This is a genomic window from Sporosarcina ureae (assembly GCF_029267015.1).
Classification (GTDB): Bacteria; Bacillota; Bacilli; order Bacillales_A; family Planococcaceae; genus Sporosarcina; species Sporosarcina ureae_D.
Genome location: NZ_JARIEA010000003.1, coordinates 1 through 57,671 on the forward strand (window position 1 = coordinate 1; position 57,671 = coordinate 57,671).

The following is a 57,671-nucleotide window of genomic DNA, read 5'->3' on the forward strand; positions in this document are numbered from 1 at the left end:
AGTTGTCATGTAAACTAATGACGACTTGGACAGCTCTTTTTTATATTCTACTTACGTTCCTTTTTTTCGACGAGAAGTTTGAGTGCAGTCCTAGCTTCCCCGTTGATTTCGATATCGGTGAAAGCAGGCGCGCAAATTAGGTCGCCTCCACTTGGTGCTACGAATCCTCTAGCGATTGCAATTGCTTTTACTGCTTGATTTAATGCTCCAGCTCCGACCGCCTGGATCTCGGCAAAGCCCTGTTCACGAATAACCGCAACTAGTGCTCCTGCTACTGAGTTCGGATTTGAGCGAGAAGATACTTTCAAGGGACTCACGATATTTCCTCCTTATTTTGCAATGTCTATGGAACGCGTATATTCCATACAACATCCTATGATAAGTAAGGAGGATTTAGACACTTTTAAAATTAGTTTTTAAACGGATGATCTTCGTTAATTCTAATACGCTCAATTTTGAGAGCTTTACCAGTTTTATCATCCAATTCTACGAACATTCCGTTAAGCTGTGGTCTTCCACTTTTCGGTACTTCAAATCGAGTGGGCAAGTTAGTATAGAAACGGTACAATACATCTTCTTTTTTCATTCCTAATATTTCATCGTATGGGCCCGTCATGCCTGCATCGGTTAAATAAGCAGTCCCTCCTGGAAGGATTCGATCATCGGCTGTTTGCACATGTGTATGTGTTCCGACAACGACAGATGCTTTGCCATCCAGATGCCAGCCCATCGCAATCTTCTCACTTGTTGCTTCTGCGTGAAAATCGACAAAAACGAGTGGTGATGTTTTCAAAGCTTCTTCTAGTAGTTCATCCGCTTTGGCGAATGGATCATCATGTGGCGGTAAGAATGTTCGACCATGTAAGTTGATAACTGATAGAGTAACACCATTCTTTGTAATAGACGTCATGCCTTTACCAGGAGCTTGATCAGAAAAATTCGCAGGACGAATCAAGTAATCCACTTCATCTATAAAATCGTAAATTTCACGTTGATCCCATGTATGGTTACCCATTGTGATGACATCTACTCCAGCATGCAATAAATCATGATAAATTGATTTTGTAATCCCTCTGCCTGAAGCCGCATTTTCTCCATTTGCGATAATGACATCGGCTTGATATTTGCGTTTCAAACGTGATAAGTAATCAATTACCATTTCTCTTCCCATAGATCCAACGATATCTCCAATAAAAATTACTTTCATCTGTAACAACCTCTTTCCAAAATGAAAACAGCTTCCAAACGAACCGGAAGCTGTTTTGTGTTAGGTATTATTTTGCATATTCTACTGCGCGGGTCTCCCGTATGACCGTCACTTTAATATGCCCTGGATAGTTTAATTCTTCTTCGATTTGTTTTCGTATATCACGTGCTAAGCGATGTGCGGTAATATCATCGATCTGTTCGGGGCGGACAATGATACGCACTTCCCGTCCTGCCTGAATGGCAAATGACTTCTCTACACCTTCGTATGATTCCGAAATTTCTTCGAGTTTTTGTAGACGTTTTATATAGTTTTCTAATGTTTCACTTCGTGCACCTGGTCTTGCTGCAGATAATGCATCCGCTGCTGCGACTAGCACTGCGATAACAGATGTTGCTTCTTCGTCACCGTGGTGAGAAGCAATACTATTGATGACAACCGGATGTTCTTTATACTTCACTGCAAGCTCTTTACCGATCTGCACGTGACTTCCTTCTACTTCATGATCGATAGCTTTACCGATATCGTGAAGTAAACCAGCCCGTCTAGCAAGCGTAACATCTTCACCCAACTCTGCTGCAAGCAAGCCTGTTAAGTATGCTACTTCAATAGAGTGCTTCAAAACATTTTGTCCGTAACTTGTACGGAAGTGTAGACGACCCAAAATTTTGATCATATCCGGATGTAAATTATGAACACCTACATCGAATGTAGTTTGTTCTCCTTTTTCGCGAATCAGCTCGTCCACTTCTCTTCTGGACTTGTCGACCATCTCTTCGATACGCGCAGGGTGGATACGACCATCCTGAACTAATTTCTCAAGAGCCAATCTTGCTGTTTCTCTACGAACTGGATCAAAACCAGATAGGATAACAGCTTCTGGCGTATCGTCAATAATCAAATCAATACCCGTAAGTGTTTCGAGTGTACGAATATTTCGCCCTTCACGACCAATGATGCGACCTTTCATTTCATCATTTGGTAAATTAACGACGGAGACTGTTGTTTCTGCCACATGATCTGCTGCAAATCGTTGCAGTGCCAATGAAAGGATTTCACGTGCTTTACGCTCGGATTCCTCTTTAGCCCGTTGCTCGGATTCTTTCGTCATGACTGCAATATCCGTAGAAAGCTCTTCTTCTACATCTTCCAAGATGACGCGTTTCGCTTCATCTCTTGTTAAGGAAGAGATTCTTTCCAGTTCGGTCTTCTGTGTAGTAACAAGTTCTTCCGCTTTGCGTTCCATCTCTTCAATATGCTGTTGTCTTTCTAATAGCGCATCTTCTTTGCGCTCTAGACCTGCTTCTCTTTTATTGAGCGCATCATCCTTGCGATCAAGGTTTTCTTCACGCTGTAAGAGACGGTTTTCTTGTTTCTGTAATTCCGTCCTTCTCTCACGGACTTCTGTTTCTGCTTCAATCCGCAGTTCGTGAGTTTCATCTTTCGCTTCTAACAGTGCCTCTTTCTTCACTGACTCCGCTTCACGCTTCGCCTCTTCGACGAGTTGGTTGGCAGTATGCTTGGCACCAGTCACTTTTGAATCATTCACATTCTTCAATATAAAAAAGCTAACAACTGCACCGACGATGAGACTTAGCAAAACGGAGATGAGTATTTCAATACCCATTGAGGTCACCTCCTCCTGCTTATTCTTTTCTTTTCAGTCGGCTCGTATAATCAATTTTGCCATGGCGGTTATATTCACGTTACTTGTTACCAGGGGTTCCTGGTAATGTCCCGACGATCTGTGAAAACGCCGAAGGCCTAACTTAATCCAACGGGTAGTAGAAACCCTGCTGTTTCGGGACTAATTTTTATTGATGTCACTACTTTTTACTTATCTTTTTATTTTGCTGAATTAAGTTAAATCAACATACTGCCAAAAACAATTGATTGGTTTGTTAAATATAGGACGTATATAATACGCCACTTTAATTGTATAGTTGTATTTTTATTGTGTCAAGGAATGATGGAGGAAAAATGATCCTACAGTCGCTTTTGTATTGTTTGACTGAGTCTTTCCACTTTCATTTCTCTTGATTCATTTAAATAACCATTAATTTTCCCGAAAAGCAGAAAATACGTTAAACAAGTAGACCGTGATTATATACGTCGAACCTAGAATTTAGTGTACTTTGTAGTGCGTTGGTTTTATAAAACAATTAGTTTACGTTATGTATTTCTATATAAAATTACATAGGTTCAACTTCATAAAAAAACCGCCAATAAAAATTGGCGGTTTACATGCATAGCTTACTTCTCTTCTGGTAGAGATAGTAAGTCATCAAGCTCATCTTCATCATCACCGTGCGCTGCAATCACATAGTTTGTAGCATTTAAACCATATGATTCACGAATCTTTCCTGCAATTTCGTCACGCATTTTCAGATTTTCTTTTAAGAATTGTTTCGCGTTTTCACGACCTTGTCCTAAACGCTCACCTTCATAAGAATACCAAGCACCGCTTTTTAGTACTACTTCCAATTCTGAACCTAGATCTAGAATTTCACCTTCTTTTGAAATTCCTTCACCATACATAATGTCCACTTCTGCCGTACGGAATGGAGGTGCGACTTTGTTTTTCACAACACGGATTCTTGTCTTATTACCCATAATATCATTACCTTGTTTAATTGCTTCACCTCTACGAACTTCAAGACGAACGGAAGCGTAAAACTTCAGAGCACGTCCTCCTGGTGTTACTTCAGGGTTACCGAACATCACGCCTACTTTTTCACGAATCTGGTTGATGAATACTGCAATCGTATTTGATTTATTAATTGCACCAGAAAGTTTGCGCAAGGCTTGTGACATTAAACGAGCTTGCAAACCAACGTGTGCGTCACCCATTTCGCCTTCGATTTCAGCTTTCGGTACAAGAGCAGCTACTGAGTCTACTACGACGATATCTACTGCACCTGAACGTACAAGAGCTTCTGCAATTTCCAAAGCTTGCTCACCTGTGTCGGGTTGAGATAATAATAATTCATCGATGTTAACTCCTAGCTTTTGTGCATAGACAGGGTCTAACGCATGTTCCGCGTCAATAAATGCCGCTGTACCGCCACTTGCTTGTACTTCTGCAATTGCGTGCAAAGACACAGTTGTTTTACCTGAACTCTCTGGTCCATATATCTCAATTACTCGTCCGCGTGGATATCCGCCTATTCCCAAGGCCGCATCCAGTGCTAATGAACCTGATGATGATGTATCGATTTGAAGATCTGTCTTTTCACCCATTTTCATGACAGACCCTTTACCAAATTGTTTCTCTATTTGTTTTAACGCCATATCTAAAGCCGCTTTACGATTGCTCAATTACAATTCCTCCTCAAACTCTTTTTCTACTCTTATTATACCTTTTTTCAATACAATACACAAGAATTAAACGAACGGGTATTCGATAAATTAATAAAAGGAATTGAAAAAAAGATACAAAATACTAGGATGAATTGAATTTTGGTAGCTAAATCGACTTGGAAATTCAATACTTCAATTCTTTTTTCTCTCTCATCATTTGAATTAAATAATGTAATGCGAACTGTACAGAACGCATACGGTTCGTATTACGTGAACCTGATAATTGAAGTTTATAGGATGCCGTCTTCATTCCTTCTATTGCAATCCCGATCCAAACAGTACCTGGTGGCTGACCATCATGTGGTTCAGGACCAGCTGCACCTGTCAGACTAATTCCAATAGTAGTTGAACATTTCTCCCTAATACTTTCGGCCATCGCTTCAGCACATTCGGAACTGACCACGCCATGAAAATCAAGCAATGAAGATAAGATACCCAATTGCTCGATTTTCATCTCTTTATTGTAAACTACAACGCCGCCTTTTAGCGCATTTCCAATTCCTGGTTGTGAACCAAGCTCCGCCATAAACATTCCTGAAGTCAAACTCTCTGCTACTGAAATTGACCAGTCATTTTGCAGCAATAATTCAGTTGTTTTGGAAGCCAGTGTATCATCATCTACACCATAGATAAACTCTCCTACAATAGCGCGGATTTCTTGCTCTACAGGTGAAATCAATTTTTGAGCTTGTTCCTCCGTTTTAGCTTTTGCAGTAATACGCAACTTAACCATTCCTGGTGAAGCGAGTGGTGCGATGGTAGGGTTTGTCTGTTTTTCTAATAAAGACTGAAGACGCACTTCTAATTCAGACTCGCCAATTCCTTGTAATTTCAATACTTTAGAGGATATTATGTCCTGTTTACCGAACACGCCAAGTAAGTACGGAATCGCTTCATGTTCAAACATAGGTTCCATTTCATGAGGTGGTCCCGGTAATAGAATATACTGTTTATCGGCTTTGCCAATAGCAATACCCGGTGCCATACCATTTCGATTCGGCAATACCGTAGATCCTTTTAAAACGAGAGCCTGCTGCTTATTATTTTCTGTCATTACTTTCCCGACATGATCGAAATATTCTTCAATAGTCTTCATCGCTTCGTCGTTAGATTCAAGCTCACAACCTAATTCACGTGCAATGGTTTGTTTCGTGAGATCGTCTTTTGTCGGACCTAACCCTCCACTAAATATGAGAATATCCGCACGTTGCTGCGCCAGTTTGATCGACTGGGACAAGCGTTCAGGATTATCTCCTACTACGGTGTGATAATATACATCAATTCCAGCCTCAGCCAATCTTCCAGATATGAATCGTGCGTTGGTATTCGTGATTTGCCCCAATAGAATTTCTGTTCCTACTGCAATTATTTCTGCTTTCATGAATACATTACTCTCCTCACATTGACTCGACTAAAATTTTACGATTTTTAACGAAGTAATCTACACCTGACCATACAGTAAATACTAATGCAATATACAACATGATAGTTCCGAATGGAATACCCAGTGCTTCGAAGAAAATGTTATGCAATAAAAGAAAAGAAATTGCCAATAATTGCGCTACTGTTTTAATTTTACCTAACTGGTTAGCAGCTACTACTTCACCGCCACCCGCTAAGATCAAACGTAATCCTGTTACCGCAAATTCCCTACTAATAATAATGATGACAATCCATGCAGGAGCTGTACCCATTTCCACTAATAAAATAAAAGCGGCTGAGACCAGTAATTTATCTGCCAATGGATCCAAAAACTTACCCATATTAGTTACTAAGTTGTTTTTTCTAGCTAAGTATCCATCTAGCCAGTCAGTTGTCGAAGCTACGATGAAGATAATTGCGCCTACCAAATGTTCGACAGGCATTTCTACTCCTCCAAGCCTAATCATTCCCCAGCCAAAATCCACTGCAAGAAACAGGATGAAAATAGGAATCATAAAGACTCTGGAAAGCGTAATTTTATTCGGTAAATTCATTACATGTCCACCTTTCTAACGATTAAGTACACTTACGAACAATAAAATAGTCACCCCTTGAGATGACTATTTTTCTATGGCTTTTTTAATACGATGTTTTGTGGCACAAGATCTGTTGGATAATCTACTCGTTGACCGTTAACTGTCAGTTCTGCGTTCTCATAATTTCCAACACGGATTCTCAAACTCTCTGCATCGTTTGCTTCAATTTCAATTGTTTCGCCTTCCTGTACTACACGAGCACCGGCCGGTTGTGGCATTCTTTCTTCTCCATTTTGATCCGTTATTGAAATCCACGAATCACCTGTAGTCTTAATGACTAATTTGATAGTTTCAGGGTCAGACAATTTGTATATAGACGTTTCACCCGAAGTAGAAGCGTGTTCGAAGGGTTGTTTTGGCTTCTCGATTTCAACAGGATTTGGTTGTGGGTCCGATACTACATTTGAATTCGCTCCCAATGAGTCACCATCCATTGCTGGATCTGCTGCTTTGTCTTTTAACAATGTATAAACAATAACAAAAATCATGAGGATAAATAGTGCAACAATAATTTTCGGCATTGCCTCTTTTAATGTGTTATTCTGTTTCGCACCTGCACTACGTTGCATAGTTGCAGGCACAACTTTCTCCTGCTCTTCTTGTACAGCAGTTTCATACTCGTCTTGATAAAGAGTCAGTATTTCCTCTGCATTCAAGTCCACCGATTCTGCATACTGTTTAATAAAAACACGAACGTAGAAAGCACCTGGAATGACTTGAAACTCTTCATTTTCAATTGCTAACAGATAACGCTGTTGAATTTTCGTACTGTCTTGCAAATCTACCAGCGTCAATCCTTTTGATATTCTCGCTTCTTTCAAACGAGCACCTATTCCGATCAAATTCAACACCTACCTAATTCATCTCAATCAATTAAACATATTAAAGCCGCCCATAGGACTACGGTTAGAAATAGGATCATTCTTTTCCAGAATGTCGTATGTGATTTCCTGATCTACTGTAGTCCGTAACTCTATGATTATATCAAAGTCATCGATTGTATATTCCGATTGCTTCACAAACATATCTGGATGTTCGACAACTTTAATCGTAGGCAAGCCCATAATCTCGCGTACTAATTGCATATGACGTTCATCTGATGTTTTTCGTGTTACGATACCATCTAGTATAAAGATGTTATCATCTGAAAACTCATCCCCCATCATACTCGTTCTAACCGTTTGCTTAATCATTGTGGAGGATAAAAACACCCATTTTTTATTGGCACACACACTTGCCGCTACCACAGATTCTGTTTTACCTACTCTCGGCATTCCCCGAACGCCAATTAGCTTATGACCATCTTGTTTGAAAATTTCTGCCAAGAAGTCCACTAAAATTCCAAGTTCGCTTCTTATAAACTGGTATGTTCTCCGATCTTCCGTACCGCGCTGAATATAATGTCCATGACGAACAGCCAATACATCACGTAATTTCGGTTCTCTAATCTTATGGATGACAATCGCATCCATAGTAGAAGCAATCAACTCGAAACGTTTAATTTGTTGATCATGATCAGTGTGGACGAGCATACCGCGGTATCTTCCATCCACCCCGTTGATGGTTACAATATCGACTCGCAACATACCGAGTAATGAAGCAATATCCCCTAGTAATCCAGGGCGATTGACTTGCAATTCATATTCGACATACCATTCTCCCATTCAACACACTCCTTCATAAAACTACTTTTTTCCAGAATGCACAAGTCTGCACTTAGTTCTATAATAGCGGATTGCTAGAGTGATGAAAAGAAAAAAAGAAAAGGACATCACGTATCGTCCCTTTCCCAAGGCCTTAGATATACCAGCCACCATTTATTTGAATTATTTCACCTGTCATATAATCTGCTTTACCACTCAGCATAAATTCCACCATATTCGCTATTTCCTGCGGTGTTCCGACTGACAATAGCGGAATCTGATCCAGTACCATCTGCCGCTCTTCCGCAGTAAATTCCTGATTCATACGTGTATCAATCCACCCTGGTGCGATCGCATTCACACGTATACCAGAATAAGCAGCTTCCTTCGCATACGCTTTAACAAAGGCATGCTGTGCACCCTTAACTGCGGAGTACATTACTTCGCCTGCTGCACCCGCACTTCCCCAAATCGAGCCAATGAATGTAATATAGGAAACTTCATGCTTACGCAGTTTTTCGGATAACAGCGCGATTAATCGTGCTGGATTCTGCATATGAACTTGCCATAATTCCAACATATCCATTTCGCTCGTATCTGATAATAATTTTACGACAGCTTGACCATTGGCTACAACGATCGCTTGAATGCTTTGAATGTCCGCTGCCAGTTTTTCAGCGGCTTCAACCACTCTGAAATCAGCTTGCACACTGCGGAATTGCTGATCAGGATATGTCTCTTCCAGCTCTGTTCTCAATAAATCCACCTGATGTTTTCTTGTATTATAATGTAAATACAAAGACCATCCCGTTTCTGCAAGTTGCTTACAAATTATTTCCCCGATACCGCCAGATGCTCCTAAAACGAGTGCAAATCTTGACTGGTTCATTGAGTCTTAGGTGGTAATACTTTGAAAATTGTATAGCTGCTGTCATCAGAGAAAGTGGAAAATGCCTTTTTTAATTTATCCATCGATAGTTTTTCTAAAGTTGGTACCACATCGAATAAGTTCATGTCATTAAATTCATATCGTGTATATTGATTCGCGATGAATTCAATGGAGTTTAAAGAGCGCATAAATTGCCCGATTTTCTTTCTACGCATTCTGTCCAAATCTTCTTCTTTCACCGGCCAATTTGTCTTTGCATCTTTAATGGTATGACGGATTAATTCTTCCAAGCGCTCCGGCTCATCTGTATCGGAACCAACCATTGCAAAACCATATCCTTCTTCCAAAGAGAATTCATATGAAAACGATTCATCCACTAAACCTTCCGCGTTTGCTTTTTCGTAAAACGCAGATGTACGACCGAATAAACTATCTAGTACGAGGTTTGCTGACAATTCCATTTCAAGCATTTCTTGGCCCTGTAGCTCTGTTTCGGTACACTTCATACCGATATTCAACTTAGGTTTTGAAACATCCATTGTCAAAGTACGTTCAGGCACATCCACTTCTTTTGATTCGGACGGGAATTGGCGTTCGATCGCTTCAGGTTGATCGAATGACTTTTGCGCTTGATCTTCTTTAACAAAAGCCATCATTTCCTCAGGTTTTACTGCTCCTACGATAAACAGCAACATATTGGATGGATGATAGAACGTCTCATAGCAAGTATATAAATGTTCAGCTGTAATGTCCTGAATAGACTCAACAGTACCCGCAATGTCGATTTTCACGGGATGGTTTTCATAAAGGTTTTCAATTGTGCCGAAATATAGTCTCCAATCAGGCTGATCGTCGTACATAGTAATTTCCTGGGCAATGATCCCTTTTTCTTTATCGACAGTTTGTTTCGTGAAATATGGTTGTTGAACGAAGTCAAGTAATACTTTTGTATTTTCTTTTAGTTTATTTGTTGCAGAAAAGAGATAAGCAGTTCTACCAAATGTAGTATAAGCATTTGCAGAAGCTCCGTTTAAGCCAAACTTCTGAAATACATCTCCATCTTCCTTTTCAAACATCTTATGCTCAAGGAAATGAGCAATACCATCAGGCACTGTGATAAATTCGTCTTTGCCATGTGGTTTGAACGTACGATCAATAGATCCATACTTTGTTGTAAACGTTACAAATGTTTTAGAAAATCCACGCTTCGGTAGGATAACTACTTTCAAACCATTATCTAATGTTTCAGTGTAGATTTTCTCTTGTAGTTGATCAAAATTTACTTCTTTCATTCGGAAACATCCTCCTTACCTGAAAGCAAATACACAATTTCTAATTGAACTGTATTCGCCATTTCCTTTATATCTTCTAATGTGACGGATTCCCACTTTTCGATAAGTCGATCTGCAGTGAAGTTCTCGTCTAATTCTTTATATTGATCATAAATTTCAATCTGACTACGAGCCGAATCATTTGCGCTCAAAATACTATTTTCAAGAAGAGCGATTGTTTGATTCAATTCCACTTCTGTACTTTCCCCATTTTGCAGTGAGGTCAGTTGCTCAAGAATTAATTTTACAGCTTTCTCTTCTAAGTCTGCATCAATACCTGCTGTGACGTAGACTATACCGTAATGCGAAGCAAAAGCACTATTCGCATAGTAGGCCATGCTTTCTTTTTCCCGCACATTCATGAACAATTTACTATGGGCGAAGCCACCGAAAATACCATTTGTTATTTGCATCTTATGATAGTCAGGATGATGGAAAGAAACCGGCGTATGGAATCCAAGATGAAGCTTACCTTGTTTCATATCCTGCTGCTCTCTAATTGTATTCACTGAATCTGACACTTTTACATCTGGTAAATCCAGTTGCTTTTCTGCATCACGTGCAGCAAATGGTAGGAATTGTTTAATTTGCTCAATAATATACTTTTCATCTACATCTCCTACTACATAAATATCAATCAAATCATTATTGATCATATCTTCGTATGTAGTATAAAGACTTTCCTTTGTAATTTCAGATACAGCTTCCTCTGTGCCGTAAGCAGAAATAGATGCAGGATGATTGGGTCTCATGATTTCAAGCATGCGTTTCTGAGCAAAGCGCGTTTTGTCGTCATAAATAGAACGAATCCGATCGCGGACATTGCGTTTTTCTCTATCCGTGACATCCGAATCAAATGCTTTATTCGTTACGTTAGGATCAAACACTACAGAACGAATTAATTGCCATAATTGCTTAAAGATATCTTCGCCTGCAAAAAATTCATCGTTTACACATTCCGTATAAAGCGAAACTATATGCTGCGAACTTCTTTTCGAAACGTCAGTAAATAATACCGTACCGTACAACTCGTCCAGTGCTTTGCGCATGGAACTCATTGTTGGGTACTGCTTTGTTGAATTTTCCATCACATTCGCTAACACCGTACGTTCAGAAGCTTTCTGCTGATCCAGTGGCGCTTTCCACTTAATTGTCACATTAACTGTTTTGAACTGTTCCGTTTTCCGTATATACAAATGTACGCCATCTTGTAATTTTGTTTTATTGAACATACAAACACCTCGTTTACCTTATTATATGTAATCCTAGTCTCACTATACATTTAAGCCCGCCATTTGGAAAATGATACAACTCTTTCTAGTGCTGAGAGCGCCGTTTAGCCTCGACATGCACTGGAGGACTTAAAAATAAAGGCGTACTTTGCCTTTATCTTTAATCTAACCATGATTTTTCAGCACATTTAACTAAAAACTTTCTAAAACAAACTTAGAAAAGCTATCTGAAGAGTATGCGTCTCCAGATAGCTTTTATAACTTTTATCGATTTCCTTTAACGTAAGGCTTACCAAGTGCTTTCGGTGCTTTTGCTTTTCCAAGGAATCCAGCAAGAGCCAGAATAGTCAAAACGTAAGGGAAGATGTGGAAATAAACTGCTGGAATATCAGCTAGTAACTTAATACTTGATGAACTAATCGCAAGTGCCTGGGCAAATCCGAAGAATAACGCGGCTCCCATTGCACCCAGTGGATGCCACTTTCCAAAAATCATTGCAGCTAAAGCCATGAACCCTTGACCATTGATAGTCGCATGTCCAAAATCATTTGTGATGGTCTGTGAATAAACTGCTCCACCAATTCCTGCCAGTCCACCTGAAATAATAACTGCAATATAGCGTATTTTAGTAACTTTGATTCCCATTGTATCTGCAGCCATAGGATGTTCCCCTACAGAACGCAGACGCAGACCAAACGGTGTTTTGTAAATCACGAACCATGCGATAATTGCAGTAGCAATCGCTATAATGGAAGACCCATATACTAATTTAAAGAACATTGGACCGATGATTGGAATATCTTCCAAGTACGGTACGTTAAATCTAGGAATTTTTTGTTGTATGAAATCTGTTTGTCCTTTACCAAAAATCATTTTCACAGAAAATAATGCAATGGCAAGACCTAACATGTTTATCGCAACACCTGAAACTACCTGATCCGCTCTGAAAGAGATAGAAGCTACTGCATGAAGTGTTGCAAATAGTGCTGAAACGAGCATAGCAACAAGTAATGCGAGCCAAGGTGTCCAAGCGCCAAAGGTATCAGCGAAAAACAGATTGAACAGAATACCGATGAATGCCCCCATGATCATAAGACCTTCCAAACCGATATTGATCACACCGGATCGTTCAGAGAACACACCGCCAATTGCTGTAAAAATAAGAGGGGCTGCAGAAGCAATAGTTATAGGTATGATGAAATATAATACGTCTAACATGTCACTTCGCCTCCTTCTTATTACGTAAACGTATGAGTCCTACACGGATGATGTATCCGCAGGCTACAAAGAAAATAACTAATGCAATAATAATTGAAACAATTTCTACAGGAATTCCTGCTTCGTTCGGCATATTATTCGCTCCGTATTTCAAAGAACCGAATAACGTCGCACCGAAAATGACACCGAGTGGCGTATTCGCGCCAAGCAACGCAACGGCGATTCCATCAAAACCGATCCCTGTAAAGCCGCCCATTGAAGACATGTTACCAAATGTACCAAGTGCCTCCATTGCACCACCAAGCCCAGCGAACGCACCAGAGATGACCATTGCGAGAACAATATTCTTATTAGCGCTCATTCCGGCATATTGTGCTGCGTTTTCATTAAACCCAACAGACTTCAATTCGTATCCAGTCTTCGTTTTCTCTAAAATGAACCACATGACGACAACCATCGCCAACGCTACGAATATTCCGTAATGTAGTGTGGAATAGTCCGTCAGATTAGATAAGAATTCTGATCTTAGAGAAGCTGATTCATGAATACGTTCCAGTTTGAATCCGCCGCCAGAGAGTGTTTTAATTAATGCATTCACTACGTGTAGCGCAATATAGTTCATCATAATGGTGACAATTACTTCGTGTACTTTCAACGTTGCTTTTAAAATACCAGGTACCAATCCCCAAAGCGCCCCTGCTACAGCTGCTGCGATAAGCGCTAAGGGTAGATGAATGATCTTTGGAAGTTCGAACGCCATCCCTACGTACGCTGCGGCAAACCAGCCAACGATTAGTTGTCCTTCTACACCGATATTAAAGAGTCCAGTTCTGAATGCAAATGCTACAGCAAGACCCGCAAGTAGATATGGACTGATTTGACGAATAGTTTCACCAATCGCGTAGGAATCACCAAAGATACCATTCCATAAAGCCGTGTATCCAACGACTGGATTATAACCGCTGATCAGCATTACGACTGCTCCTACTAAGAGCCCTAAAATGATCGAAATTACTGGGACCATTATATTGATCATTTTATTCGACATGATGTTCATCACCATCTTTCTCAGCGGCTAAAGATTTCTTCTCCGCCACGTCTTTTGAATGGCCGGCCATCATTAACCCTAATGCTTGTTCTGTTGTTTCTTGAGGAAGAACAGTACCGACAATCGTTCCATCATAAATGACAGATATCCGGTCAGAGACGTTCATAACTTCATCCAGTTCAAATGTAATAAGCAAAACAGCTTTTCCACTGTCGCGCTGTTCAATCAATCGGCGGTGGATAAACTCAATCGCACCGACATCTAAACCACGTGTAGGCAGTGCCGCTATTAGCAAATCAGGATTTCGCATAACTTCCCGTCCGATGATCAACTTTTGCTGATTCCCTCCGGATAATGCTCTCGCTAATTCATGTGTACCTTGAGTTCTTACGTCAAATTCCTTGATTAATTCTTCCGCTGTTTCATTTACGACTTTATAATTCATAATACCGCCTTTAGATAGCGGTTCATGATAATACGATTGAAGAGCAGCATTATATGCCACTGAAAAGTCTAGAATAAGTCCATGTTTATGACGATCCTGAGGAATATGTCCAATACCAGTCTCTGTAATCTTCCTAGGCTTTTTATTAGTTACATCTTCTTCGTTAATGTAAATATTTCCGCCTTTTACTTTCGTCAATCCAGTGATTGCTTCAATTAATTCGGATTGACCATTACCGTCAATTCCTGCAATCCCTACTATTTCTCCACGACGTACAGAAAGATTAAGTCCTTTTAATTTAGCAACGCCACGGTAATCATTAACTTGTAGATTTTCAATCCTCAAGACTTCTTCTGTCGGATGTGAAGGTCCCTTTTCCGTTTTGAACGTGACTTGACGTCCAACCATCAATGTCGCTAACTCTTCAGGATTCGTTTCTGCTGTAATAACAGTACCAATTCCTTTACCTTTACGAATGACAGTTACTTTGTTCGAAACACTCATAATTTCCGCCAGTTTATGTGTTATCAAAATGATTGATTTGCCTTCTTTAACCAGCTTACGCATGATATTCAATAATTCTTCAATTTCTTGAGGCGTCAATGATGCAGTCGGTTCATCAAATATTAGAATATCTGCTCCGCGATAAAGGGTCTTAAGTATTTCAACACGTTGTTGCATACCAACAGAAATGTCTTCTATTTTGGCATATGGATCAACATCGAGTCCGTACATCTTTGAAATCTCCGCAACTTTTTTGGCTGAGTCCTTAATGTTGATCATTCCAGATTTAGTTGGCTCACTACCCAGAATAATATTTTCAGTTACAGTTAAATTTTCTACGAGCATAAAGTGCTGATGCACCATCCCGATGCCCAAATCATTTGCTACGTTCGGGTCAGTGATTGATACATTTTCACCGCGCACACGAATTTCTCCACCATCCGGTTGGTATAAACCGAATAGTACGTTCATTAAGGTCGATTTACCAGCACCGTTTTCTCCTAGCAATGCATGAATCTCGCCTTTTTCCAGTTGCAATGTAATATGATCATTCGCATAGAAGTTTCCGAATTTTTTTGAAACATCTAGCATCTCAATTACATAATCCATCCCAATCACTTCCTTGCCCATAATAGAATTCAATATTACTATACAGCAAAACACTTAAGTTGAATGATACGTGAAAAAGCTTACAGATGACAAGTTGAAAGCGTTGACACATCCTCCTGATAGCTTGCTGATACTTTTCATTATATTTTATTATTAATCTAAGAAATTAATAAAATAAAAGTTCCAGCACAACCGACGAAGAACTTTTATTTCAATAATTTAATGAAATAAAGGCCGGGTATGAAACCGGCCTTTAGCTATTTAATAAACTTACTTCTTTTTTTCTACAAACTCAGGTACTTCAACTTCACCATTTGCAATTTTTTGAGCGTATTCATCGATTTGATCCTCTACATCTTGTGGAATCGCGCCACGTGAATCAGCAAGACTTACTCCCTCATCTTGTAGGCCGTATACTTTAGTTTCTCCACCAGGGAAGTTTCCAGCCATTGCAAGATCTGCAACGTCTTTAACTGCTACGTCAACACGCTTTAACATAGAAGTAAGTGTAATGTTGTCATCTCCAACTTTACCTTCTTCGTATTGGTCAGAGTCAACACCAATTACCCAAACGTATGCATCTTTGTCAGCTTGCTTACGCTCTTTTGCTTCAGAGAATACTCCGTTACCTGTACCACCAGCAGCGTGGAAAATAATATCTACGCCTGAAGAATACATACGTCCTGCTTCAGCTTTACCAAGTTCCGCTTTATCAAATGCACCTACGTATTTAGTATCCACTTTGATTTCAGGCTTAACCGCTTTAACACCTTCAAGGAATCCAGCTTCGAAACGCTCGATTACCGGAATGTCCATACCACCGATGAAACCAATCTTATCTGATTTTGTCATTAATGCTGCAGCCACTCCAGCTAAGTATCCGCCTTCTTGTTCTTTGAAGAGTATGCTAGTGACGTTTGGAGCATCTACTTCACCATCAATGATTGCGAATTTAGTATCTTTTTGTTGCGCTGCAATATCAGCGATTGCATCTTCCATCAAGTAACCTACTCCGAAAATCAAACCGAAGTCACGACGAGCTAGGTTGTTGAGGTTTGTTGTATAATCTGCAGGGTCAGTTGACTGAAGGTAATCGTACCCACCAGTTGCCTTTTCCCATCCTTGATCTTCACCAAATTCTCTAACACCTTTCCATGCTGATTGGTTGAATGATTTGTCATCAATTCCTCCAACGTCAGTTACCATTGCAATGGAGAATTCGCTTTTCTCTCCGCCATCTCCTGTTGCTGGCTTTTCACCTGCATCATTTTTGTCCTTATCGTCAGAGCCACATCCTGCCAACATTGTACCTGCAGCTAATACTAAAGACATCGCAAGACCGAACTTTCTCTTTTTCATCAATAATGACCTCCCTCTACTGTTTTTTGGTATGAAATCAGGACGCTATACGTCTTATACCCATTTCCGTATTACTTTTCCCCTAATTTTTATAATCCGAATTATATTGCAAAGATATCATTCAATAATTTCATCACTAATTAGTATGACATTAAAGTTTGCACCACCTAAGGCACAATGCATGATAGCGCTTTCCACTCAGACTATAAATAGCTAGGGATTCAAATTAGTGGATTAGAATACTAAATCCCTTCTACCCTTACTATATCATTTTCTTAGGTAGAAGGAAATATCTAGTTAAATGACAAATAACTTTGACTAATCAACTTAATTCATTATGGGTTCTACATTTCAAGCTCTGATTTAGCAAGTAATACTTGTCTCGGTTTACTTCCTTCTGGCGGTCCTACAACACCACGAGCTTCCATTTGATCGACAATCCTAGCAGCTCTGGCATAACCGACTCGGAAACGTCGCTGGATCATGGAGACGGAAGCAGTTTGCATATCGACTACCATTTGTACCGCCTCATCATATAAATCGTCAGTTTCTTCATGCGGTGCCACAACTTCTACTTCAGTTGGAATCATTTCTTCCTGATACTGAGCTTTTTGTTGCTCAATCACGAAATTCACTACCGCTTCTACTTCTTCATCTGATACAAATGCTCCTTGTATTCGTGTCGGTTTTGAAGCCCCAGCAGGAAGGAATAACATATCTCCACGGCCTAATAACTTCTCTGCACCGCCACCGTCTAGAATAGTTCGCGAATCGATAGCAGATGATACAGCAAATGCAATCCGAGAAGGGATATTCGCTTTGATGATACCCGTGATCACATCCACACTTGGACGCTGTGTAGCGATAATTAAATGAATACCCGCGGCTCTTGCCATTTGTGCCAAACGCGTGATGGAATCTTCAACATCACTTGACGCTACCATCATTAAGTCTGCTAGCTCATCGACGATGACGACGATATACGGCATGCGTGGATGTTTCTCGTCATGATCTTCATTCCATTGTTCAATGTGATTGTTATACCCTTCAATATTTCGAGTACCTGTATGGGAGAATAATTCATATCTACGCTCCATCTCAGACACAATACGTTGTAATGCTTGGGCTGCTTTTCGTGGATCTGTGACTACCGGTGCCAATAAATGCGGAATCCCGTTAAAGACATTCAGCTCTACCATCTTGGGATCAATCATCATCATTTTCACTTCATGCGGTTTTGCTCGCATGATGATACTCATAATTATGCCGTTGACACAGACACTCTTACCGCTACCCGTTGCCCCAGCAATTAATACGTGTGGCATCTTATTAAGTTCAGTCATCATCGCTTGTCCGGTCACGTCACGACCTAAACCTACAAGCAACTTGGCACCCGGTGGACTATTCTCTTTTGATTCGAGCACTTCACGTAAACTGACCATTGCTACTGAATTGTTCGGTACTTCAATCCCAACAGCTGATTTACCAGGAATAGGTGCTTCAATACGAATGCCACTAGCCGCTAATGCCAATGCAATGTCATCCGCCAAACTAACGATACGACTTACCTTCACACCTGTATCAGGCAGAATTTCGTATTTGGTGACTGCTGGTCCAAGGTGGACTTGTGTCACGCGTGCTTTGACTCCGAAGCTCAGGAACGTTTTCTCGAGTTTCTTTGCGTTCGCTTGAATCAAATCATATTCACCAGATTGATCGCTTGTTACAGGCGGCTCTAGTAGATTAGTTGAAGGTAAAATATACGCTTCATTTTCTTGCTCTCCACCCATTACTGGGTAATCTGCTGCAGGATCTTTAGGATCTATCGCAGGTGCTTCATTTACTTGGGTGTTTAATTCTTCTGTATGTTGCGGTTCTACGGCTTTTTCTATTTTTGCTGTAAAACTAGAAATAATCGGTTCACTAGCAGGTTCAATATACTCTTGAACCCTTTCTGTTTCAGCAGTCTTTTCAACTTTAGGCTTACTCTTCCTATTGGTCCGAGCACTTTCTTTTCTCTTTTCTTCAGGTGACTTAACAGTTTTCTTTTCTCGAGCTGCCCATTTCTTTTTTACATTGCTGATAAAGATAGGTGTTTGCTCCACCAAAAACGGTATCAACGCTTTTCCTGTCAAAAGGATAATACCAATGAGCAGTAGCAACACACCCGCTACAGTAGCACCCGAGGAATCCACTAATGAATAAAACATCGCGAACAGCACAGCGCCTAGCATGCCGCCACCTAGCGTCCCTGTCTGATCATGGATCCCATCATTGGTAATGAGGACTTTCCATGTTTCCTTAAGTGCAGAATTCGACATCAATACTTTACTTTCATACAATGTTTGAAATAAATGTACATGACTGAATAGCAACATGCTTCCTAATATGAATAAGCAGCCGATAACTATTCGGTGCTTATATCCACCGATCTGTCTCTTAACCATGAAGATTAAGGCTTGCACTATAATCAAAAATGGCAATGCTACATACCAATTGCCTAATAAAAATCGGGAAAATGCCGATAAACCTTGGCCTATGATGCCAAATTCAAAGATCATAATGATCGCAATACCAATCAATACAACACCAAGTATTTCAAACCAGAGCGGTTGCATTTGACTTTGCTGATTTTTCTGTTGTTTTTTCTTAGCGGGCGCTCTCTTTTTAGCTCGTTTTTTTGCCATTTGCCAACCCCCTTTCTGAAAAAAAGATTTCCAGCCAGAAAGGCATGGAAATCCCATTGTTATTTAAATCGTCAACAAACGGTATAGATTAGTATTCCATGATGATTGGAATAATCATCGGACGACGTTTTGTCTGCTGATATAAATACGAACTTAATGTTTCGCGGATCTCTTGTTTAATGTTTGTCCATTCAAACGTTTCTTTATTCACATACTTCTCAACAATCTTCGTAATTAGTTTCGTCGCTTCTTCAAACAACTCTTCCGATTCCCGAACATACACAAAGCCTCTAGATACGACTTCAGGACCTGCTGCAATTCGTTTTTGTTTTCTATTCAAAGTTACAACGACTGTAAAGATTCCATCTTGTGATAAGAGCTTGCGGTCGCGCAATACGATATTTCCTACATCTCCTACACCGATACCATCAATCAAAACATTGCCCGCCTGAACTCTACCTGCCATGCGAAGCTTTTCGTTCTTGAATTCAACGATGTCTCCTTTATCCGCAATGAAGATGCGGTTTTTAGGTAGACCCACTTCTTGAGCGAGTTTGGAGTGCGCAATTAACATACGGTATTCCCCTTGAATTGGAATAAAGTATTTCGGTTGCATCAAGTTGAGCATCATTTTCAAATCTTCAGCTGAACCGTGACCGGATACGTGTACATTGCGTGTGGACGTCAGTACAGTCGCTCCAGCTTTAGCTAGTTCATTCATCATCTTGTACATGGAAGTTTCCATGACAGGAGATGGTGTGAATGTGATCAATACCGTATCTGAACTTTTGATATTGATTTCTCTATGATGTTTACGAACGATTTTCTCCAAAGCATCAAGTGGCTCACCTTGGTTACCCGTTACAATAATAACGATATCTTGATCATCGTATTTTTCCATGTCTTTCACTGGAATGACTACATCTTCTTCTACTTGTAAATAACCTAATTTCAATCCGACTTCAAAGTAACTCTCCAAACTTTTACCAACAACTGCAACTTTCTTTTTCTTAGCTGCCGCCTGGTCTAGTACTTGTTGAATTCGTATAAAGTTAGATGCATACAACGCCACTAAAATTCTACCTTGTGCTTCGTGGAACGTTTTAGAAAGTCGTTTTACAATGACAGATTCAGATGTCGTATAACCTGGACGCTCTGCTTCTGTAGAATCGGACATCAAGATAAAGACGCCTTCTTCACCAAGTGTAGCCATTTTCGCAAAATCAGGGCGATATTTGCCTTTTGCTGCTTGGTCAAATTTAAACTCACCAGTATTAACGATTGCACCTTCACTTGTATGGAATACAATCCCTAAAGAATCAGGGATGCTGTGAGTTGTGTAAAAGAATGTCACATGCGTGCGCTTGAAGTTCATGCGGCTCTTGCTTGTCACTTCAAAGAATCGAACATTAGATGGTGCCGGCATTTTCTTCAAATGTTCTTTCGCTAACGCTAATGTCAACTTTGTACCGTAGACAGGAGCTTGTACTTTTTGTAATAAGTATGCAATTGATCCAATTGCATCTTCATGTCCGTGCGTTAAGAAGATTCCTTTGACCCGATCTTTATTTTCTTCCAGATATGTCATATCAGGTATTACGAAGTCAATACCTAGCATTTCCGTTTCAGGGAACATTAATCCGGAATCCATTATAAATAGTTCATCGTCAATTTCAACGACGTACATGGACTTCCCGACTTCTCCTACTCCACCTAGTGGAATCACTCTAATTAATTCATTTTGTATTTTCGTCACATTGTTTCCTCCTATATTCTATTCCCGCCCACAACGACTAAACCCCATTATACGAGATAGTAGGTGTTCTGTACAAACAAAAAAAGCCGGATTGGTCGTCCGGCTTTTGTTTATTACAGAATCCGTGTTCTTTTTTCAAAATTTTCAAGTGCAACATCAATCATTGCCCCTTCACTTGCGTCCATTTCAACAAGCGGTAAACGTACGCCACCCGTTGCTACGCCTATCTTTTCCAACGCATATTTTACGGGTACTGGATTCGGTGTTGAGAACAATGCCCTAAATACCGGTAATAATGAACGGTGGATGTCAGCAGCTTCTTTTGTGTCACCATTTTGGAAAGCTTGGATCATTTTCTGCATTTCATTGCCTACAACATGTGAAGAAACTGAAATAATCCCTCTACCGCCAATTGAAAGCAAAGGTAATGTTAATCCATCATCACCACTGTATACTTCAAAATCATCAGCGGTTCCTTCAATGATTTCCGCCATTTGCTCTAAGTTTCCACTTGCTTCTTTAATCGCTTTGATATTATCGATTTTTGATAGTGCTATAACAGTTTCAGGAAGCAAATTGACGATGGAGCGACTTGGAATATTATAAAGCAAAATAGGCAATGCCGTAGCGTGCGCAATCGTTGAGAAGTGTGCATACATACCTTTTTGGTCAGGTTTATTATAGTAAGGCGTTACAAGCATGATCCCGTCAGCTCCTGATAGCTCAGCAGCCTTCGTCAGCTCGATTGATTCAGCTGTATTGTTTGACCCTGTACCCGCAATTACAGGTATACGCTTATTCACTACTTTCACTACAAAATCCAGTAATTCCTTCTTCTCAGTAACAGTAAGCGTAGGTGACTCGCCCGTTGTACCACTGACGACGACAGAATCTGTCCCATTCGCAATCAAATGCTCAAGTAGAGTTGCTGTTTGAGCGTAATCAATCATACCGTCAGGAGAAAAAGGGGTGACCATTGCTGTTCCTATGTTTCCAAGTTGCACATAGATCATTCCTTTTCATTAGCATTCTTGATTCTACCTATACGATTTATTTGATAAGTGCCTCAGCGATTTGTACAGAGTTCAGTGCAGCACCTTTTAATAAGTTATCGGACACAATCCATAGATGGAAGCCTTTCGGGTTATCCAGATCTTTACGGATTCTCCCGACAAATACTTCATCCTTATCTTCTGCATAAAGCGGCATCGGATATAGTTGTGAAGATGGATCGTCTTGAAGTACAATGCCCGGCGCATTTTCCATCAATGACTGAATATCTTTAACCGTAACATTCTCTTGATTAATTTCAATATAAACCGATTCTGAATGTCCAGACACAACAGGAAGTCTGACACATGTAGCTGCGACTGCCATATTTTGGTCACCGAAGATTTTCTTTGTTTCATTGATCATTTTCAGTTCTTCCAATGTATAGCCAGACTCGTCAAATGAATCAATTTGTGGAATTGCGTTAAACGCAATAGGATAATGATTCTTTGCTGAAGCCGAAGGTAATACTTCTGCTTGTATCTCACTACGATTCACAAACTGTTTGCTCTGCTCTTCCAATTCTTCTATTGCTTCAACACCAGCGCCTGAAACCGCTTGATAAGTAGAGACGATCAGCTTACTAAGACCATATTGATCTTTAATAGGTTTAAGTGCTGCTACCATTTGAATTGTAGAACAGTTTGGATTCGCTATGATTCCTGAATGATTCTGTAATTCTTGAGGATTCACTTCAGGAACTACGAGCGGTGTGTTAGGGTCCATACGGAATGCACTTGTATTATCAATTACAACTGCTCCACTTTTCACTGCATCTTGTGCAAACTTTTCAGAGATACTCCCACCTGCACTAAAGAATGCAATGTCAATACCTTCAAAAGCATCCGGAGTTGTTTCTTGTACAATGTACGTTTTTCCACCTGCTTTTATTTCATTGCCTGCAGAACGTTTGGATGCAAGTAACTTAATGGAAGTTGCAGGAAAATTACGTTCCACCAATTTCTCAAGTATTTTTGTTCCTACCGCTCCCGTTGCGCCGACAATTGCAACATTAACATTCTTCATCTATATCTTCCTTTCAATGATTAACAAGTATTATTTGGGACAGTTGGTAATGTCCACGTCTCGTTAATTGTTATTGAACGAATTATAACATATTTTGCGGTATTTAAAAATCTATTTTCATGCATTATTATGAATTATTAGTAAGGGTTGCAATTGTTTGCTTTCTATTGCAGAAGCCACAGTAGTAGGTAGTAATGAGAAGTCCGATATTAAAGAGTTCGATTTTTTTATGCAGTCATCTTGACCGAACGGAATAAAAAAGACATGTTTCATATTTAATAACTTCATAAGATTCATGCCATTGAGACCTAGTGCATCATTAGTCGAAATTCCGAGTACTACCGGTTTTCCGTTTCGCAAAGTCGCTTTTGCTGCCATCAATACTGGTGAATCAGTAGCAGCATTGGCGAATCTACTCATTGAGTTACCTGTAAGTGGCGAAATAACCATGCAGTCAAGTGGATTGGACGGACCGAATGGTTCTGCTTCAACGATACTCGTCACTACTTTCTCTCCTGTCGCCTCTTCTATTCGTTTGATCCATTCTTCACCTGTACCAAAACGTGTAGCAGCGTGGAGGACTGAATGTGTAATAATTGGAACAACGATCGCTCCTTCTTTTTGCAAAGAATGAATCATTGGAAGTAATTGGTCATACGTGCAGTGTGAAGCAGTGATTCCTAATCCGATTCGCTTTCCTTTGAGCATTTAGTTCCCCTTTCGTCTATACTCATTCTCAAAACCGCGTCAACCAAGACAGCTGCCGCGTCTCTAGGAAAGTGCTTCCCAGGCAATTTGAGGTGTATTGTATAGTATTCAGAGGAATCCCCTTGCTTTAGGCACCCAGGTGCTGAAGACACATCAAAAACAGGCACAGACCCACTTCGTTTTGTATCTAGCCACTGGGCTGGAACCGTATTCACTAAGTAGCCATTTGTGAACATAGTTGTTTCATTCAGCTGCAGCGTATTATAACCTAGTACTCCTGCTTCTGCTAACTGTTCTTCTGAACGGGCAACTATAGTGACTGTAGCTTGCAATTGGTGCAATGTATGCGCAATGGCTTTGCCAACCCTTCCAAATCCCGCAACATAAAAATGCTTACCTGCAATTTGCCGCTTCGTTTGCTCATAAAAAATATGGACGAAGGCTTCTGCAGTCAATTGAGCATTTCTCCAAATGAACTGTTCTTTTTCCAAATAATTGATATGTCGAATGCTTTTTTCAACCAGCTCTTGTCTCCATTCCGCAGAAGTATTGCCGGAATAAACAGAAGAGCCTTCTTTAAAATATTCTACGGGTATGCTTTGTTTCATCGACAGCAACGGAAGTAGAAGACAATCAGGCTTTGTTTCTAACAGAATCTGCTTCAACTGGTCGTCAAAGGTATCGGTTGAAATATACACACTGTCAATTCCTGATTCCACTAATAGTTCATTCGCTATCCGTAACCGTTGATCTGTGCCTACTACAAGCCATTTAGTCATAGCCTTCTACCTCCTTTTTGTTTAGTTCATGCGTTTTTCCAAATAAAATTCGATCTTCGCCTACCAGCACAATTTCATGCCACGGGATATATTCGATAATATCCTGATCCTTTTGCCGAAAAAGTGTTTTCCCTAACCTTTTGCGGATTTCAAATCCAATAATGGCTCCAGTTTTACGGTCAAAAAGCAAGTCTGTTTCTGCTAGAAAGCCATATCTCATACCTTCTTCTACTTGTATCAGCTCTTTTTGTGCCAGCTCTGATAATCGCATCGAAGTCCTCCTTCATATTAGATCTCTATCATCTTATGTGTAGGAAGTGAGAAGTCGACTAGTTCTGTAGTTTTTTAAATTGCTGAATATTGGTTTTAGGTGCGATAATTGATGTTGCGCGTTTACTCTCTAACATTTGCTGGCCAAGTCGATAGACACTTCGCTTTTCAACATTTTCAATATGATCAACCACTTGTTCAATTGTTTGATGCTTACCAAGCACTAATTCATTGCGACCATTTCTATACATGCGTGATTCAGAACTTTCCAAACCGAGCACAAAGCTACCTTTTAGCTGTTCCTTAGCATTCCTTAACTCTTTATCTGTCAAACCATCATGTAGCACTTCACCTATAACTTGATCGATTGTGCGATAGGTTTCTTCGAAGTTCTCCGGAGAAGTTCCACAATAAATTACAAAGGAACCTGCATTTTCATATGCAGCATAATAGGTGTATACCGAATACGCCAGTCCACGGTTTTCTCGGACTTCCTGAAACAATCTAGAAGACATGGTTCCCCCGAGTATACTATCGAATAAACTTAACTCATAAATTTTATCATGAGTAGAAGGTAAGGACGGATAACCAAAACAGACATGAGCTTGTTCAATATCTTTTGCTTTGATAATTTGTTGAGCAGTGAAATTCGGAACTCTTTCTTCATGCAATAAAACAGGAGCTTGTTCCTTGCTTTGATAGTTTCCAAAGTTCGCTTCAATTAATTTAATTAATCGTTCATCATAATTTCCCGCAATTGAAATGACCAAGTTCTCAGGTCTATAGTGTTTCACCATGAATTGTTCGACCATTTCTTTTGTGAAAGACTTGATTGTTTCGATTCGTCCTCCTACCGGTCTTCCAATCGGATCTTCAGGGAACATTGCTTCCCACAATCTTTCATCTACATCTTCGTCAGGCATATCCTCAACTGAAGAGATTTCATCTAATATGACGGATTTTTCTTTTTCCATCTCTTCTTCTTTAAACTTTGAATGGAAAAACATATCAGCTAGAACAGTCAGTGCATATGAGGCATGATGACTTAAAACTGTAGTGTAATAGCAAGTCATTTCTTTAGAAGTAAACGCGTTAAGATCGCCTCCGATCTGATCGAATTGTTCGGCAATCATTCGTGCGCTTCGTGTATCTGTTCCTTTAAATAGCATATGCTCTATAAAGTGAGCGATTCCCTCTTGCTCTTTTGTTTCATTTGCTGAACCTGCATGTACCCAAATACCGATCGCTACGGACTGTACATGGGGCATCTTTTCATGGATAATACGAACACCATTTGAACAATTATACTTTTGTATCATAGACTTCACTCCTTATGTAAAGTACAAAAAGCCTCCTTCGCCGCAACTTGTGCAGGAAGAGGCTTTTTGAATAATTCATTTGATTACTCTTTGCTAGCTTGTTCTTTTTCTTTTTCTTCTAGAATGACTACTTTACGTGAAAGATTAACTCGACCTTGTCTGTCGATTTCAATTACTTTTACAAATAGCTCATCATCCAATTTAAGTACATCTTCCACTTCTTTCGTGCGTGCTTCTTGTATTTCAGAAATATGAAGCAAACCATCTTTGCCTGGGAAGATTTCTAAGAATGCGCCAAATTTCTCAATACGTTTAACCTTTGCCAAGTAGTACTCGCCTACTTTTGCTTCACGTACGATGTTTTCAATCATTTTCTTAGCTTTCTCATTCATTTCAGAGTTTGGCGACGAGATGTAAACCGTTCCGTCTTGCTCTGTATCGATTTTTACTTGAGTTTCTTCGATAATTTTATTGATTACTTTACCACCAGGCCCGATTACATCACGGATTTTGTCTGGTTTAATATGGATCACTATAATTTTCGGTGCATATTCAGACAGTTCTTCACGTGTTGAAGAAATTGTTGTCAACATATGATCAAGAATTTTAATACGACCGATCTTTGCTTGCGCAAGAGATTCTTCTAAAATCTGACGAGATAATCCGTCGATTTTAATATCCATTTGAAGTGCAGTGATACCTTTACTTGTACCTGCTACTTTAAAGTCCATATCGCCTAAATGATCTTCCATTCCTTGAATATCCGACAGAATAGAATAATCTTCATCCTTTTTGATCAAGCCCATAGCAATTCCTGCTACTGGTGCTTTAAGTGGTACGCCTGCATCCATCATAGCCATTGTAGAGGCACAGATCGATGCTTGTGAAGAGGAACCATTAGACTCCAATACTTCTGCAACGAGACGCATTGTGTAAGGGAATTCCACTTCATCTGGAAGCATAGGCTGCAATGCCCGCTCTCCTAACGCACCGTGACCAATTTCACGACGGCCTGGACCACGAATTGGACCTGTTTCCCCAACACTAAAGTTCGGGAAGTTATAATGGTGCATGAATCGCTTGGACTCATCTGAGCCTATACCATCAATGATTTGGTTTTCACCAAGCGCACCTAATGTACATACACTTAGCACTTGCGTTTGTCCACGTGTGAATAATGCTGAACCGTGGGAGCGAGGTAGAAGACCCGTTTCAGAAGATAATGGACGAATTTCGTCAAGTCCACGGCCATCTGGGCGTACTTTGTCGACTGTAATCAGACGGCGTACTTCATCTTTCACCATTTGCTCTAGAACTGCTTTCACTTGCTTGATTGTAGTTTCATCCGCTTCAATTTCTGTATAGTGCTCAAGAACGGATGCTTTCACTTCATTGATCGCTTCTTCGCGTGCATGCTTCTCTTCAGTTTGTATCGCTGTTATTAGTTCTTTTTCACAACGATCTTTCACTTCTTTACTGATGTCTGTATCCAATTCGAATAACTCAATCTCAAACTTTGGCTTACCGATTTCAGCTACTATCATTTCTTGGAATTCGACCAATTTTTTGATTTGATCATGACCAAACATAATTGCTTCTAGCATGATATCTTCAGTTACTTCTTTAGCTCCTGCTTCTACCATGTTGATAGCATCTTTTGTTCCCGCTACCACCAAATCAATTTCAGATGTTTCAAGTTGGCTAGGTGTAGGGTTAACGATGAATTCTCCATCGATGCGACCTACTTGAACACCTGCGATCGGACCATCAAATGGAATATCCGAAATGGAAAGAGCTAAAGAAGAACCGATCATTGCCGAAATTTCAGATGAACAATCCTGATCGACAGACATAACAAGTGAAATAACTTGAACATCATTACGGAAGCCATCTGGGAATAAAGGTCTAATCGGACGGTCAATTAATCGACTAGTCAATACCGCGTTTTCTGAAGGACGCCCTTCACGCTTAATAAAACCACCCGGAATTTTACCTACTGAGTACATACGTTCCTCATAATTTACTGTTAGTGGGAAGAAATCTAAAGGCTTCGGCTTTTTAGAAGCAGTCACCGTAGAAAGTACTGTTGTTTCGCCATAACGAACGAGCACTGCACCATTAGCTTGCTTTGCAAGTTGGCCGGCTTCGATTGTTAGCGTACGTCCAGCCCAATCGAGTGTATAAACTTTTTTCTGTTCTGACATTGTAGAACTCCTCTCTATTGTAAAACTTTCTACATCTAGTATGTAATTAGTAATAGTGTATCAAAAGTGACACATTTATGCGAAATATATTATCTTTAGTCCATAGAAAAAAGCGGGCAAAGCCCGCTTTTCAGTCTTATTAACGGCGTAAGCCAAGTGATGCAATAAGATCACGGTAACGTTGAACGTTAGTTTCACGTAGATATCTCAATAGACGACGACGTGTACCAACCATTTTGTACAAACCACGACGTGAGTGGTGATCTTTCTTGTGCGTACGTAAGTGGCCGTTCAAGTTGTTGATCTCTTCAGTAAGGATAGCAATCTGAACATCAGCCGATCCAGTATCATTTTCATGAGTCTTGAATTCGTTGATCAATTCAGCTTTGCGCTCTTGTGTAATAGCCATCCTTTTCACCTCCTAAATAAAAGTATCCCCGTCTCCCGAGCAAACGTTGGTGACTCGTGTTGCCAAGAAGAGGTTCGTGTATTGAACACTATTGTATCATATCACGGCATTATGTCAGTTGCAACAACCAACTAGTCGGTTAATAAGTCCTTTGCCGTTTGTTTATCTTTGCCAATTTGTGTTTTCAATGCATCAAGCGAATCGAATTTTTGTTCTGAACGTATGCGGTATAGCCATTCAATCGCTATTTGCTTTCCGTAAAGATCCATGTTCACATCAAGCAAATGTACTTCAGCCGTAGGAATACGATGTTTAGGATCATGAAATGTCGGCTTCACGCCCATATTACAAACTCCGCGATACCAGGTATCTCCGATTAGACAACGCACGGCGTATACCCCATTGGCGGGAACGATATGTTCTTCAACTGTTTGAATATTAGCTGTAGGAAACCCTAATTGACGCCCTCTTTTTTCACCATGTATCACTTCACCGAATGTTCGGAATGGCCGCCCAAGAAGCACTGCTGCGGCCTCTACATCACCATTAGATAACAACTGTCGGATTTCAGTCGATGAGACTTTACATTCCTCATTAAATGTTACTTTGGAAATGACAGTTGTGCCGTATTTCCCTTCTGACAGCTCATGCATATCTTTCATCGTCCCTAAACCTTTCGAACCGAACGTGAAATCAAATCCTGCCGTCACATGCTTAACATTGAGTCCTTTAATAAAGATATCTATAAATTTTTGCGGTGAAAGACTAGCTAGTTCCCAGTCAAAGCTAACGATGAATAACGCATTCACTCCGAGTGACTCGAGTACTCGGATTTTTTCTTCAGCTGGTGTAATATAGCCAATATTTTTACCCGAAAAGAGTTGCGACGGATGAGGATCAAATGTCATGACAGCCGTTTCTATCGCTAATTTATCTGCAACTTTTTTTGCACTACGGATAACTTCCTGATGTCCTTTATGTACACCGTCGAAAAATCCAATAGCTAAAGAATAAGCATGTTGTTGTTCTATGTCTACTTGATCCGGATATCGTAATCTGTAGATTTCCATTTCTATCTCTCCTTACTCACTAGCCAGTAGCATTTTTTCTGGTTTCATTAAACCGGGCTTTGTTGGGTGGTTTTGATAGATCGCCAATACGCGACCCTCGAACATCATCATGATGGAAGGGTGATCGTTGAGCAATGGTACTGTTGGAAGCACTTGACCATTTCGTATGGATTCTACTAAAGATTCTTCCAATTCCAGATGTGGAAATTCAGTCAACACGTCTTCGATAGGACGCAAGATAGTCTGCACTTGTTCTTGATCCATTATCTGCGCTACTTCAGCCAATGTTTTACAATGGGATTCGTTAAAATTACCAGAAACCGTGCGGACTAAAGAATGCATATGTGCTGGATATCCGAGAAGTTCACCAATTTGCACTGCTAGCGTTCGAATATAAGTTCCTTTCCCACATCGTACTCTAATGGAAAATGTCACTTCTTCACCAGCAAACGATTGTTTATCATCTAATAAATCGATTTGATCAATCTGCACTTTACGAATCGGTCTTTCTACTTCGATGCCTTTACGCGCGTATTCATACAGTCGTCTGCCGTTTACTTTTACCGCTGAGTACATAGGAGGAATTTGTGTAATTTCCCCTGTCAATTGCTCTAATGCTTCAATAATTTGCTTTTTCGAGAATTCCTTATGTGTCAAATCACTAGCGATCGTCTCACCTTGCGCATCCTCAGTTTCTGTTGAGCGGCCTATCGACACAGTAGCAATATATTCTTTTCCCGCATCAGTAATATAAGAAGCCACTTTTGTAGCTCTTCCTATGCAGATGGGCAAAACGCCTTCTACTTCAGGATCCAACGTACCAGTATGACCTACTTTTTTCGTCTTAAGTATTTTTCGAAGTTTAAAGACACAGTCATGCGATGTCATGCCCTTCTCTTTCCATAAAGGCAAAATCCCGTTCATCCTATCCCTTCTTCCTAAATTCATTTAGAAATACTTGCTCTATGTAAGAAGAGAGGAAGCCATACCGCGTAAGCGACTATGAACTTCCTCCTCATGTTTATTGTTCGTTTTCATCATTTACTTTGCGGATTAAGCTTTCAATCCGGTTACCGTAAGCAACTGACTCATCGATTTCAAATTCGATTTCAGGTGTTTTACGTAAACGAATTCTCTGACCAATTTCTGATCGTATGAAACCCTTCGCTTTAGACAGCCCAAGTAACGAATCTTCCTTTTCTTTATCTGTCCCTAAAACAGAAATGAAAATCTTCGCTTGTTGTAAGTCTCCAGTAACATCTACACCCGTAACAGTTACAAAACCGATCCGTGGATCTTTAAGTTTTTGGCCGATAATATCGCCCAACTCTTTTTTCATTTGTTCAGCTATACGATTAGCACGCACTGACATGGCAATTCACCTCGTTCTTCGCTCATAAGTAGTCAACTGTACACGCGGTCATTTCCCAATCAGGATTGGATTCAAACAGACGAATCGCACGTCTTACTTCCCGTTCTGCAGCATCTTTCGAAGATGCAACAGCAACTAAAGCAAACGTGGTACGTTGCCATAAATCCTGATGATCAATTTCTGCAACAGATACATTATAGGAATTTTTCACCCGATCTCTCATCCGGTTCAGCACTGATCGTTTATCTTTTAACGAAGCCGCTGACGGGATGTAGAAAGAACATTCCGCGTAAACAATCATACTCGCTTGATTTCTTCCATAATGTACGCTTCGATGATATCTCCTTCTTTGACATCATTGAATTTCTTAATAGTAATTCCGCATTCATAGCCTTTCGCGACTTCTTTTGCATCATCTTTGAAACGCTTCAATGTATCAAGTTCGCCTTCAAAGACTACAATATTATCGCGCAACACACGAACGCCAGCATCACGAGAGATCTTACCATCGATTACATAGCTTCCTGCAATCGTACCGATCTTCGATACTTTAAATGTTTCACGAACTTCCGCCTGACCAATTACCTTTTCTTCATACTCAGGATCAAGTAATCCAGTCATAGCAGATTCAATTTCTTCGATTACTTTATAGATGACACGGTGTAGACGGATGTCTACGCCTTCTGCTTCAGCAGCGCGTTTTGCATTGGTATCAGGTCGGACGTTAAACCCGATAACGATTGCGTTGGACGCAGCAGCCAATGAAATATCGGACTCATTGATAGCACCCGCACCAGTGTGGATGATTTTAACGTTAACGCCTTCTACTTCGATCTTCATTAGAGAAGCCGCCATTGCCTCAACCGCACCTTGTACATCTGCTTTAACAATCAAGTTCAATTCTTTCATTTCACCTTGTTTCATTTGGTCAAATAAATTATCAAGTGTCACACGAGTTTTTTCTACGCGTTGTTCTTGAAGAGCTTCTCCGGCACGTGTTTCCCCGATTTGGCGAGCAGTCTTTTCATCTTTAAATACGACGAAACGATCTCCTGCAAACGGAACATCACTCAATCCAGTAATTTCTACGGGTGTGGACGGACCCGCTTCTTTCACGCGACGTCCAAGGTCACTGACCATTGCACGCACACGACCATACGTATTTCCGACAACGATTGGATCCCCTACATGTAATGTACCATTTTGCACTAGCAATGTAGCCACTGAACCTTTGCCTTTGTCGAGTTGCGCTTCGATTACAGTTCCTCTAGCTCTAATAGATGTATCTGCAGTAAATTCTCCTACTTCTGCAACTAGTAAAACCATTTCAAGTAACTGCTCAATTCCTTCTCCTTTTAGTGCGGAAATCGGAACGAAAATGGTGTCGCCGCCCCAAACTTCCGCGACTAAACCGTGTTCAGTCAATTCTTGCATGACGCGGTCTGGATTTGCTGATGGTTTATCCATTTTATTAACTGCTACAATGATTGGAACTTCAGCAGCTTTCGCGTGATTGATCGCTTCAATCGTTTGCGGCATTACACCGTCATCCGCTGCAACAACTAAGATTGTCAAGTCTGTAACTTTTGCCCCACGTGCTCTCATTGTTGTGAACGCTTCGTGACCTGGCGTATCTAAAAATGTGATTTTCTTGCCATTAGCTGTAATTTGGTACGCACCAATATGCTGCGTAATTCCACCCGCTTCACCTTGAGTTACTTTTGTGTCACGAATCGAGTCAAGCAATGTTGTTTTACCATGGTCTACGTGACCCATGATAGTGACGACTGGTGGTCGCTCTGTCAGCTCGCCTGCTACTTCTTCTTCCTCTTCAGGATCTTCGAAGTAGATCTCCAAGTCTGTTACGTCAATACGGATCTCTTCTTCTACCTCAACCTCGTATTCCGCACAAATCAACTCAATTGCATCTTTATCTAATTCTTGGTTAATGGTAGCCATTACACCAAGCATGAACAACTTTTTAATGATCTCGGAAGGCTCTTTACCTAACTTTTTAGCTAGCTCGCCAACTGACAAAGATTCATAAAATGTGATTTTATCTGGTAAAGGTATTTCAACCTTTTGTGCAGGTACTGCCGGACGATATCTACGGCGTCCTTGGTTGATTCCGCGTGCTGGTGGTCTTCCACCGCGACCGCCGCCTGGACGTCCGCCTCCACCAGCTGGACGTGGTCCGCCGCCTTGTGCTTGACGAGGTGGCGGAGTGTTACCCGTTTTTGGAGCTGATGTAGATTGTCCTTGTGGACGTGTTGAAGATGGTCGGTTCGATCCACCTTGGTTACTAGCCTGACGGTTAGTACCTTGTGTTGAAGCTGGTTTGTTTGTATTGCTTGGACGATCTGTTCTCTGGTTCGCTGGCTTGCTCACCGGCTTAACTGTAGTAGTTTTTACTTCAGGCTTTTTCAAGTCTCCGAACTTTTCGTCTAATTTTGCAATTGAAACTGGATCTAGTTCTTCCATATGGCTCTTAATCACAATATCACTCTTAAGTAATTCTTCAGCAAGATCCCTACTTGTTTTTCCTATTGATCTGGCATATTCATGTACTTTCATTTTCGTCATTAGCCCACCCCCGGTTATAATCGTTGAGTAGCTCGGATAACTTTTTTGCGAATCCTTTATCTGTTAGTGCCAAGACAACTCGGGCTTCTTTTCCAATTGCATGCCCCAGTTCTTCACGACTTCCAAATACATGCTTCTCAACGTTGTACGTATTACATTTATTCGTTAGTTTTTTCATGGTATTCTTTGATGCATCGCCTGATAGGATGACCAGATGTGCTTCACTTGAACGGACCGCCTGTACGACTAAATCTTCACCCGTTGCAATTTTACGTGCGCGGGCAGCCATACCTAGTAGTTGATAAATTTTTGTCGGATCTTTTGTCATTTGATTGCCTCTCGCCGAATTGCATGTAAGAGGTCATCGTAGACTTGTTCCGGTACTTTAACTCCCAATTGATGTTCAAATGAGTGTTGCTTACGTGCTTTCTCCACGGCATCCTCCGTTTTAGAAACATATGTACCGCGGCCTGACTTCTTTCCTGTCAAATCTACGGATACTTCTCCTTCTTTCGTACGGACAATTCGTATCATTTCTTTTTTAGGTAACATGTCACCAGTCGCTGCACATTTACGCAAAGGGATTTTCCGATTGTTCGACATCAGCATGCAATCCTTTCCAAATCAATCTTCTTTGTCTTCATCTGCGTATAAATCGAAGTCTTCAGCTGTTTCAACAGGTGTTTCTTCTTCATACTCGTATGTTTCCAAGAACTCATCTGTTTCGACTTCAGGTTCCTCTACTAGAACCGCAAGAGATTCTTCACGAGGATAGATCCCTAATTCTCTAGCGTCAGTTTCGCTTTTGATGTCGATTTTCCAGCCTGTTAATTTAGCAGCCAACCTAGCATTTTGCCCTCTTTTTCCGATAGCTAATGAAAGTTGGTAATCCGGCACGACTACTGTTGTCGAGCGTTCTTCTTCATTTACTTGTACATCAATTACTTTAGAAGGGCTTAGAGCATTTGCAACGAAGACTACAGGGTCTTCTGACCACTCTACGATGTCCACTTTTTCGCCATTTAATTCATTGGAAATAGATTGTACGCGCGCCCCTCTTGAACCTACACAAGAACCGACTGGATCTACTTCTTCATTCGTTGTGTAAACAGAGATTTTCGAACGATCACCGGCTTCGCGTGCAATCGATTTGATTTCCACTGTTCCATCATAGATTTCAGGTACTTCAAGTTCGAATAAGCGACGTAACAGCCCTGGGTGTGTTCTAGAAACAAACACCTGCGGTCCACGTGCTGTTCTTTCGACTTTTGTAATATACACTTTAATACGATCGTGTGGAGCATAGGTTTCTGTTTGGATTTGTTCGCTTGTTGGCAATACAGCCTCCACTTTTCCTAATCCAACGAATAAGTTTTTCGGATCCATACGCTCTACGATTCCGTTTACGATATCTTCTTCACGATCGATATACTCTTCATAAATCAACCCGCGTTCTGCTTCACGTACACGTTGTGTTACAACTTGTTTAGCGGTTTGCGCAGCAATACGGCCAAAGTCACGTGGTGTAACTTCTTCTTCGACGACATCTGTTAGTTCATAGACTGGATTGATCATTTGTGCATCTTCCAATGAAATTTGCAAACGATCGTCTTCCACTTCTTCTACTACGTCTTTTCTTGAATAAACAGCCATTGTGCCTTTATTTAAGTTCAAATCAACACGGACGTTTTGCGCCTGGTTGAAATTTCGTTTATACGCTGTTACAAGCGCTGCTTCAATCGCATCAACTATTACTTCTCTTGAAATACCTTTTTGCTGTTCAAGAGCTGTCAATGCCTCGAGTAGCTCACTACTCATGTTCATCACTCCTACATTCCGATTGTCGTTACTCATGGTGATTTAGTCGCTAGCACAGGGCTAGACGGTGCTTTGCGCTTTTGTTTACATCTAGCTCCAAGCACCAGCCTCTCGGGTCGTTTCGAAATGCCCAAAAAGGCAAAAAGCGCCTTTGTGGGCATTCCTCCAACGCCTGTCGAGGCTAGACGGTGCTTTGCGCTTTTGTTTTAAAAGTCAATCGCCAGTCGCGCTAAAGCAATTTTTGTTTTATCGATTTCTACTAGTACTTTTCTTGTCTTGATCCGTATTTCCACTTTTGCATGGTCTGGTCCGTATCCGAGTAAGTAGCCCTCGAATTCTTTCATTCCATCAATCGGTTCATAAGTTTTGATGAACACATATTGGCCTACGGCTTTTTCAAAATCTTCATCTTTTTTCAATGGTCTTTCCGCTCCGGGAGAAGACACTTCAAGGAAGTAATTTTGCGTAATCGGGTCCACACGGTCCAGTTCCTCGCTTAGCTTATTACTAACAGCCGCACATTGATCTATGTCAATGTTACCTTCCGGCGTATCGATGTAGACGCGTAGAAACCAATCGCTACCTTCTTTTAAGAACTCAACATCAACCAGCTCAAGACCCAATTCTTGAACGATCGGTCTTGCCAACTGTTCGACTTCTTCTGTAATTTTACTCAAATGGTATCCCTCCCGAAATTCAAAATAACAACAGAAAAGAGCGGGGAGCCCCACTCTTTTCCGCAAGACGTATAGCAAAAGTTGTTTTAATCGTATCACATGGCCTTTTACAATGCAACTGAAGCAACCGCCACGAGCCCATTAGAATAGGGATAATTGGTTCGCTTCTGGCATTCCTTCCATACAGCCGAGATTATCTAGATACTCAACAACCGTTTTAGACACACGGCCTCTCTTCTGAAAATCTTCTTTAGATAAAAACTCGCCATCTTTTCTTGCTTCGACAATCGTCTTCGCAACGTTCGTTCCGAGTGACGGAATCGAGTTAAATGGTGGAATTAATTTATTACCATCAATAATAAACTGCGTTGCATCTGATTTATAGAGGTCGGGTTTAGCAAACGTAAATCCTCGCTCGACCATTTCAAGTGCAACCTCTAAAACAACTACTAAGTTCTTTTCTTTTGGAGGTGCATCCAATCCCTTAGCATTGATCTCTTTAATCATCGCTCGAATACTTGCTGAACCTTTACACATCGTCACTAAATCGAAGTCAGTCGCACGAACGGTAAAGTATGTAGCATAGTACATGATGGGATGATGGACTTTAAACCAAGCGATTCGAAGCGCCATTAAAACATATGCAGCTGCGTGAGCTTTCGGGAACATATACTTGATCTTCTTACATGAGCCGATATACCAAGCAGGCACTTTATTTTCTTTCATCGCTTCTTCGAATTCAGGTGTCAGTCCTTTACCTTTTCGAACTGACTCCATGATTTTAAATGCAAGTGAAGGTTCTAGACCCTGATAAATCAAATACACCATAATATCATCACGACAACCAATTACCTCTGATAGTTGACATGTTTTGTTTTGAATTAATTCCTGAGCGTTACCCAGCCAAACATCGGTGCCGTGTGACAAGCCCGATATCTGGATCAACTCAGAGAACGTAGACGGTTTTGTTTCTTCTAACATTTGACGTACAAACCGAGTACCAAATTCCGGCACACCAAGCGTCCCAGTTTTACAATCAATTTGTTCTTCTGTGACACCAAGTGAAGACGTGCCGCTAAATAATTCCATAACACCTTTATCGTCTGGCGGTATGGTTAACGCATCGATACCAGACAAGTCTTCTAGCATTTTGATCATCGTCGGATCATCATGTCCTAAAATATCTAATTTCAATAAATTATTATCGATAGAGTGGAAATCAAAATGCGTCGTTTTCCAGCTGGATTCAAGATCGTTAGCTGGGAATTGAATGGGTGTAAAATCAAAGATGTCCATTGTATCCGGTACAACAATTATACCACCCGGGTGCTGGCCTGTATTTCGTTTAACACCTGTACAACCTTGCACAAGCCGATCGATTTCAGCGCCGCGCATTTGGATATCATTATCATTCATATACCCTCGAACATATCCATAAGCAGTTTTTTCAGCTACTGTCCCAATTGTCCCTGCACGAAATACATAATCTTCACCGAATAATTCTTTAGTATAGTTATGTGCATGTGATTGATACTCACCACTAAAGTTCAAGTCGATATCTGGAACCTTATCGCCGGCAAAGCCAAGGAATGTTTCGAATGGTATATCTTGACCATCCTTTTTAAACATTGTCTGGCAACTCGGACATTCCTTATCAGGTAAGTCATAACCTGAACTAACTGAACCGTCGTCGAAGAACTCATATGTCTTACACGATGGGCACACATAATGCGGCGGCAAGGGATTTACTTCTGTTATTTCCATCATCGTTGCAACAAATGAAGAACCTACTGACCCACGCGAACCAACTAAGTAGCCGTCATCCAAGGACTTTTTGACAAGCTTATGTGAAATAAGATAAATAACAGAAAAACCATTGTCAATAATAGAAGTCAATTCTTTTATGATACGGGCTTCAACAATTTCAGGTAATGTTTCTCCATATATTTGATGTGCCATAGAGTAAGTTAAATCCCGCACTTCGTCTTCCGCACCATCTATTTTAGGAGTATATAAGTCATCTTTGATTGGTTTGACGTCACCTACACGCTCCATTATTTTCACCGGATTATCAACCACGATTTCTTTCGCTACATCTTCACCTAAAAACTCAAACTCCTTCAACATTTCATCTGTTGTACGGAAATGAACCTCAGGTAAAGAGTGACGATTTAACGGATTCGCCCCACCCTGCGAACGGACAAGTACTTGGCGATAGGTTGCATCAGTTTCATCCAAATAATGAACATTTCCCGTAGCACAAACGGGCAAACCTGTTTTCTTGCCAAGCTTAATCATCTTACGCATGATATCTTCAAGGTTCCACTCATCGCGAATCAAATCGAGTTCAAGTAAATGAGAGTAGACTGGCTTTGGGTGAATTTCTAGGTAATCGTAGAAACTTGCGATTTCCTCTACCTCTTCCATTGGTTTTTGCATTAAACCTTCAAATACTTCACCTTTATCACAGCCCGAACCAACTATTATGCCTTTTCGATACTTTACTAGCAACGAACGAGGTATACGTGGCACCCGATAGAAGAAGTCCATATGCGATATAGATACAAGCTTGAATAGATTTTTTAACCCTTCATTGTCTGTTGCAAGCAACGTGCAGTGTGAAGGTCTTGACCGCTTATAGGCATCACCTTCACCGATATTTTTATTAAGATCATCTAACCACTCGATGCCTTTTTCCTGTGCATCGGACAATAAACGTAAAAATAGGTGTGCTGTAGCTTCTGTATCATATATAGCACGGTGATGTTGTGTGAGTTCGATATCGAATTTTTTAGCTAACGTATTTAGACGATGATTTCGCAGTTCTGGATATAAGAATCGCGACAGCTCCAATGTATCGATAACAGGATAAGCGACAGTTTCAATCTTCGCGCGCTTACATGAAGCATAAAAGAAGCCCATATCGAATGAAGCGTTATGGGCAATCAACACACTATCGCCTATAAAGTCTATAAACTCTGCCATGACATCTTCAACTTCGGGTGCATTTTCAACCATGTCATCTGTAATACCTGTCAAATTGGTAGTGATGGAAGACAGCGGATGATGCGGATTGGCAAAACGTTCAAAACGATCAATGATTTCCCCATCTTTCACTCGTACAGCCGCCAGTTCAATGATTGTGTCGTAGACTGCTGACAAACCTGTAGTCTCAACGTCGAATACGACATACGTATCTGTTTCAAGCAAACGGTGTTGTTCTTCATAAACGATTGGCACACCGTCATCGACCAAGTTGATTTCTAAACCAAACAACACTTTTATACCATGCTTTTTACCTGCATTATACGCGTCAGGATATGATTGTACGTTCGCATGGTCGGTAATGGCAATTGCGGGATGTCCCCACTTGGCTGCTTGAGCAACTAAAGCTGAAGCTGAGACGACTGCATCCATTTGACTCATGGAAGTATGTGCATGTAATTCCACTCGCTTCTGCCCATCAGGCGCCTTATCTTTCCGTTCAATTGTTGGAATAACCGCAATGTCCTGCGCCATCATGATTAAGTCTCTAACGAATGTATCATTCTGTATACCGCCACGCGCACGAACCCACATACCTTTTTTGAAAGACTTCATGATTTCAGCGTCCTCATTATCTCGCGAAAACATTTTAACTAAAATCGAATCGGTGTAATCTGTTACTTTCAGTGTCAATAAAGAACGACCACTTCTTAATTCACGTACTTCTGCATCAAATACAAAGCCTTCTATAATCAAACGTCTTTCTTCATCTTGGATTTCATGGATTGGAACGATTGGCTCGTTAGCTTTGATCGGTGTACCAAGAGCAAGTACTCTATCAGAATCACCCTGTTCACTTTTCATCGATTCACGTTGTTGCAACTGATGATAGGCTTGCTTGGATAATACATCCTCTTCTTGTTTCTTTTGAGTGAGGAATTGCTGGCGTTCTTCTTCTGCATTATGGTTTTCAACTATTGAAACATCGAACATATACTTCGGAAAACCGAATTGTTGATACAGGATTGATATGGTTTCGATATATTTATTTTTTAACGTTTGACACTCCAAGTCACTGGAACAATTAAGCAATAACTTTTCACCATGCATCTTAGGTGTTTGTCCCACTAAACATTGACGCATAGGGGGAGATATATCTGCTAATTCATCAATTATAATTGGCCAATAATCTATAATTAATTGTTCGTTTACTTCGTTGTTTCTTGCTTCCATTTCAAGATGCACATTCGCTATCGCAGCAAACGATTCATGAACACGTTGTTGCATAAACTGAAAAACATCGATCGGCAACACTTTATCCAATGTAATGTTGAATTTCCACACTCTTGATTTCTTCTGTACGGTGACACGATTCAACTCACCATTTTGAAAATAGTTCATTAACTGGTCATCTGTTAGACCTGTCTGTTGGAGCAATGTTAAAAACTTTTGAGCGGCATCCACTATATATTCCTCCGTTCTATCGCGAAAAGAAGGGAAGTTCCGTTAACGGACTCCCCTTCTTGGATTAATCTGCACTAAAGAAGGACTGTAGTTTTTCCAATACTTCTTCTTTTTGCCATTCTATTGACTCTCCACTGTGGCGATACATAACTTCCACAATACCTTCATCTGCTCTTTTACCAATTATAATGCGAACCGGCAAACCAATCAAGTCAGCGTCAGCGAATTTCACACCCGCTCTTTCGGCACGATCGTCATATAATACATCGTATCGATACGACTCTAGCACAGCATATAATTCATCGGCTAGATGTACTTGCACTTCATCTTTAACATTCATAGCAATTAAATGTATATCAAACGGCGCTAAATGTTTTGGCCATTTCAAACCATTTTCATCATTAAACTGCTCAGCAATTGTTGCCAGTAAACGTGAAATCCCCATACTATAACTTCCCATAATGAATGGCTTTGTTCGACCGTGTTCATTAAGGAAAGTTCCTTTCATCTGCTCACTGTAAACAGTACCCAGTTTACGAATGTGCCCGACACCAATACCTTCAGTAAATTTAATAGTACCCATTCCGTCCGGCGATGCATCTCCTTCTTGAATAAAACGAAGATCCACGTAATCGTCTATGGCGAAATCGCGTTCTGGGTTTACGTTCAATAAATGATAGTCGTCAATATTTGCTCCTGCTACTACGTTAACCATTGCATTAACCGCATGATCTGCATATACCCTTACACCAATAGGCAGTTTCACAGGACCAATTGAGCCAATATGACAGCCTAGTAATTCTTCGATCTGTAGTTCAGTTGCCAGTTCTATATGGCTTACATTTAAAAAACGCTTTAATTTATGTTCATTAATGCTATGATCACCACGACATATTACCATAACAAAATCTTCATCTACTTTATACACCAATGACTTGATGATGCGCTCAGGGTCAATCGATAAAAATGAAGCGAGGTCCTCAATTGTTTGTTGGTTTGGCGTGGAGATTTTTGACATTTCCAATTGTTTTTCAGCTGGTGTCTCATACTCCGTATTCACTTCAGCAAACTCCATATTCGCAGCGTAGGAGGAGCTATCACTATACGCAATCCGGTCTTCTCCATTTTCCGCTAACGCTATGAACTCATGAGATCCTGCACCCCCATCCGACATGACCATGCGGAAATGCATGCCAAGACGGGTTAACATATTGGTATAGGCTTGCATGACTTCCAAATACTTTTCATCCAAACTTTCTTGTGTGGCATGAAATGAATAAGCATCTTTCCTTATGAATTCCCTACTATGAAGTAAACCTGCACGAGGTTTTACTTCATCCCGGAATTTCGTTTTGATTTGAAAAATGGTTAGCGGCAACTTCTTATATGATCGAACTTCGTCGCGCAACAAGTCAATGATTGCTTCTTCATCACTTGAGCTCAGCGTTAATTGATTAGTTTGTCTGTCAGCGACATGGAACATTTCCTTACCGTATGAGTCCCAACGCTCGGTTTCTTTTAAGATACTAGAGCTTTGCAATGCAGGCAAAGAGATTTCTATTCCTTCGATAGCTTCCATTTCTTGACGGATAATCGTCGCGATCTTTCTAAACACTTTTTGTGCAAGAGTTAAATACGTGTACACACCATTGGCATTCTGTCGGATATAACCTGCTCGCAACAATAACTGATGCGAACGCATCTCTATATCTGCTGGATTTTCACGCATTGTGGGTATAAACGTTTTCGATTGTTTCATCATATACTCCCACCTTCTTTAGAAGAAAAATCGTTGGATGTCATTCCATGTCACAACAAGCATCAAAACCATTAATAGCATGATCCCTACAAAATGCACCATACCTTCTTTTTGTTTATCAATTGGTTTACCTCGTAAGCCTTCAAACAGGAAGAATAATAATCTACCGCCGTCTAATGCAGGCAATGGCAGTAAATTCATGATTCCTAGATTGATACTCAGCACAGCGCCCCAATTCATCAAGTTGAAAATACCATGTTGGGCCACTTCTTCTGTCGCTTTATAAATCCCGACAGGACCAGATAGCGCGTCTATTGTGAACTGGCCTGTAACGAGCATACCTAATAATTCAAAGATCTTCACAGTCCATGTGTACGTCTGTTCCGCACCGAACACAATGGATTTGATAATTCCTTTTTCCAATGGACTTGAATACATAACGCCAATTTGACCGAATTCCTGTCCTGCATCTTCCACTGTATCAGGTACTACATCTAAAACAATTTGTTTACCCGCACGTTCCACTTCTATAGACATAGGGACTCCGGCACTATTTTGAATTGCTTCAGAAAACTTTGGCCAAGAATCAATTGACTTACCGTCTACTCCAGTGATTAAATCATCTTTTTTCATTCCAGCCATTTCTGCCGGTGTATCCGGCTTCACTTCTGAGATTATGGGTTCATTGGTTGGTACACCGTTCATTAAACCCAGAGCTAAGAATATGAAAAATGCTAGAATAAAGTTGAATAGAGGTCCTGCAAATATTGCCAACGCCCGGCTACCCAATGACTTAGACTCGAATTGACGATCATAAGGAGCAATTAATGTTTCTTGACCCTTTTCGATAATCATTGCCGTTCTGGCAATTTTTAGATGAACCAGTTGGCCATCTTCGTCATATCCTTCAATATATAGTTCTCTATCTAAATCCGACTTTTCTACTTCTACGTTTAAAATATTCGGATTAGAAACATTTCGATTCAAATAAATCTTTTCTATCTCGTCTTGTGCATTCAATAATAGACCTACGCGATAACCTGGCTGCAATTCGACTGTATCGAAATCTTCACCAGCCATGCGTACATATCCACCTAAAGGCAACAAGCGTATCGTATATTGCGTTTCACCTTTGCGGATCGCTAAAATTTTAGGTCCCATTCCGATAGCGAACTCTCGAACCATGATGCCAGCTCTCTTAGCAAACAAGAAATGACCAAACTCATGAAATGCTACAAGTGTCCCGAATATTACTATAAACGCAATAACCGTTTCCATTCAGTAACCACCTTCACCGGCTGTGACAGCCTGAAATTAATCTTGATACTTAACTATACCATAGACTTTTTTTCGCGTATTGCGATCTGTCTCTAAAATCTCTTCCAAATCAGGATTTTGAATAGTTTGGTGCTGATCCATCATTTTTTCAATAATATCTTCAATTTGCATGAACGAAATATGTCCTTCCATAAACAGTTGAACCGCCACTTCATTGGCCGCGTTCATCGCTGTAGGCATAGTGCCTCCTTCTCTACCTGCATCATATGCAAGAGACAAGGCTTTAAATCGTTCATAATCCATTTTTTGAAAGTGTAATTTCCCAATTTCATCAAGACGAAGACGTTTGGCATCAGACATCCGAATACGGTCCGGATATGTAAGTGCATATTGAATTGGAACGCGCATATCAGGAGAACCCAGTTGTGCCATAACGCTTGTATCTTCAAACTCCACCATAGAGTGGATAATACTTTCTTTATGTAGTAAACATTCAATCTGATCATAAGGCATCGCAAATAAATGATGTGCCTCAATCACCTCAAGCCCTTTGTTCATCATGGTTGCCGAATCGATCGTCAACTTATTACCCATTGACCAGTTAGGATGCGCAAGCGCTTGTTCCACTGTGACGTGTTGAAGTTGATCCCGAGTATAATCTCTAAAGCTCCCACCAGAGGCCGTTAAAATCAAATTGGTGATTCGCTTCGGATTTTCTCCATTCAGCGATTGGAATAAAGCAGAGTGTTCACTATCCACCGGGACAAGCGGAACGTTATGGTGCTTGGCTGCTTCTACAACTAAGTCACCCGCCGCCACTAATGTTTCTTTATTAGCGATAGCAATTGTCATACCTGCTTTAATTGCAGCAAGCGTCGGTCTAAGTCCTACACTACCGATAACGGAGTTCAGCAAGACATCGGCTTCCATCCCAACCGCTGCTTCAATAAGTCCTTCATCACCATGAACGAATTGAACTTCAGGAAACTCGTTTTGTAAGCGTACTGCGTCTGCTTCTTCCAATACAGAAACTAATTTGGGATGAAACTGTGCAATGATTTCACTTACCTTTTGAATATTTCTTCCTGCCGACATCGCTGTTAATTCAAAGCGATCAGTATGAGCTGCAATAATGCTTAATGTTTGAGTACCGATAGAACCAGTAGCACCAAGCAAATTGATTTTCTTCATATTATGAACTTCCTTTCCATTATCCTATGAATTGAACAAAATGAAGCAATGGGAGTACAAACAGTAAGCTGTCAAATCTGTCCATAATACCACCATGTCCAGGCAACAACTTTCCTGAATCTTTTACGTTATAGAAACGTTTGAGTGCAGATTCAACTAAGTCTCCCATTTGACCTACAATCGATGCCACTATTGTAATAATAATGAATGATACATACGATGTAGAGATAGGATAGAACATATTATAAATCAAAGTAATTACTACCGCACAAATAATACCTCCAACAAATCCTTCAATGGTTTTGTTAGGTGATATTTCAGGCCAAAGTTTTCGTTTCCCTATTTTCCGACCAACAAAATATGCACCAGAATCTGTTGACCAAATAATAAGTAACGCATAGCCTATGTATTCTAAACCAAATAAACGTGTTTCAATTAAATAGTAAAAACCGATGCCGACGTATAATGCGCCAATCGCACTAAATGCAATGTCCTCAAATGTCCACTTGTTTTTCATGACTACAGTATAGACCAATAATAATAATATCAGTACATAGATCATTTCAAGTTTCCCTAACCGCAGAAAACCTTCTACCTGCTCCGTCCATCTAGAAGGAAGTAAAATGACGAGTAAAAGTAACCAAGAGATAAATCCTCCTATTGAAAAAATGGACATATTCCGCATACGTAGTAGTTCATATAAACCAATCGTAGATATTGCAAAGATCATAATAATAAACGGTAATCCACCAATGATAATCAAAGGTACGAAAAATGCGAGTGCTACAATGGCTGTGATGATTCTTTGCTTCATCTTTTCTGATCTCCTTCCAAGCTTCCAAAGCGCCGATCTCTATTTTGGAAATCTTCTATTGCTTGTAAAAAGCATTCTTCATCGTAATCAGGCCATAGTACATCGGTGAAAATGAATTCTGCATAAGCTAATTGCCACAGCATGAAATTGGATAATCGCACTTCACCGCTTGTGCGAATCAATAGATCTGGTTCGGGTAAGTGTGCAGTCATCAGCTTGGATTCAATTGAATCTTCATTAATTTCATCCACTCTTAATGTCCCAGCAGCCACTTCTTCTGCCAATTCTTTCATAGCATGAACTAGTTCGACTCTGCTTCCATAATTCATCGCAAAGTTCAATACTAAGCCTTTGTTTTCTTTCGTTTGCTCTATTGCTTTCTTAATTGCTTTTTCTGTATGACTTGGAAGTGCATCCATATTACCTATCATTTCCACCTTGATGCCCTTTTCCATTAATTCGGGTAAATACGTATTAAGGAATTCGCCAGGAAGATTCATCAAAAAGTCAATTTCGATTTTCGGTCGTTTCCAATTTTCGGTCGAAAATGCGTAAAGAGTGAGGGCCTTCACACCCATGGCATTTGCGAAATTGGTGATTTGACGAACTGTTTTCATTCCTTCATGGTGGCCGGCAATTCGCGGCATTTTACGTTGCTTCGCCCATCTTCCGTTTCCATCCATGATAATTGCCACATGGTTAGGAATCTGTCTATTTTTAACAGCGTCAATCCGTTCATCCAGCAACTGAATATCTGCCGTTTTTTTTCGCATTAGTTTTCTAAGCATAGCGTTCCCCCACTTGGCTCTATTCGGATACTCCTACTGACTATCCTACCAAATTGCATAGTAAATAGCATGCAAAAGAAAGAAAAGAGCGTCCTAAAAGTAGGACGCTCCTCCTTATAGAAAGTTCTGTACTCAAATTTCCAAGATTTCGTTTTCTTTATCTTTTGCTGTTTGATCAATCTTTTCGATAAATTCATCTGTCATCTTTTGTACTTGTTCAGTAAAACGGCGCAAATCATCTTCAGTGATTTCTGCATCTTTTTCAAGCTTTTTCAAATCTTCATTGCTGTCGCGACGAACATTACGAATCGCTACTTTTGCATCTTCCGCTTCGCGCTTAACATCTTTAACTAAATCTTTACGGCGTTCTTCTGTAAGTGCAGGTACCGCTAGACGAATTACTGAACCATCGTTGGATGGCGTAATACCGATATCCGATTTCATGATCGCTTTTTCGATTTCACCGATTGTTGTTTTATCATACGGTTGAACTACTAGCAATCGTGGCTCAGGAACAGAAATTCCCGCCATTTGATTTAATGGTGTAGGTGCACCATAATAAATCACTGAAATTCTGTCTAACAGGCTCGCGTTAGCTCTTCCAGCACGGATAGATGCCAATTGTCTTGAAAAGGCGCTATGTGCTTTATCCATACGTTCTCTCGTCTGATCCATTATTTCTTTAGTCATTGCTTGTTCCTCCTAACGACTGTCCCGATTTTATCACCGAGTACAGCTTTTTTGATGTTGCCATTTTCCATGATTGAGAATACTACAAGTGGGATATCGTTGTCCATACATAGTGTAGAAGCAGTCGAATCCATGACTTCAAGACCTTGACTAATGACTTCAAGATAAGAAAGTTCCAAGTATTTCGTAGCTGATGAGTCTTTCATTGGATCGGCTGTATACACCCCGTCCACATTGTTCTTCGCCATTAAAATAACATCCGCTTCGATTTCAGCAGCACGTAATGCAGCTGTTGTATCTGTGGAGAAATAAGGGTTACCTGTTCCGGCTGCAAATATTACGACACGTTTTTTCTCTAGATGACGGATTGCTTTTCGGCGTATGTAGGGTTCAGCTACTTGTCTCATGTCAATAGATGACATAACCCGTGTTTCTGGTCCTAACTTTTCAAGAGCGTCTTGAAGTGCAAGAGAGTTCATGACCGTTGCAAGCATTCCCATATAGTCAGCTGTCGTACGGTCCATTCCCATTTCGCTTCCGACTTTCCCGCGCCAAATGTTTCCGCCGCCTACTACTACTGCTACTTCTACACCAAGCTCTACTACTTCTTTAACTTGGTTTGCGACCGATTTCACAACTTCCGGAGATAGTCCGTAACCTTGCTCACCAGCTAATGCTTCACCACTTAATTTTAACACGATACGCTTATATTTTGGAATACTCATGTTGGCCTCCTGCAATTTCTTATTCTCAAAAAAGAGGAACACATAATGGATGTGCCCCTCTGTAAGATTGTATTATACTTAGTTACCTTTAACTTGACTCATTACTTCGTCAGCAAAGTTGTCTTCACGCTTCTCGATGCCTTCGCCTACTTCATAACGAATAAACTCTACTAATGTTCCACCAGTAGTTTTAACGAAATCACGAACTTTTTGGTCAGAGTTTTTAACGAAAGCCTGGTCTAGGACACAGATTTCTTCAAAGTACTTTCCAAGACGTCCTTCTACCATTTTCGCTACGATATTTTCTGGCTTACCTTCGTTTAAAGCTTGCTCAGTCAATACGTTACGCTCTTTTTCTACTTCATCAGCAGATACTTCATCACGTGAGATGTATTTCGGGTTCATTGCTGCAATATGCATTGCTACATCTTTCGCTGCATCTGAATCTGTTGAACCTTCAAGAACAGTCAACACTGCGATACGTCCACCCATGTGTAGGTATGGTCCGAAAGCATCTTGATCTGTTTTCGTACGGATTTCAAAACGACGAAGAGTGATTTTCTCTCCGATTTTAGCTACTGCGTTTGAAATGTGTTCAGATACAGTCAAGCCGCTATCCAATTTCGCTGAGTTTGCTTCTTCAACTGAAGCTGGTTTAGTAGCAATCAAAAACTCAGAAATTTCTTTAACAAGTGTTTGGAAGCCTTCGTTTTTCGCTACGAAGTCTGTCTCCGCATTCACTTCAAGGATTACTGCTTCGTTACCTTGAACCAGAATGTTTGCAACTCCTTCAGCAGCAATGCGATCTGCTTTCTTAGCTGCGCTTGAAAGACCTTTTTCACGCATGAATTCCATTGCCGCTGCCATATCACCGTCTACTTGAGTTAGAGCTTTTTTGCAGTCCATCATACCTGCGCCTGTTTTTTCACGAAGTTCTTTAACCATTTGAGCTGTAATTGTTGCCATTTTGAAAATTCCTCCTATTATATATAATCTGAAGTCGCTTATTACTTTAAAAAGAGACGATAAGGGGTAAGCCACCTATCGTCTCGTCATTTACTAATTTCAGTCTGCAGAAACAGTTGCTGTTTCGTTCGCTGTTTCAGCTACTTCTTCATCTTCACCTTGACGGGATTCAATCAAAGCATCTGCCATTTTGCTTGTTAGTAGACGAACTGCACGGATTGCATCGTCGTTCGCAGGGATGACATAATCGATTTCGTCCGGATCACAGTTAGTATCAACGATTCCAACAAGTGGAATATGCAATTTGATTGCTTCAGCTACCGCAATACGCTCTTTACGTGGATCTACAATAAAGATTACATCTGGTAAGCCTTTCATGTCACGGATACCGCCTAGGAACTTCACAAGACGTTCGTGCTCTTTATTTAATTGAGAAACTTCTTTCTTAGGAAGTACGTCAAACGTGCCATCCTCTTCCATTTTCTCAATAGCTTTCATACGCGCTACACGCTTTTGAATAGTTCCGAAGTTAGTTAATGTTCCACCCAACCAACGTTGGTTGATGTAGTACATTCCAGCACGTTCTGCTTCTTCTTTGATTGCTTCTTGTGCTTGTTTCTTCGTACCTACGAAAAGAACTTTACCACCATCAGCACCGACTTGGCGCATGAAGTTGTAAGCTTCCTCTAATTTTTTGACCGTTTTTTGAAGGTCGATGATGTAAATGCCGTTACGCTCCACGAAGATAAATTTCTTCATTTTTGGGTTCCAACGACGTGTTTGGTGTCCGAAATGTACACCAGCTTCTAGCAATTGTTTCATTGAGATTACTGACATGTTTAATTCCTCCTATTGGTTTTTATCCTCCGCGTACTTCCAGCGAATAAGTGACCACAATGGCACCAACTCATTCATCCGCACGCGTGTGTAGTAATACCATCTACAAAAATAACACAGTTCTACTTTCTTTGCAACCATTGCAATAAACTTTAGCCAAACTTTAATAATAATTCGATTTCAGTCTTCCCTTTTTTTAGCTCTCTTGCAATATCTGAAATAGATTTTCCTTCAGCATATAGTTGTTTTGCTTTCTCCCTGTCATCGAGTGGTCTAGGTTGTGGCTCTTTTTGCGTTTCTTTTTCGTTTCTTTCGTTCTCCACTGTTTTCTGGTAAGATCGTAAAGCGAAATGGACAGGAACCGGATGAGGCTTCGGCTTTGGTATCGACTCGGTCGTTTGAGCATCTTCATCTATTGGATACTCGGCCGCTGCTATATTTGATAAAGGGTTCACTTTGTCTTCCGTCCGTCGATTCAATTGATGAATCAAACGATCATTTTCTTCCTTGATCTCTGATAGATAAGCTAACACCGATTGATCCATTTCTTTCATAAGTTGTTGTTGCTTTTTCTCCAGATCATTGAACTTCGAAATCCTCAAGTACAGCAATGTCATTATCATAAAACCAACGATTTGTAAGATGAATAAAATAGCTAATAAAATCCCCATGCCGATTACCCACTGTAATCAACGAACGAGCCTTTAAACGGGTGCTTGGCTTGTTGTTGTTTTTTCTCTTTTTTTTCTTGTTGTTGAGATCCCTCTTTGGGTTGCTCATCATCTGCATCCAATTTTGCATAAGGATCGGATTCCAAAACGGTTTGCTGATTTTTTAGTGCCTGCTTTTCTGTTTGCATATTCGCACTGTCCTGAGCAAGTTGAGACTGCTGTTGTTTTTGCTCCGCAATCTTTCCCGCTTCAAATGTTTTGGGTATAGCAATTTGAAGTTCAATCGCTTTCAAACTCATAAAATCCCTCCATCTGTAATTTCAGCGGCTAGTAGCGACCGTAATTTAAACAGCGCTTTTGAATGTATTTGCGAGATTCTTGATGTAGATAAGCTTAATATCTCTCCGATTTCCGTCAACGTCATGTCTTCTTGATAAAAAAGACTGAGCACCATTTGTTCATTTTCATTCAGTTCTTTAATCTTCGTAACCAAATCCCCAATCAATTCACTTTTCACAGCTTGTTGTTCAGGCGTTTTCGTTTGTTCATCATGCAACACGAAAGTTTGATCGTGATCATCGTCTTCGTTCATTTTTTCATCGATCGATAATACATTTGCAAAATACTGTTCATGCACAGTTTGATAGACTTGATCGGTTGTCATGCCTAAATGGTCAGCTACTTCCTCGGGTGTTACCGTTCGCAAGTAGGACTGTTCAAGCTTACTGATTTCTTCATCCATCTTTTTAGTTTTTTCTCGTGTAGAGCGTGACAGCCAATCTTCCTTTCGTAGTCCATCTATAATGGTACCTCGAATACGAAAAGATGCATATGTGTCAAATTTCAAATCACGTGAAGGATCAAATTTTGTTAATGCGTCGAAAAGGCCTTGATAACCAAGTGATTTAATTTCATCACGTGATACATTTTTAGGCAACCCAGCACTGATTCGTTGAACATGATAATTCACAAGAGGTGTATACATTCGAACTAGCGTATCACCTGCATCAGGATCACGGTCTTCGATCCATAACTTCCACTGATGTCGTTCAGTTACATCTTGATTTGCCATCGAATTCACGCCTTTCCTGTGAGGTTTCTTCTACCGATCTTATCTCTTATGTATAAGTATAACAAATGCCAATAGATAAAGGCGACTAATGTATTAGCCGCCTTTGCTCTTACTGTTAAATTTCCTGTGTTCCGGCATTGACGGTACGAACATGTAGGATACCTGTATCAGGATCAAATTCAATTGTACGTCCACTCGAGCCACCCGTATCTTCTGCAACAATCGGGATTGAGTATCTCTTCAATTCCTTTTTAACAGCCTCTACATTGCGCGGGCCGATACGAATTGTATCATTCGAACCGAATTGAAACATTTGTGCGCCACCAGCAATTTTCGCCTTAATACTGAAAGGTCTGACCCCTTCTGATTTTAATAATTCCAGCAAAGCATGAATACCCGTGTCTGCGAATTTCGCTACATTTAGTTTTGTCGATTTACCTAACTCACTGTCAGGCAACATAACATGTACCATACCGGCTATTTTCTTTGAAGAATCATACAGTACTACACCTACACATGAACCCAGTCCTGATGTGCGAATCGTGTGAGGGGATTTCACAATATTCATATCTGCAATCCCTACGCGTACTACTGTTTGGATAGCTGCCATCTACAAGACTCCTAGCGAACTGAATATCGTACGGTAAGACGGCGGGTCAGGTAGTAAGAAGAAGTGTCCAGCCAGACTAGACATTCCATGTTCACCTTCTTGCAATATTTCCGTCTCAATGACGATTACTTCATCACTATACTGCGATACTTCGATCAGGCCGAAGCTGACAATGGCACCCACCATGTCAATACTTAATGAGGGTACAGTTGGATAAATATTTAATGATGTAAAATCAGAAAGCGAAGATAGATAGGAACCTGATAAGATATTTCCCAGTTCCTGAAGCGCAGATGCACCCATTCCCAAATCCTCTGCATCAGTAAAAGTAAAGCTCGTATCACCAGTTAGTTTGCGGATAAATTGTGTAGCAGATTCAATAGTCAGCACAAAAAACATTGTCCCTGTCAAATCGCCTTCTATGCGTAAAAAGATGCCCGCAACCACTTTTTCACTGCCGCCTGCCAGATTAAACATTTCATCAAATGTAACTAACTCAACATTAGGTACGCGCATATCAATCTTCTGACCTAACAGCTGAGATAGTGACGTTGCTGCATGCGCTGCTCCAATATTACCAATTTCCTTTAAGACATCCAAATGCATTTCTGTAATTTCATTTTCAGAATTCATCTGCATTCGCCTTCTTAATCGGCTGCAAAACTTTATCTAGATTCAACATGACCAATAATCTCTTATCGACTTTTGCTACTCCTGAAATGAATTCGGACTCCACAGATCCCACTACTTCGGGTTGAGGCCCTATTGCACTTGTCGGCACATCCATCACATCATTGGCATCATCTACGATTAATCCGACCTCAGAATCTGCATGCGACACAATTATAATACAACTTGTCTCGTCAAACTCTTTAGTCTCCATATCAAAACGTTCACGCAAGTCTACTACAGGCGTTACTACACCACGTAAATTTAACACCCCTTTGACATAAGAAGGCATACGGGGGACGCGTGTAATTGATAAAGACTTCTCAATCGATTCCACCACATCAATGCCAATCGCATATTCTTTATTCATCAATTGGAAGACAATTACTTTCATATCACTTACTTCTATTGCATTTGTCATGTCATCACCTCGATTATTTAATCAATGCATTACAGTCAACAATTAATGCGACTTGACCATTTCCTAGAATCGTAGCACCTGAGATCGCAAAGACACTCTGCAAGTATTCCCCGAGTGATTTTAAGACGATTTCTTGTTGACCAATAAATGAATCTACGACTAAACCAGCTAAACTTTCACCTTTACGAACAATTACGATAGACTGGAACTCATCTTCTTCATTACTTCTATTCTTCATTTCAAATATATCTTTCAAGTCTACTAACGGCACAATAGTCCCACGGAAGTCAATGACTGGTTGATTATGCGCATTTAAAATATCAGACTTCTGAATAATGGCAGTCTCAATGATAGAAGACAATGGAATTGCATATATTTCTTGATCCAACTCTACTAACATGACAGAAATAATAGAAAGAGTAAGAGGTAACTGCACCTGGAATAACGAACCTTTTCCTTCTGTCGAATCGATAGATATGTGTCCACCAAGAGATTCAATAGTATTTTTAACTACGTCTAGACCCACACCACGACCTGAGACGTCAGTTATGGAAGCAGCCGTTGAAAACCCTGAAGCTAAAATCAATTCAGCCACTTGCTTATTTGTTAATGAATCTGCCGCTTCGGGACTGATAATTCCTTTTTCAATTGCCTTACCTACGACACGCTCACGGTTTACACCTGCTCCGTCATCTTCAAGCTCAATGAATACATGGTTACCCGAATGGTAGGCACGTAATGTTACAGTTCCTACTTCTGGCTTACCTTTCGCGATACGTTCTTCAGGCATTTCAATTCCATGATCTAAAGCATTTCTAATCAAGTGAACAAGTGGATCTCCTATTTCATCGATTACAGTACGGTCTAGTTCTGTTTCAGCTCCCACAATCTCCAAATCGATTTTCTTATTGAGATCCCGTGCCAATTGACGCACCATTTTAGGGAATCGATTGAAAACAGTTTCCACTGGCACCATTCGCATATTTAGAATAATATTCTGCAAGTCTCCTGATACACGTGTCATTCTCTCAACAGACTCATTCAATTCCGGGTTATGTAATTCACTCGCAATCGATTGAAGACGTCCGCGGTCGATAACCAGCTCTTCAAATAAGTTCATTAAAATATCAAGTCGATCAATATTTACCCGTATAGTTTTATTAGAGTTGGAGGACGCAGACTTTTTAGTTTTAATAGCTTCTTTTGACACTTTTTCTATCGGCGTAACATTAGCAACTGGCACAATGGTTGTTTCAATCACTTCTGGTGGTGCTTCATTTTCATTTATCGCAGCTTGCTTATATTTCTGAACATATTCATCTGTAATATGTGTGATTTTCACGTCTTCTATTTCAGAAACTTTCATTACTTTTGCTTTCAGGTCTTCAGCGTCCTCCTGAGTCAATAACACAATCGTAAATTTCTGATCAAAATCTTCATTTTCCAACTGTTCTACAGTAGGAACAGTTTTTATAACTTCGCCTGACTTTTCTAAAATCTCAAACGTCATGAACACGCGTGCCACTTTTAACAAGCAGTCTTCACGTAACGTTACTGTAATCTCTAATGCATTAAAGCCTTGCTCGGCAGATTGAGAAATAACCGTCAATTCAAATTCATCGTATTGAACCCCTGTAGAAGTGACCACTTCAATTAGTGCTTCCTCAGTAGTCGCTGATACAGAATCCTCGGCCAAATCAAGCGGTTGTCCTGCTTCGATTCGATTTAGCGTATCAACTAATTTGCTGACGTCTTTTTTTCCATCTCCGCCAGATTCAATGTCTTGTACCATTAGTTCGAGATCATCCACCGCTTCAAATACAACGTCTAAAATTTCAGTTGTGACATTGATCTTTGAATTTCGGATTGCATCTAGAACGTTCTCCATCTTGTGCGTTAAATCTGCGATATCTTCATATCCCATTGTCGCTGACATTCCTTTAAGCGTATGTGCCGCTCTAAAGACTTCATTGACAATTGCCAGATCATCCGGATCATTCTCTAACGCGAGTAATTGCTCACTACAAGCTTGTAAGTGTTCTTTACTTTCTTCGATGAACATGTCCAAATACTGACTTACATCCATTGCAAAGCCCCCTAGTTACTTCAAATTTCCCATTATGGCATTGGCGATCTCTTGCACGTCTTTGATTTCATCACTCAGACCTGCATCTATTATGGCTTTGGGCATTCCATACACAACGGAAGTTTTCTGGGATTCCGCTATGGTAATCGTTTTGCATGAAGCGCGTAAAAGTTCCATGCCTTCTTTTCCATCAGACCCCATGCCTGTCATGATAGCTGTTACAAATTTCAATTCTTTATGTGTGGCCGCTGATTCTAATAGCACATTTACTGCTGGGCGGTGTCCAGAACGCGGTGGTTCGTTTCCATCCAATACAATTTGATAACCTGTTCTGGATTTCTCGAACTTCAAATGTAATCCCCCTGGTGCAATATAAGCTGTTCCATTTTCGATTAGCTCTCCATGTTCAGCTTCTTTAACTGCGATTTCACTTAAGCCATTAAGTCGTTCGGCTAATGACTTTGTGAAGCCGGGTGGCATATGCTGAACGATGAGAATTGGATAGGGAAACTCTGCAGGAAACCTAGTTATAACTTCTTGTAAGGCTCTTGGACCCCCAGTCGATGTACCTATTATAACAAACGTTTGGGCAATAAGTGTAATATTTTTAGAAAAACTTACAGTTTGTACCGGTATTGACGGAACGATTCTATTTTCATTCGCTGTATTCATTCTAGTTGTCGGTGTTGCATACTTTTTTTGTGGCGGGGTAATTTTTCTTGTTAACGTCTGAATCCCCACATTTGAGGCGGCAAATACTTTCTCTACGATCTCTTTTTCGATTTCGTGAAGATTTAACGAAATAGCACCACCTGGTTTTGCTATAACATCCACTGCTCCGTATTCTATAGCGAGTACGGCATTTTCTGTATTATGTTTTGTCGTACTCGATAATATCACTACAGGGATCGGCATTTGATCCATAATAAGCTTTAAAGCTTCTAGCCCATTCATCATAGGCATCTCAATATCCATTGTGATGACATCGGGATGAAGATCACGTACCTTTTCTACTGCATCCTTGCCATTTCTAGCAATGCCGATAACTTCCATTAAGGGGTGTTTATTCAACATATCGGAAATTAACTTCCGCATAAAAGCTGAGTCGTCGACAACTAAAATCCGTCTTTTCTTTCCAGTAATCAAATCACACACGCCCCTTCTGAAATATACCTTTGATTTTATCTATGAATCCAGAGGTTTCTATAGAAGTGCTAGGCTTATCGTCGTGCAAGAATGTATCAGTAATGGCCAGCATACGCTTGCTGACTTTTGCATTGGGATATAGCTTAACGAAAGGTGACTGTGCAATCACCGCATTACGTACATGAATATCATCGGGCAAGAATCCTAAAACACTAGTTTCTACAGATAAAAATCTTCGCATAGCTAATTGGAGACGTGCGACGGAATCCCGACCATCTTGCTCCTTCAGTACACGATTACTGACTATGCGGATAGTTTTATTCGCATCTTGTAAACAGATGAATTTTATCATCGAATATGCATCCGTAATCGATGTTGGCTCAGGTGTCGCAATTAAAATTATTTCATCCATCGCCAATATTAAATCAATAGAACTCTTCGTGGCTCCTGCACCCATATCGAATAAAATAACGTCATACTCCATCTGTAAAATAGAGAACGCTTCAATCAATCGATTAAACATCGTATCCGACCATTCAACGACTGTCTCCAGTCCAGAACCTCCTGCAATAAATGCCAAGTTTTCTTCAATCGGTGTCACGACGTCTTCTAATTGTTGGATGTCAGTCAAGTAATCTTTTAAATGATAACTAGGAGTAGCGCCAAATAATATATGAATATTCCCCATTCCAATATCCATATCCACGATTAAAACTTTCTTGCCCTTTGCTACTAATGCGTAAGAAAAATTTGCAGTAAAATTCGACTTACCTACTCCACCTTTACCACTGATAATGGCAATTGAGCGAGCTACAGGTCTTTGATTTCTGATCATTTTTAGTCTAAGGGCTTCTGCCTGATCATGCATGTGATTCACCTTCTAACAGAAGATTTATCACTTTTTCAAA

54 protein-coding genes (1 of these 54 running past the window's edge) are annotated in these 57,671 nt (G+C 40.4%); all 54 read right to left on the bottom strand.

Features of this window, described 5'->3' with window-relative positions; translation table 11 throughout:
* Nucleotides 1-47: 47 nt before the first annotated feature.
* Nucleotides 48-317, bottom strand: coding sequence for a stage V sporulation protein S (locus Q7P97_RS00400; protein WP_085428706.1), 270 nt, complete (start codon nt 315-317; stop codon nt 48-50).
* A gap of 92 nt (nt 318-409) precedes the next feature.
* Nucleotides 410-1,207 carry a TIGR00282 family metallophosphoesterase gene (locus tag Q7P97_RS00405; RefSeq protein WP_303964936.1) on the bottom strand — a complete coding sequence of 266 codons (798 nt, stop codon included), beginning with the start codon at nt 1,205-1,207 and terminating at the stop codon, nt 410-412.
* 67 nt (nt 1,208-1,274) lie between these two features.
* Complete coding sequence (gene rny, locus Q7P97_RS00410) at nt 1,275-2,834, bottom strand: ribonuclease Y (protein WP_085428704.1); 1,560 nt, start codon at nt 2,832-2,834, stop codon at nt 1,275-1,277.
* 626 nt (nt 2,835-3,460) lie between these two features.
* Complete coding sequence (gene recA / locus Q7P97_RS00415; protein ID WP_085428703.1) at nt 3,461-4,525, bottom strand: recombinase RecA; 1,065 nt, start codon at nt 4,523-4,525, stop codon at nt 3,461-3,463.
* Between the two features lie 166 nt (nt 4,526-4,691).
* The gene (locus Q7P97_RS00420; RefSeq protein WP_303964942.1) at nt 4,692-5,948 is read right to left on the bottom strand and encodes a competence/damage-inducible protein A; all 1,257 of its coding nucleotides are present in this window, start codon (nt 5,946-5,948) and stop codon (nt 4,692-4,694) included.
* Nucleotides 5,949-5,964: 16 nt separating this feature from the next.
* Nucleotides 5,965-6,543, bottom strand: a complete 579-nt coding sequence (gene pgsA, locus Q7P97_RS00425; protein WP_085428701.1) for a CDP-diacylglycerol--glycerol-3-phosphate 3-phosphatidyltransferase — start codon at nt 6,541-6,543, stop codon at nt 5,965-5,967.
* 74 nt (nt 6,544-6,617) lie between these two features.
* Nucleotides 6,618-7,427 (bottom strand): helix-turn-helix domain-containing protein, encoded by an 810-nt coding sequence (locus Q7P97_RS00430; RefSeq protein ID WP_303964946.1) that lies wholly within the window; start codon nt 7,425-7,427, stop codon nt 6,618-6,620.
* A gap of 27 nt (nt 7,428-7,454) precedes the next feature.
* A complete protein-coding gene (locus Q7P97_RS00435) occupies nt 7,455-8,249 on the bottom strand; it encodes a DUF3388 domain-containing protein (protein ID WP_085428699.1) in 795 nt (264 codons plus the stop codon).
* Between the two features lie 133 nt (nt 8,250-8,382).
* Nucleotides 8,383-9,117, bottom strand: coding sequence for an elongation factor P 5-aminopentanone reductase (gene ymfI / locus Q7P97_RS00440; RefSeq protein ID WP_303964949.1), 735 nt, complete (start codon nt 9,115-9,117; stop codon nt 8,383-8,385).
* A complete protein-coding gene (yfmH, locus tag Q7P97_RS00445) occupies nt 9,114-10,409 on the bottom strand; it encodes an EF-P 5-aminopentanol modification-associated protein YfmH (protein WP_303964952.1) in 1,296 nt (431 codons plus the stop codon). The genes ymfI and yfmH overlap by 4 nt, the downstream gene beginning before the upstream one ends.
* Nucleotides 10,406-11,680 carry an EF-P 5-aminopentanol modification-associated protein YfmF gene (gene yfmF / locus Q7P97_RS00450; protein WP_303964955.1) on the bottom strand — a complete coding sequence of 425 codons (1,275 nt, stop codon included), beginning with the start codon at nt 11,678-11,680 and terminating at the stop codon, nt 10,406-10,408. The genes yfmH and yfmF overlap by 4 nt, the downstream gene beginning before the upstream one ends.
* Before the next feature lie 264 nt (nt 11,681-11,944).
* Complete coding sequence (locus Q7P97_RS00455; RefSeq protein ID WP_085428695.1) at nt 11,945-12,898, bottom strand: ABC transporter permease; 954 nt, start codon at nt 12,896-12,898, stop codon at nt 11,945-11,947.
* A gap of 1 nt (nt 12,899) precedes the next feature.
* The gene (locus Q7P97_RS00460; protein ID WP_303964958.1) at nt 12,900-13,946 is read right to left on the bottom strand and encodes an ABC transporter permease; all 1,047 of its coding nucleotides are present in this window, start codon (nt 13,944-13,946) and stop codon (nt 12,900-12,902) included.
* The gene (locus Q7P97_RS00465; protein ID WP_303964960.1) at nt 13,936-15,504 is read right to left on the bottom strand and encodes an ABC transporter ATP-binding protein; all 1,569 of its coding nucleotides are present in this window, start codon (nt 15,502-15,504) and stop codon (nt 13,936-13,938) included. The genes Q7P97_RS00460 and Q7P97_RS00465 overlap by 11 nt, the downstream gene beginning before the upstream one ends.
* 270 nt (nt 15,505-15,774) lie before the next feature.
* Entirely contained in the window at nt 15,775-16,863 is a 1,089-nt protein-coding gene (locus Q7P97_RS00470; protein ID WP_303964962.1) for a BMP family lipoprotein, read from the bottom strand.
* 344 nt (nt 16,864-17,207) lie between these two features.
* Nucleotides 17,208-19,550: a DNA translocase FtsK gene (locus Q7P97_RS00475; protein WP_303964964.1), complete on the bottom strand. Its 2,343-nt coding sequence runs from the start codon at nt 19,548-19,550 to the stop codon at nt 17,208-17,210.
* Between the two features lie 88 nt (nt 19,551-19,638).
* Nucleotides 19,639-21,306, bottom strand: a complete 1,668-nt coding sequence (locus Q7P97_RS00480) for a ribonuclease J (protein ID WP_085428690.1) — start codon at nt 21,304-21,306, stop codon at nt 19,639-19,641.
* 113 nt (nt 21,307-21,419) lie between these two features.
* On the bottom strand, nt 21,420-22,319 hold the full coding sequence (dapA, locus tag Q7P97_RS00485; protein ID WP_303964966.1) for a 4-hydroxy-tetrahydrodipicolinate synthase: 900 nt from the start codon (nt 22,317-22,319) through the stop codon (nt 21,420-21,422).
* Nucleotides 22,320-22,356: 37 nt separating this feature from the next.
* A complete protein-coding gene (gene asd / locus Q7P97_RS00490) occupies nt 22,357-23,382 on the bottom strand; it encodes an aspartate-semialdehyde dehydrogenase (RefSeq protein WP_303964968.1) in 1,026 nt (341 codons plus the stop codon).
* A 117-nt stretch (nt 23,383-23,499) separates the two neighbouring features.
* Nucleotides 23,500-24,090, bottom strand: coding sequence for a dipicolinate synthase subunit B (locus tag Q7P97_RS00495; RefSeq protein WP_303964969.1), 591 nt, complete (start codon nt 24,088-24,090; stop codon nt 23,500-23,502).
* Entirely contained in the window at nt 24,063-24,869 is an 807-nt protein-coding gene (locus Q7P97_RS00500; protein ID WP_303964970.1) for an NAD-binding protein, read from the bottom strand. Before Q7P97_RS00500 ends, Q7P97_RS00495 begins: the two co-directional genes overlap by 28 nt.
* Nucleotides 24,862-25,140, bottom strand: coding sequence for a YlmC/YmxH family sporulation protein (locus Q7P97_RS00505; protein WP_303964973.1), 279 nt, complete (start codon nt 25,138-25,140; stop codon nt 24,862-24,864). The genes Q7P97_RS00500 and Q7P97_RS00505 overlap by 8 nt, the downstream gene beginning before the upstream one ends.
* A gap of 58 nt (nt 25,141-25,198) precedes the next feature.
* On the bottom strand, nt 25,199-26,458 hold the full coding sequence (locus tag Q7P97_RS00510; RefSeq protein WP_303964975.1) for a M16 family metallopeptidase: 1,260 nt from the start codon (nt 26,456-26,458) through the stop codon (nt 25,199-25,201).
* Between the two features lie 83 nt (nt 26,459-26,541).
* Nucleotides 26,542-28,662, bottom strand: coding sequence for a polyribonucleotide nucleotidyltransferase (pnp, locus tag Q7P97_RS00515; protein ID WP_303964976.1), 2,121 nt, complete (start codon nt 28,660-28,662; stop codon nt 26,542-26,544).
* Nucleotides 28,663-28,801: 139 nt separating this feature from the next.
* Nucleotides 28,802-29,071, bottom strand: a complete 270-nt coding sequence (gene rpsO, locus Q7P97_RS00520; RefSeq protein ID WP_029053162.1) for a 30S ribosomal protein S15 — start codon at nt 29,069-29,071, stop codon at nt 28,802-28,804.
* 131 nt (nt 29,072-29,202) lie between these two features.
* A complete protein-coding gene (gene ribF, locus Q7P97_RS00525) occupies nt 29,203-30,141 on the bottom strand; it encodes a riboflavin biosynthesis protein RibF (protein ID WP_303964994.1) in 939 nt (312 codons plus the stop codon).
* Between the two features lie 12 nt (nt 30,142-30,153).
* Nucleotides 30,154-31,065 carry a tRNA pseudouridine(55) synthase TruB gene (truB, locus tag Q7P97_RS00530; RefSeq protein WP_303964997.1) on the bottom strand — a complete coding sequence of 304 codons (912 nt, stop codon included), beginning with the start codon at nt 31,063-31,065 and terminating at the stop codon, nt 30,154-30,156.
* Between the two features lie 97 nt (nt 31,066-31,162).
* Nucleotides 31,163-31,513 (bottom strand): 30S ribosome-binding factor RbfA, encoded by a 351-nt coding sequence (gene rbfA / locus Q7P97_RS00535; RefSeq protein WP_029053165.1) that lies wholly within the window; start codon nt 31,511-31,513, stop codon nt 31,163-31,165.
* A gap of 22 nt (nt 31,514-31,535) precedes the next feature.
* The gene (locus tag Q7P97_RS00540; protein WP_085428680.1) at nt 31,536-31,814 is read right to left on the bottom strand and encodes a DUF503 domain-containing protein; all 279 of its coding nucleotides are present in this window, start codon (nt 31,812-31,814) and stop codon (nt 31,536-31,538) included.
* Nucleotides 31,811-34,096 carry a translation initiation factor IF-2 gene (gene infB / locus Q7P97_RS00545; protein ID WP_303965004.1) on the bottom strand — a complete coding sequence of 762 codons (2,286 nt, stop codon included), beginning with the start codon at nt 34,094-34,096 and terminating at the stop codon, nt 31,811-31,813. Before infB ends, Q7P97_RS00540 begins: the two co-directional genes overlap by 4 nt.
* Nucleotides 34,074-34,424, bottom strand: coding sequence for a YlxQ family RNA-binding protein (locus Q7P97_RS00550; protein ID WP_303965007.1), 351 nt, complete (start codon nt 34,422-34,424; stop codon nt 34,074-34,076). Before Q7P97_RS00550 ends, infB begins: the two co-directional genes overlap by 23 nt.
* Nucleotides 34,421-34,699: an RNase P modulator RnpM gene (rnpM, locus tag Q7P97_RS00555; protein ID WP_085429111.1), complete on the bottom strand. Its 279-nt coding sequence runs from the start codon at nt 34,697-34,699 to the stop codon at nt 34,421-34,423. Before rnpM ends, Q7P97_RS00550 begins: the two co-directional genes overlap by 4 nt.
* Before the next feature lie 21 nt (nt 34,700-34,720).
* Nucleotides 34,721-35,914: a transcription termination factor NusA gene (gene nusA / locus Q7P97_RS00560; RefSeq protein WP_303965013.1), complete on the bottom strand. Its 1,194-nt coding sequence runs from the start codon at nt 35,912-35,914 to the stop codon at nt 34,721-34,723.
* Nucleotides 35,915-36,120: 206 nt separating this feature from the next.
* Nucleotides 36,121-36,591 (bottom strand): ribosome maturation factor RimP, encoded by a 471-nt coding sequence (rimP, locus tag Q7P97_RS00565; protein ID WP_303965016.1) that lies wholly within the window; start codon nt 36,589-36,591, stop codon nt 36,121-36,123.
* A gap of 141 nt (nt 36,592-36,732) precedes the next feature.
* The gene (locus Q7P97_RS00570; RefSeq protein ID WP_483315713.1) at nt 36,733-41,040 is read right to left on the bottom strand and encodes a PolC-type DNA polymerase III; all 4,308 of its coding nucleotides are present in this window, start codon (nt 41,038-41,040) and stop codon (nt 36,733-36,735) included.
* 64 nt (nt 41,041-41,104) lie between these two features.
* Nucleotides 41,105-42,799: a proline--tRNA ligase gene (locus tag Q7P97_RS00575; RefSeq protein ID WP_303965093.1), complete on the bottom strand. Its 1,695-nt coding sequence runs from the start codon at nt 42,797-42,799 to the stop codon at nt 41,105-41,107.
* A gap of 18 nt (nt 42,800-42,817) precedes the next feature.
* Nucleotides 42,818-44,077, bottom strand: coding sequence for an RIP metalloprotease RseP (gene rseP / locus Q7P97_RS00580; RefSeq protein WP_303965018.1), 1,260 nt, complete (start codon nt 44,075-44,077; stop codon nt 42,818-42,820).
* A gap of 36 nt (nt 44,078-44,113) precedes the next feature.
* Entirely contained in the window at nt 44,114-45,268 is a 1,155-nt protein-coding gene (gene dxr / locus Q7P97_RS00585; protein WP_303965021.1) for a 1-deoxy-D-xylulose-5-phosphate reductoisomerase, read from the bottom strand.
* A gap of 19 nt (nt 45,269-45,287) precedes the next feature.
* The gene (locus Q7P97_RS00590; protein ID WP_303965024.1) at nt 45,288-46,082 is read right to left on the bottom strand and encodes a phosphatidate cytidylyltransferase; all 795 of its coding nucleotides are present in this window, start codon (nt 46,080-46,082) and stop codon (nt 45,288-45,290) included.
* Entirely contained in the window at nt 46,079-46,870 is a 792-nt protein-coding gene (gene uppS / locus Q7P97_RS00595; protein ID WP_303965027.1) for an undecaprenyl pyrophosphate synthase, read from the bottom strand. The genes Q7P97_RS00590 and uppS overlap by 4 nt, the downstream gene beginning before the upstream one ends.
* A gap of 132 nt (nt 46,871-47,002) precedes the next feature.
* Nucleotides 47,003-47,560 (bottom strand): ribosome recycling factor, encoded by a 558-nt coding sequence (gene frr, locus Q7P97_RS00600; protein ID WP_303965030.1) that lies wholly within the window; start codon nt 47,558-47,560, stop codon nt 47,003-47,005.
* Nucleotides 47,557-48,285, bottom strand: a complete 729-nt coding sequence (gene pyrH / locus Q7P97_RS00605; protein ID WP_085428669.1) for a UMP kinase — start codon at nt 48,283-48,285, stop codon at nt 47,557-47,559. The genes frr and pyrH overlap by 4 nt, the downstream gene beginning before the upstream one ends.
* Nucleotides 48,286-48,363: 78 nt before the next feature.
* Nucleotides 48,364-49,251: a translation elongation factor Ts gene (gene tsf, locus Q7P97_RS00610; protein WP_303965033.1), complete on the bottom strand. Its 888-nt coding sequence runs from the start codon at nt 49,249-49,251 to the stop codon at nt 48,364-48,366.
* Between the two features lie 99 nt (nt 49,252-49,350).
* The gene (gene rpsB / locus Q7P97_RS00615; RefSeq protein ID WP_085428667.1) at nt 49,351-50,088 is read right to left on the bottom strand and encodes a 30S ribosomal protein S2; all 738 of its coding nucleotides are present in this window, start codon (nt 50,086-50,088) and stop codon (nt 49,351-49,353) included.
* Nucleotides 50,089-50,240: 152 nt separating this feature from the next.
* A complete protein-coding gene (locus Q7P97_RS00620; RefSeq protein ID WP_303965036.1) occupies nt 50,241-50,759 on the bottom strand; it encodes a helix-turn-helix domain-containing protein in 519 nt (172 codons plus the stop codon).
* A 5-nt stretch (nt 50,760-50,764) separates the two neighbouring features.
* Nucleotides 50,765-51,058: an RNA polymerase subunit sigma gene (locus Q7P97_RS00625; RefSeq protein WP_303965039.1), complete on the bottom strand. Its 294-nt coding sequence runs from the start codon at nt 51,056-51,058 to the stop codon at nt 50,765-50,767.
* A complete protein-coding gene (locus Q7P97_RS00630; RefSeq protein WP_303965042.1) occupies nt 51,055-51,831 on the bottom strand; it encodes a FliA/WhiG family RNA polymerase sigma factor in 777 nt (258 codons plus the stop codon). Before Q7P97_RS00630 ends, Q7P97_RS00625 begins: the two co-directional genes overlap by 4 nt.
* A 115-nt stretch (nt 51,832-51,946) precedes the next feature.
* Entirely contained in the window at nt 51,947-52,441 is a 495-nt protein-coding gene (locus Q7P97_RS00635; protein ID WP_303965045.1) for a chemotaxis protein CheD, read from the bottom strand.
* Complete coding sequence (locus Q7P97_RS00640; RefSeq protein WP_085428662.1) at nt 52,442-53,074, bottom strand: chemotaxis protein CheC; 633 nt, start codon at nt 53,072-53,074, stop codon at nt 52,442-52,444. It abuts the gene before it with no gap.
* Nucleotides 53,064-53,531 (bottom strand): chemotaxis protein CheW, encoded by a 468-nt coding sequence (locus Q7P97_RS00645; protein WP_303965051.1) that lies wholly within the window; start codon nt 53,529-53,531, stop codon nt 53,064-53,066. The genes Q7P97_RS00640 and Q7P97_RS00645 overlap by 11 nt, the downstream gene beginning before the upstream one ends.
* A 13-nt stretch (nt 53,532-53,544) precedes the next feature.
* Nucleotides 53,545-55,617 carry a chemotaxis protein CheA gene (locus Q7P97_RS00650; RefSeq protein ID WP_303965054.1) on the bottom strand — a complete coding sequence of 691 codons (2,073 nt, stop codon included), beginning with the start codon at nt 55,615-55,617 and terminating at the stop codon, nt 53,545-53,547.
* A 15-nt stretch (nt 55,618-55,632) separates the two neighbouring features.
* Nucleotides 55,633-56,712 (bottom strand): protein-glutamate methylesterase/protein-glutamine glutaminase, encoded by a 1,080-nt coding sequence (locus Q7P97_RS00655; protein WP_483315714.1) that lies wholly within the window; start codon nt 56,710-56,712, stop codon nt 55,633-55,635.
* 52 nt (nt 56,713-56,764) lie between these two features.
* A complete protein-coding gene (locus tag Q7P97_RS00660) occupies nt 56,765-57,631 on the bottom strand; it encodes a MinD/ParA family protein (RefSeq protein WP_303965060.1) in 867 nt (288 codons plus the stop codon).
* Nucleotides 57,624-57,671, bottom strand: the 3' portion of a protein-coding gene (flhF, locus tag Q7P97_RS00665) for a flagellar biosynthesis GTPase FlhF (RefSeq protein ID WP_303965063.1). 1,065 nt of this gene lie beyond the right edge of the window; only the last 48 of its 1,113 coding nucleotides appear in the window; its start codon lies off the right edge, out of view — the gene reads right to left on this strand; the stop codon is at nt 57,624-57,626. The genes Q7P97_RS00660 and flhF overlap by 8 nt, the downstream gene beginning before the upstream one ends.

What these genes read in the sequence shown, in the direction of transcription:
- Q7P97_RS00405 (WP_303964936.1), bottom strand. Translation starts at nt 1,207, where the DNA reads ATGAAAGTAATTTTTATTGGAGATATCGTTGGATCTATGGGAAGAGAA.
- rny (WP_085428704.1), bottom strand. Translation starts at nt 2,834, where the DNA reads ATGGGTATTGAAATACTCATCTCCGTTTTGCTAAGTCTCATCGTCGGT.
- Q7P97_RS00420 (WP_303964942.1), bottom strand. Translation starts at nt 5,948, where the DNA reads ATGAAAGCAGAAATAATTGCAGTAGGAACAGAAATTCTATTGGGGCAA.
- pgsA (WP_085428701.1), bottom strand. Translation starts at nt 6,543, where the DNA reads ATGAATTTACCGAATAAAATTACGCTTTCCAGAGTCTTTATGATTCCT.
- Q7P97_RS00435 (WP_085428699.1), bottom strand. Translation starts at nt 8,249, where the DNA reads ATGGGAGAATGGTATGTCGAATATGAATTGCAAGTCAATCGCCCTGGA.
- ymfI (WP_303964949.1), bottom strand. Translation starts at nt 9,117, where the DNA reads ATGAACCAGTCAAGATTTGCACTCGTTTTAGGAGCATCTGGCGGTATC.
- yfmH (WP_303964952.1), bottom strand. Translation starts at nt 10,409, where the DNA reads ATGAAAGAAGTAAATTTTGATCAACTACAAGAGAAAATCTACACTGAA.
- yfmF (WP_303964955.1), bottom strand. Translation starts at nt 11,680, where the DNA reads ATGTTCAATAAAACAAAATTACAAGATGGCGTACATTTGTATATACGG.
- Q7P97_RS00455 (WP_085428695.1), bottom strand. Translation starts at nt 12,898, where the DNA reads ATGTTAGACGTATTATATTTCATCATACCTATAACTATTGCTTCTGCA.
- Q7P97_RS00460 (WP_303964958.1), bottom strand. Translation starts at nt 13,946, where the DNA reads ATGTCGAATAAAATGATCAATATAATGGTCCCAGTAATTTCGATCATT.
- Q7P97_RS00465 (WP_303964960.1), bottom strand. Translation starts at nt 15,504, where the DNA reads ATGGATTATGTAATTGAGATGCTAGATGTTTCAAAAAAATTCGGAAAC.
- Q7P97_RS00470 (WP_303964962.1), bottom strand. Translation starts at nt 16,863, where the DNA reads ATGAAAAAGAGAAAGTTCGGTCTTGCGATGTCTTTAGTATTAGCTGCA.
- Q7P97_RS00475 (WP_303964964.1), bottom strand. Translation starts at nt 19,550, where the DNA reads ATGGCAAAAAAACGAGCTAAAAAGAGAGCGCCCGCTAAGAAAAAACAA.
- dapA (WP_303964966.1), bottom strand. Translation starts at nt 22,319, where the DNA reads ATGATCTATGTGCAACTTGGAAACATAGGAACAGCAATGGTCACCCCT.
- asd (WP_303964968.1), bottom strand. Translation starts at nt 23,382, where the DNA reads ATGAAGAATGTTAATGTTGCAATTGTCGGCGCAACGGGAGCGGTAGGA.
- Q7P97_RS00495 (WP_303964969.1), bottom strand. Translation starts at nt 24,090, where the DNA reads ATGCTCAAAGGAAAGCGAATCGGATTAGGAATCACTGCTTCACACTGC.
- Q7P97_RS00500 (WP_303964970.1), bottom strand. Translation starts at nt 24,869, where the DNA reads ATGACTAAATGGCTTGTAGTAGGCACAGATCAACGGTTACGGATAGCG.
- Q7P97_RS00505 (WP_303964973.1), bottom strand. Translation starts at nt 25,140, where the DNA reads ATGCGATTATCAGAGCTGGCACAAAAAGAGCTGATACAAGTAGAAGAA.
- Q7P97_RS00510 (WP_303964975.1), bottom strand. Translation starts at nt 26,458, where the DNA reads ATGATACAAAAGTATAATTGTTCAAATGGTGTTCGTATTATCCATGAA.
- pnp (WP_303964976.1), bottom strand. Translation starts at nt 28,662, where the DNA reads ATGTCAGAACAGAAAAAAGTTTATACACTCGATTGGGCTGGACGTACG.
- rpsO (WP_029053162.1), bottom strand. Translation starts at nt 29,071, where the DNA reads ATGGCTATTACACAAGAGCGCAAAGCTGAATTGATCAACGAATTCAAG.
- ribF (WP_303964994.1), bottom strand. Translation starts at nt 30,141, where the DNA reads ATGGAAATCTACAGATTACGATATCCGGATCAAGTAGACATAGAACAA.
- truB (WP_303964997.1), bottom strand. Translation starts at nt 31,065, where the DNA reads ATGAACGGGATTTTGCCTTTATGGAAAGAGAAGGGCATGACATCGCAT.
- rbfA (WP_029053165.1), bottom strand. Translation starts at nt 31,513, where the DNA reads ATGTCAGTGCGTGCTAATCGTATAGCTGAACAAATGAAAAAAGAGTTG.
- Q7P97_RS00540 (WP_085428680.1), bottom strand. Translation starts at nt 31,814, where the DNA reads ATGATTGTTTACGCGGAATGTTCTTTCTACATCCCGTCAGCGGCTTCG.
- infB (WP_303965004.1), bottom strand. Translation starts at nt 34,096, where the DNA reads ATGACGAAAATGAAAGTACATGAATATGCCAGATCAATAGGAAAAACA.
- Q7P97_RS00550 (WP_303965007.1), bottom strand. Translation starts at nt 34,424, where the DNA reads ATGACAAAAGATCCGACAAAAATTTATCAACTACTAGGTATGGCTGCC.
- rnpM (WP_085429111.1), bottom strand. Translation starts at nt 34,699, where the DNA reads ATGTCGAACAATCGGAAAATCCCTTTGCGTAAATGTGCAGCGACTGGT.
- nusA (WP_303965013.1), bottom strand. Translation starts at nt 35,914, where the DNA reads ATGAGTAGTGAGCTACTCGAGGCATTGACAGCTCTTGAACAGCAAAAA.
- Q7P97_RS00575 (WP_303965093.1), bottom strand. Translation starts at nt 42,799, where the DNA reads ATGAAACAATCGAAAACGTTTATACCCACAATGCGTGAAAATCCAGCA.
- rseP (WP_303965018.1), bottom strand. Translation starts at nt 44,077, where the DNA reads ATGGAAACGGTTATTGCGTTTATAGTAATATTCGGGACACTTGTAGCA.
- dxr (WP_303965021.1), bottom strand. Translation starts at nt 45,268, where the DNA reads ATGAAGAAAATCAATTTGCTTGGTGCTACTGGTTCTATCGGTACTCAA.
- Q7P97_RS00590 (WP_303965024.1), bottom strand. Translation starts at nt 46,082, where the DNA reads ATGAAGCAAAGAATCATCACAGCCATTGTAGCACTCGCATTTTTCGTA.
- uppS (WP_303965027.1), bottom strand. Translation starts at nt 46,870, where the DNA reads ATGCTTAGAAAACTAATGCGAAAAAAAACGGCAGATATTCAGTTGCTG.
- frr (WP_303965030.1), bottom strand. Translation starts at nt 47,560, where the DNA reads ATGACTAAAGAAATAATGGATCAGACGAGAGAACGTATGGATAAAGCA.
- pyrH (WP_085428669.1), bottom strand. Translation starts at nt 48,285, where the DNA reads ATGAGTATTCCAAAATATAAGCGTATCGTGTTAAAATTAAGTGGTGAA.
- tsf (WP_303965033.1), bottom strand. Translation starts at nt 49,251, where the DNA reads ATGGCAACAATTACAGCTCAAATGGTTAAAGAACTTCGTGAAAAAACA.
- rpsB (WP_085428667.1), bottom strand. Translation starts at nt 50,088, where the DNA reads ATGTCAGTAATCTCAATGAAACAATTGCTAGAAGCTGGTGTACATTTC.
- Q7P97_RS00620 (WP_303965036.1), bottom strand. Translation starts at nt 50,759, where the DNA reads ATGGGGATTTTATTAGCTATTTTATTCATCTTACAAATCGTTGGTTTT.
- Q7P97_RS00625 (WP_303965039.1), bottom strand. Translation starts at nt 51,058, where the DNA reads ATGAGTTTGAAAGCGATTGAACTTCAAATTGCTATACCCAAAACATTT.
- Q7P97_RS00630 (WP_303965042.1), bottom strand. Translation starts at nt 51,831, where the DNA reads ATGGCAAATCAAGATGTAACTGAACGACATCAGTGGAAGTTATGGATC.
- Q7P97_RS00635 (WP_303965045.1), bottom strand. Translation starts at nt 52,441, where the DNA reads ATGGCAGCTATCCAAACAGTAGTACGCGTAGGGATTGCAGATATGAAT.
- Q7P97_RS00640 (WP_085428662.1), bottom strand. Translation starts at nt 53,074, where the DNA reads ATGAATTCTGAAAATGAAATTACAGAAATGCATTTGGATGTCTTAAAG.
- Q7P97_RS00645 (WP_303965051.1), bottom strand. Translation starts at nt 53,531, where the DNA reads ATGACAAATGCAATAGAAGTAAGTGATATGAAAGTAATTGTCTTCCAA.
- Q7P97_RS00650 (WP_303965054.1), bottom strand. Translation starts at nt 55,617, where the DNA reads ATGGATGTAAGTCAGTATTTGGACATGTTCATCGAAGAAAGTAAAGAA.
- Q7P97_RS00655 (WP_483315714.1), bottom strand. Translation starts at nt 56,712, where the DNA reads ATGCGGAAGTTAATTTCCGATATGTTGAATAAACACCCCTTAATGGAA.
- Q7P97_RS00660 (WP_303965060.1), bottom strand. Translation starts at nt 57,631, where the DNA reads ATGCATGATCAGGCAGAAGCCCTTAGACTAAAAATGATCAGAAATCAA.